The 57671-nt window shown below is 62.6% G+C and carries 49 protein-coding genes (2 of these 49 running past the window's edge); 13 read left to right on the top strand and 36 right to left on the bottom strand.

Translation table 11 applies throughout. From position 1 onward, the window contains the following. The 4 genes from ACMDCM_RS06085 to ACMDCM_RS06100 form a co-directional block, all read left to right on the top strand. Positions 1-409, top strand: partial view of a septal ring lytic transglycosylase RlpA family protein gene (locus ACMDCM_RS06085; RefSeq protein WP_412772728.1) — the 3' end only. The gene continues 530 nt to the left of window position 1, outside the view; the window shows 409 of its 939 coding nt (coding positions 531-939); the start codon falls outside the window, past its left edge; its stop codon occupies positions 407-409. 205 nt (positions 410-614) lie between these two features. Next, complete coding sequence (locus ACMDCM_RS06090; RefSeq protein WP_412772729.1) at positions 615-1874, top strand: D-alanyl-D-alanine carboxypeptidase family protein; 1260 nt, start codon at positions 615-617, stop codon at positions 1872-1874. Then, on the top strand, positions 1874-2566 hold the full coding sequence (gene tmk / locus ACMDCM_RS06095; protein ID WP_412772730.1) for a dTMP kinase: 693 nt from the start codon (positions 1874-1876) through the stop codon (positions 2564-2566). Before ACMDCM_RS06090 ends, tmk begins: the two co-directional genes overlap by 1 nt. After that, positions 2563-3603, top strand: coding sequence for a DNA polymerase III subunit delta' (locus tag ACMDCM_RS06100; protein ID WP_412772731.1), 1041 nt, complete (start codon positions 2563-2565; stop codon positions 3601-3603). Before tmk ends, ACMDCM_RS06100 begins: the two co-directional genes overlap by 4 nt. Before the next feature lie 38 nt (positions 3604-3641). On the opposite strand, the gene ACMDCM_RS06105 is transcribed toward ACMDCM_RS06100, so the two are convergent. Beyond that, a complete protein-coding gene (locus ACMDCM_RS06105; protein ID WP_412772732.1) occupies positions 3642-4064 on the bottom strand; it encodes a hypothetical protein in 423 nt (140 codons plus the stop codon). On the opposite strand from ACMDCM_RS06105, the gene metG reads away from it, so the two are divergent. From metG to ACMDCM_RS06120, 3 genes are read left to right on the top strand one after another with little or no spacing between them, the layout of a single operon-like run. Then, on the top strand, positions 4024-5601 hold the full coding sequence (gene metG / locus ACMDCM_RS06110) for a methionine--tRNA ligase (RefSeq protein ID WP_412772733.1): 1578 nt from the start codon (positions 4024-4026) through the stop codon (positions 5599-5601). The two genes, ACMDCM_RS06105 and metG, sit on opposite strands and share 41 nt — an antisense overlap. A 14-nt stretch (positions 5602-5615) precedes the next feature. Beyond that, positions 5616-6407 carry a TatD family hydrolase gene (locus ACMDCM_RS06115; protein WP_412772734.1) on the top strand — a complete coding sequence of 264 codons (792 nt, stop codon included), beginning with the start codon at positions 5616-5618 and terminating at the stop codon, positions 6405-6407. After that, a complete protein-coding gene (locus tag ACMDCM_RS06120; protein WP_412772735.1) occupies positions 6404-7228 on the top strand; it encodes an MBL fold metallo-hydrolase in 825 nt (274 codons plus the stop codon). The genes ACMDCM_RS06115 and ACMDCM_RS06120 overlap by 4 nt, the downstream gene beginning before the upstream one ends. A 211-nt stretch (positions 7229-7439) precedes the next feature. On the opposite strand, the gene ACMDCM_RS06125 is transcribed toward ACMDCM_RS06120, so the two are convergent. From ACMDCM_RS06125 to queC, 5 genes are all read right to left on the bottom strand, one after another. Next, the gene (locus ACMDCM_RS06125) at positions 7440-10625 is read right to left on the bottom strand and encodes an efflux RND transporter permease subunit (protein WP_412772736.1); all 3186 of its coding nucleotides are present in this window, start codon (positions 10623-10625) and stop codon (positions 7440-7442) included. After that, complete coding sequence (gene ihpB / locus ACMDCM_RS06130) at positions 10618-11607, bottom strand: divalent metal ion exporter adaptor subunit IhpB (protein WP_412772737.1); 990 nt, start codon at positions 11605-11607, stop codon at positions 10618-10620. Before ihpB ends, ACMDCM_RS06125 begins: the two co-directional genes overlap by 8 nt. After that, positions 11604-12875: a divalent metal ion exporter subunit IhpA gene (gene ihpA, locus ACMDCM_RS06135; RefSeq protein ID WP_412772738.1), complete on the bottom strand. Its 1272-nt coding sequence runs from the start codon at positions 12873-12875 to the stop codon at positions 11604-11606. The genes ihpB and ihpA overlap by 4 nt, the downstream gene beginning before the upstream one ends. Before the next feature lie 53 nt (positions 12876-12928). Beyond that, positions 12929-13171, bottom strand: a complete 243-nt coding sequence (locus tag ACMDCM_RS06140) for a hypothetical protein (RefSeq protein WP_412772739.1) — start codon at positions 13169-13171, stop codon at positions 12929-12931. Positions 13172-13430: 259 nt separating this feature from the next. Beyond that, positions 13431-14147 (bottom strand): 7-cyano-7-deazaguanine synthase QueC, encoded by a 717-nt coding sequence (gene queC, locus ACMDCM_RS06145; protein WP_412772740.1) that lies wholly within the window; start codon positions 14145-14147, stop codon positions 13431-13433. A 132-nt stretch (positions 14148-14279) separates the two neighbouring features. Between queC and mazG the strand changes: the two genes are divergently transcribed. Next, positions 14280-15101 carry a nucleoside triphosphate pyrophosphohydrolase gene (mazG, locus tag ACMDCM_RS06150; protein ID WP_412772741.1) on the top strand — a complete coding sequence of 274 codons (822 nt, stop codon included), beginning with the start codon at positions 14280-14282 and terminating at the stop codon, positions 15099-15101. 23 nt (positions 15102-15124) lie between these two features. On the opposite strand, the gene ACMDCM_RS06155 is transcribed toward mazG, so the two are convergent. The 9 genes from ACMDCM_RS06155 to dusB all read right to left on the bottom strand — a co-directional run bounded on the left by ACMDCM_RS06155 (position 15125) and on the right by dusB (position 26993). After that, positions 15125-16567, bottom strand: coding sequence for an NAD-dependent succinate-semialdehyde dehydrogenase (locus ACMDCM_RS06155; RefSeq protein WP_412772742.1), 1443 nt, complete (start codon positions 16565-16567; stop codon positions 15125-15127). 172 nt (positions 16568-16739) lie between these two features. Continuing rightward, complete coding sequence (gene hflX, locus ACMDCM_RS06160; RefSeq protein ID WP_412772743.1) at positions 16740-18119, bottom strand: GTPase HflX; 1380 nt, start codon at positions 18117-18119, stop codon at positions 16740-16742. Between the two features lie 20 nt (positions 18120-18139). Next, positions 18140-18388, bottom strand: coding sequence for an RNA chaperone Hfq (gene hfq, locus ACMDCM_RS06165; protein WP_009797508.1), 249 nt, complete (start codon positions 18386-18388; stop codon positions 18140-18142). Between the two features lie 182 nt (positions 18389-18570). Then, on the bottom strand, positions 18571-19428 hold the full coding sequence (locus tag ACMDCM_RS06170; protein WP_412772744.1) for a D-amino-acid transaminase: 858 nt from the start codon (positions 19426-19428) through the stop codon (positions 18571-18573). Between the two features lie 21 nt (positions 19429-19449). Then, positions 19450-20820, bottom strand: a complete 1371-nt coding sequence (gene ntrX / locus ACMDCM_RS06175; protein WP_412772745.1) for a nitrogen assimilation response regulator NtrX — start codon at positions 20818-20820, stop codon at positions 19450-19452. Positions 20821-20838: 18 nt separating this feature from the next. Then, positions 20839-23133, bottom strand: coding sequence for a sensor histidine kinase NtrY-like (locus ACMDCM_RS06180; protein WP_412772746.1), 2295 nt, complete (start codon positions 23131-23133; stop codon positions 20839-20841). A 192-nt stretch (positions 23134-23325) separates the two neighbouring features. Further along, the gene (gene ntrC / locus ACMDCM_RS06185; protein ID WP_412772747.1) at positions 23326-24768 is read right to left on the bottom strand and encodes a nitrogen regulation protein NR(I); all 1443 of its coding nucleotides are present in this window, start codon (positions 24766-24768) and stop codon (positions 23326-23328) included. 9 nt (positions 24769-24777) lie between these two features. Next, positions 24778-25953 (bottom strand): two-component system sensor histidine kinase NtrB, encoded by a 1176-nt coding sequence (locus ACMDCM_RS06190; protein WP_412772748.1) that lies wholly within the window; start codon positions 25951-25953, stop codon positions 24778-24780. Continuing rightward, positions 25950-26993 (bottom strand): tRNA dihydrouridine synthase DusB, encoded by a 1044-nt coding sequence (dusB, locus tag ACMDCM_RS06195; protein ID WP_412772749.1) that lies wholly within the window; start codon positions 26991-26993, stop codon positions 25950-25952. The genes ACMDCM_RS06190 and dusB overlap by 4 nt, the downstream gene beginning before the upstream one ends. Positions 26994-27218: 225 nt before the next feature. On the opposite strand from dusB, the gene ACMDCM_RS06200 reads away from it, so the two are divergent. Then, positions 27219-28415 carry a bifunctional 2-C-methyl-D-erythritol 4-phosphate cytidylyltransferase/2-C-methyl-D-erythritol 2,4-cyclodiphosphate synthase gene (locus tag ACMDCM_RS06200; RefSeq protein WP_412772750.1) on the top strand — a complete coding sequence of 399 codons (1197 nt, stop codon included), beginning with the start codon at positions 27219-27221 and terminating at the stop codon, positions 28413-28415. A 1-nt stretch (position 28416) separates the two neighbouring features. After that, complete coding sequence (locus ACMDCM_RS06205) at positions 28417-29043, top strand: CinA family protein (protein WP_412772751.1); 627 nt, start codon at positions 28417-28419, stop codon at positions 29041-29043. 12 nt (positions 29044-29055) lie between these two features. Here ACMDCM_RS06205 and ACMDCM_RS06210 read toward each other — a convergent pair whose 3' ends face one another. Genes ACMDCM_RS06210 through lipA form a run of 3 tightly spaced genes read right to left on the bottom strand, consistent with a single transcriptional unit; the run spans position 29056 to position 31021 of the window. After that, positions 29056-29523: a type II toxin-antitoxin system RatA family toxin gene (locus ACMDCM_RS06210; RefSeq protein ID WP_412772752.1), complete on the bottom strand. Its 468-nt coding sequence runs from the start codon at positions 29521-29523 to the stop codon at positions 29056-29058. Continuing rightward, the gene (locus ACMDCM_RS06215; RefSeq protein WP_412772753.1) at positions 29523-30050 is read right to left on the bottom strand and encodes a P-loop NTPase family protein; all 528 of its coding nucleotides are present in this window, start codon (positions 30048-30050) and stop codon (positions 29523-29525) included. Before ACMDCM_RS06215 ends, ACMDCM_RS06210 begins: the two co-directional genes overlap by 1 nt. 11 nt (positions 30051-30061) lie before the next feature. After that, positions 30062-31021 carry a lipoyl synthase gene (gene lipA / locus ACMDCM_RS06220; protein ID WP_412772754.1) on the bottom strand — a complete coding sequence of 320 codons (960 nt, stop codon included), beginning with the start codon at positions 31019-31021 and terminating at the stop codon, positions 30062-30064. A gap of 119 nt (positions 31022-31140) precedes the next feature. On the opposite strand from lipA, the gene ACMDCM_RS06225 reads away from it, so the two are divergent. After that, entirely contained in the window at positions 31141-31770 is a 630-nt protein-coding gene (locus tag ACMDCM_RS06225; RefSeq protein ID WP_412772755.1) for a DNA-3-methyladenine glycosylase, read from the top strand. Here the strand turns inward: ACMDCM_RS06225 and ACMDCM_RS06230 are convergent. The 7 genes from ACMDCM_RS06230 to ACMDCM_RS06260 all read right to left on the bottom strand — a co-directional run bounded on the left by ACMDCM_RS06230 (position 31751) and on the right by ACMDCM_RS06260 (position 44238). Then, positions 31751-32917, bottom strand: coding sequence for an MFS transporter (locus ACMDCM_RS06230; protein ID WP_412772756.1), 1167 nt, complete (start codon positions 32915-32917; stop codon positions 31751-31753). The two genes, ACMDCM_RS06225 and ACMDCM_RS06230, sit on opposite strands and share 20 nt — an antisense overlap. Continuing rightward, entirely contained in the window at positions 32914-35778 is a 2865-nt protein-coding gene (locus tag ACMDCM_RS06235) for a valine--tRNA ligase (RefSeq protein WP_412772757.1), read from the bottom strand. The genes ACMDCM_RS06230 and ACMDCM_RS06235 overlap by 4 nt, the downstream gene beginning before the upstream one ends. A 207-nt stretch (positions 35779-35985) precedes the next feature. Further along, positions 35986-36633 carry a PopZ family protein gene (locus tag ACMDCM_RS06240; protein ID WP_412772758.1) on the bottom strand — a complete coding sequence of 216 codons (648 nt, stop codon included), beginning with the start codon at positions 36631-36633 and terminating at the stop codon, positions 35986-35988. Between the two features lie 268 nt (positions 36634-36901). Then, positions 36902-38299 (bottom strand): TolC family outer membrane protein, encoded by a 1398-nt coding sequence (locus tag ACMDCM_RS06245; RefSeq protein WP_412772759.1) that lies wholly within the window; start codon positions 38297-38299, stop codon positions 36902-36904. Between the two features lie 692 nt (positions 38300-38991). Then, positions 38992-40123 (bottom strand): peptide chain release factor 2 gene (gene prfB / locus ACMDCM_RS06250; protein WP_412772760.1). Its coding sequence is split into 2 segments (ribosomal slippage): positions 38992-40053 and positions 40055-40123, totalling 1131 coding nucleotides; the frame shifts between segments, so codons are not numbered across the junction. A gap of 104 nt (positions 40124-40227) precedes the next feature. Then, positions 40228-42750, bottom strand: a complete 2523-nt coding sequence (locus tag ACMDCM_RS06255) for a penicillin-binding protein 1A (protein WP_412772761.1) — start codon at positions 42748-42750, stop codon at positions 40228-40230. A gap of 204 nt (positions 42751-42954) precedes the next feature. Further along, a complete protein-coding gene (locus ACMDCM_RS06260) occupies positions 42955-44238 on the bottom strand; it encodes an N-acetylmuramoyl-L-alanine amidase (protein ID WP_412774682.1) in 1284 nt (427 codons plus the stop codon). 680 nt (positions 44239-44918) lie between these two features. Between ACMDCM_RS06260 and ACMDCM_RS06265 the strand changes: the two genes are divergently transcribed. Beyond that, a complete protein-coding gene (locus tag ACMDCM_RS06265; protein WP_412772762.1) occupies positions 44919-48020 on the top strand; it encodes an Rne/Rng family ribonuclease in 3102 nt (1033 codons plus the stop codon). 398 nt (positions 48021-48418) lie between these two features. Here ACMDCM_RS06265 and thiL read toward each other — a convergent pair whose 3' ends face one another. The 9 genes from thiL to ACMDCM_RS06310 form a co-directional block, all read right to left on the bottom strand. Continuing rightward, entirely contained in the window at positions 48419-49390 is a 972-nt protein-coding gene (gene thiL / locus ACMDCM_RS06270) for a thiamine-phosphate kinase (protein WP_412772763.1), read from the bottom strand. Positions 49391-49569: 179 nt separating this feature from the next. Then, entirely contained in the window at positions 49570-50055 is a 486-nt protein-coding gene (nusB, locus tag ACMDCM_RS06275; protein ID WP_412772764.1) for a transcription antitermination factor NusB, read from the bottom strand. A gap of 7 nt (positions 50056-50062) precedes the next feature. Then, complete coding sequence (gene ribH, locus ACMDCM_RS06280) at positions 50063-50554, bottom strand: 6,7-dimethyl-8-ribityllumazine synthase (RefSeq protein ID WP_412772765.1); 492 nt, start codon at positions 50552-50554, stop codon at positions 50063-50065. A gap of 138 nt (positions 50555-50692) precedes the next feature. Then, a complete protein-coding gene (locus ACMDCM_RS06285) occupies positions 50693-51301 on the bottom strand; it encodes a riboflavin synthase (RefSeq protein WP_412772766.1) in 609 nt (202 codons plus the stop codon). 49 nt (positions 51302-51350) lie between these two features. Beyond that, positions 51351-52502 (bottom strand): bifunctional diaminohydroxyphosphoribosylaminopyrimidine deaminase/5-amino-6-(5-phosphoribosylamino)uracil reductase RibD, encoded by a 1152-nt coding sequence (gene ribD, locus ACMDCM_RS06290; protein WP_412772767.1) that lies wholly within the window; start codon positions 52500-52502, stop codon positions 51351-51353. Further along, on the bottom strand, positions 52499-52981 hold the full coding sequence (nrdR, locus tag ACMDCM_RS06295) for a transcriptional regulator NrdR (RefSeq protein ID WP_412772768.1): 483 nt from the start codon (positions 52979-52981) through the stop codon (positions 52499-52501). Before nrdR ends, ribD begins: the two co-directional genes overlap by 4 nt. A gap of 136 nt (positions 52982-53117) precedes the next feature. Next, positions 53118-54419: a serine hydroxymethyltransferase gene (gene glyA, locus ACMDCM_RS06300; protein ID WP_412772769.1), complete on the bottom strand. Its 1302-nt coding sequence runs from the start codon at positions 54417-54419 to the stop codon at positions 53118-53120. Between the two features lie 182 nt (positions 54420-54601). Beyond that, positions 54602-54790 (bottom strand): DUF3606 domain-containing protein, encoded by a 189-nt coding sequence (locus tag ACMDCM_RS06305; protein ID WP_412772770.1) that lies wholly within the window; start codon positions 54788-54790, stop codon positions 54602-54604. Positions 54791-54883: 93 nt separating this feature from the next. Then, on the bottom strand, positions 54884-55075 hold the full coding sequence (locus ACMDCM_RS06310) for a hypothetical protein (RefSeq protein WP_412772771.1): 192 nt from the start codon (positions 55073-55075) through the stop codon (positions 54884-54886). A 396-nt stretch (positions 55076-55471) separates the two neighbouring features. Here ACMDCM_RS06310 and ACMDCM_RS06315 point away from each other — a divergent pair, with 396 nt between their 5' ends. Beyond that, positions 55472-56473, top strand: coding sequence for a DUF4062 domain-containing protein (locus ACMDCM_RS06315; RefSeq protein WP_412772772.1), 1002 nt, complete (start codon positions 55472-55474; stop codon positions 56471-56473). A 236-nt stretch (positions 56474-56709) separates the two neighbouring features. Here the strand turns inward: ACMDCM_RS06315 and ACMDCM_RS06320 are convergent, their stop codons facing one another. Further along, positions 56710-56961, bottom strand: coding sequence for a hypothetical protein (locus ACMDCM_RS06320; protein WP_412772773.1), 252 nt, complete (start codon positions 56959-56961; stop codon positions 56710-56712). A gap of 473 nt (positions 56962-57434) precedes the next feature. Then, positions 57435-57671 carry the 3' portion of a GTA-gp10 family protein gene (locus ACMDCM_RS06325; RefSeq protein ID WP_412772774.1) on the bottom strand. 174 nt of this gene lie beyond the right edge of the window, so the window shows 237 of its 411 coding nt (coding positions 175-411); its start codon lies off the right edge, out of view; its stop codon occupies positions 57435-57437.

Genomic DNA, 57671 nt, shown 5'->3' on the forward strand with positions numbered 1-57671 from the left:
TGTCGGACGCGCGCCGCTTGAAGGTTCGGATGACCGGCAACTTTTGGCGACCCTGCGAACCGGTGAACCTGCTCCATCTCCGTCGACGGTCAGAATAGCGTCGGCGCGGCCGTTCGTGCCTGAACTCGCGCCGTCCGGCCGCGCGATCCGCGGCGAGGTTCCGACGCCGGATGGACGGCCCTACACGCTCGGACATAGCTCGATGGACGTCGCATCAATCAATGCGACGTCGGAAATGTCGGCGTCAGGCCGGGCCCGGTCGCACCCGCAGATACGGGATAATCCGAGGGCCGTTTCCTACGACGCCGGTGGCAACGATGTGACGAGCGATGCTCGCCCGGTCGCTTCTTATGCGCCTATGGACCCGCGTGGACCGAGCGAATTGCTTTCGGGACGCGGACTCTACTAAGCGCCGCTCGGACCCTCGGCCGCCTTGCGGCCGGTGCTTGCGGTACAGTCCGTGTTGTTCGCCAGGGTTCCAATCTGTTATAGCGTTTCCGAGCAAAGTGGATACCGGTTCGCGTAAAGAAAACGCGTCAAAACAAACGAGAGCCCGGCTTTGATTCCATCGAAGCCGGAATAGCTCTGCAACGCCTCATACGGAACGCAGGCGCATGGCAACCAAACCTTTTACGCGTGACAGACGCCGTGGGACGGTCTGGCACGGGAAAACATGGCGCGGTCTGATCGCCGCGGCTGTTGTCCTCGCGATTGGCCTCGATGGCGTCGCGTTGGCTGCCAACAACAGCGTGCAGGGCGCCAGGAAGGACGAGGTCTTCGAGACCCGTGCTCCAACCGCAATTCTGATCGAAGCCCACAGCGGCAGCGTGCTGTTCGAAAAGAACGCCGACGAATTGCGGGCGCCGTCCAGCATGATGAAACTGATGACGGTGGAGGTCGTGTTCGACGCCATCAGGAAAGGCGACATCAAGCTCACCGATGAGTTCATCATCAGCGAAAACACTTGGCGCAAGGGCGGTGCTCCAGCCGGCGGATCGACCATGTTCGCGGCGATCAATAGCCACGTTTCCGTCGACGACCTCCTGCATGGCGCTATCATCCAGAGCGGCAACGACTCCTGCATGGCGCTGGCGGAGGGTATCGCAGGAAGCGAGAGCGCCTTCGCCGAAAAGATGACCGCACGGGCGCGGGAACTGGGCATGACCCGCTCGACATTCGCCAATTCCAACGGCCTTCCGGACCCCGGTAACAAGATGACGGTTCGCGAGCTTGCCATGCTGGCTCGCCATATCATTTTGACCTATCCGGATTTTTACAAGCTGTTCGGCGAGCGCGAATTTACCTGGAACAAGATTCGCCAGTTCAACCGCAACCCGCTGCTGACGACGATGGAGGGAGCGGATGGGCTCAAAACCGGTTACACCAAAGAGGGCGGCTACGGCATGGTCGGCTCGGCCGTTCAGAATGGCACGCGGCTGATCGTTGTGGTGAACGGCCTTGAGAGCGCGGAGGACCGCGCGGCCGCAGCCAAGAAATTACTGGAATGGGGCTTCCGGAATTTCGAAGTCCGAACCCTGTTCGCGGCGAAGCAGCCGATCGGCTATGCCAAGGTGTTCGGCGGCGACAGCGGTTCGGTTCGGGTCGGCGCGTCGGAACCGGTCCAGGTGATGGTCCAGAAGAACGGCAACGACAAACTGCTGGCGCGCATCGTCTATAACGGGCCGGTCCGTGCGCCGGTCGCGGCAGGGCAGCCCATCGGCTTCATCAAGGTGTGGCGCGGCAAGGACGTCGCGGTTGAAACGCCGGTTCATGCCATGGACGCCGTGGGTGTCGGTTCGACGATGCGCCGTGCGATGGACGGCGCGATCGAGCTTGTTGTCGGGATGGTGCGCTCGGGCGCCGAGAGGCTGTGATGACCGGGAGCGCGCCCAAAACGGGCTTGCTGCGAGGACGCTTCATTACCTTCGAGGGCGGCGAGGGGTCCGGCAAATCGACTCAGATCAGACTCCTCGCCGAACGCCTCGACGCGGCGAAACTGCGGACCATCGTCACGCGGGAGCCTGGAGGATCGCCGGGCGCCGAAATCATCCGTCACCTCGTGCTGTCCGGCATGGGAAAGCTGCTCGGCGCCGATGCCGAAACCTTGCTGTTCGCGGCCGCGCGCGACGATCACGTTCATACGGTCATCAAGCCGGCGCTGGAGCAGGGCATCTGGGTGCTCTGCGACCGGTTTGCGGATTCGACCCGCGCCTATCAGGGACGGCTGGGAAACGTGCTGCCCGGCGTGCTGAACGCGATGGAGCGCGTCACCATCGGCGATCTCAAGCCCGACCTGACCGTGATTCTCGACGTTCCTGTGGAGGTCGGGATCCAGCGCACGGCCTCTCGCCGCGGTCGCGGCGTGCCGGATCGCTTTGAGGCCGAGGGCGTTGCGTTTCACCGGAAGCTTCGTGATGCCTATCGGGACATTGCCGCCAGCGATCCGCAACGTTGCGTGGTGATCGACGCCAATGCCGACGTCGCTACTGTCGCCGCGGCCGTGTGGACGGCGGTTCGCGATCGCGTACCGACGGCCGACCCCGCCAGGGACGTCAAACGCGCATGATCGCCCGCTCGACCGTAACCGAAGCGTCCGCCCCGCATCCGCGCGCAACCACCACGCTCTTTGGTCATGGCGGAGCGGAGCGAACGCTGCTCGACGCCTACCGTAGCGGCCGCATTCCGCACGCGTGGCTGATCGGCGGCGCACCGGGGATCGGCAAGGCGACGCTGGCCTATCGAATGGCGCGGTTCGTTCTCGCGCACGGCAATCCCGCCACATCCGAAGTGCAATTGGCGGAAACGCTCGAACTGGACCCGATGCATCCGGTTAGCCGCCATGTCGCGGCCGACACGCATGGCGGACTCCTGACCCTGGAGCGGACGCCCAACGAAAAGGGCGTGATGCGAACCGTTATCAGCGTGGAGCAGACGAGGGAGACGATCACCTTTTTCGGTTCGACCGCGGCCGCGGGCGATTGGCGGGTGTGCATCGTCGATACTGTCGACGAACTCAACCCCAACGCCGCCAATGCGCTACTCAAAGTTCTCGAAGAGCCGCCGCGCCGGTCGCTGTTTCTCCTCGTCAGTCACGCGCCGGCCCGGGTGTTGCCGACCATACAGTCGCGCTGCCGCAAGCTGATGCTGCGACCGCTGGCGACCGAGGATGTGATCGGGGCGGTCGCCGAAGCAGCGCGGATCGCGCCTGACGATGCATCGCTGCGGGAGGCTGCCGACGCGGCGGAAGGAAGCGTGGCGCGGGCGCTGGCTCTGGTAGGAGGCGGCGCGCTGAAGCTTCATCAACGGACGGCCGCTTTGTTGGACAACCTTCCGCAGGTCGATCCGGTTGAATTGCATGCACTCGGCGATGCGCTCGGCGGCAGTGATCGCGCGGCGCTTGGTGCGTTTGTCGATAGTGTCGACCGCTGGATGGGCGATCGTCTCCGCGACGGTGATGCAAATGCCAATCTTCCTCGCCTTGCGCGGCTCGCGGAGGTATGGGAAAAGATCGACAACGCCGTACGCGAGACGGAAACCTACAATCTCGAGCGAAAACCGCTGGTTTTTTCGGTGTTCGGGCTTCTTGCAGAAGCAACGCGATAGACGCCCTGCCCATAACCGTTTTTAACATGTGGCCTGACTCATAAGGAATTTGTGGTGGCTCCCGCTAAGAAGAAACCCAACAAAAAGTCCCGCACAGGCAAGTCACGCCGCGCCGCCGCCGCTGGCCGCGTGTCGGTCGCGAAGACACGTAGCAATAAGGCAGGCGTCCGGAAGACCGGAAAACGCAAAACGAAAAACGTTAAGACGACAACAAAAGCGCGTGCGCCGAAGAAAACCAGAAAGGCGATAAAGAAGAAGACGGTCAAGCGAGCAGCCAAAAAGCAGCCGGCAACTAAAGCCTCGAAAAAGAAGGTGGTGAAAAAGGCTACGGCGAAAACGGCGACGCCGACGCGGTCCGGCGCAAAAGGTCCGGCGAAGCACGCAAAGTCCGTAACGCCGCGCAGGCGCAGGACAACCGTGATGTCGGCTCCCTTGGCCGCTGCGCCGTCTCGCGCCAACACGTTCTACATCACGACGCCGATATTCTATCCGAACGGCGAGCCGCATATCGGCCACGCCTATACCGCGATGGCCTCGGACGCGATCGCGCGGTTCCGTCGGCTCGACGGCTATGACGTACGCTTCCTGACCGGCACCGACGAACACGGGCTGAAGATGCAGCAGACCGCAATGGCCGAGGGATTGACGCCGCTGCAACTCGCGGACCGCAACTCCGCGCGCTTCCGCGAGATGATGGGCGCGCTCGATATCTCCTATGACGACTACATCCGCACCACCGAATCGCGGCATGAACGCTCGTGCCAGGCGCTGTGGCAGGCGATCGAGAAGAGCGGCGATATCTATCTCGACAAATATGCCGGCTGGTATTCGGTCCGTCAGGAGGCTTATTTCGCCGAGGACGAAACCACCGTCGGTCCGGACGACGTGCGGCGCGAGCCGCTTGGCTCGCCGGTGGAATGGACCGAGGAGGAAACCTATTTCTTCCGACTGTCGGCCTATCGGGACAGACTGCTCGATCTCTATGCGCGCGTGCCTGATTTCGTGCTGCCGCGCGAGCGTCTCAACGAGGTTGCGAGCTTCGTTCGCGGCGGATTGCATGACCTGTCGATCTCGCGCACGACGTTCGACTGGGGCATTCACGTGCCCGGCGCGCCGAAGCATGTGATGTACGTCTGGATCGATGCCCTGACCAACTACGTCACCGGCGTCGGCTATCCCGACGTCGACAGCGTCCTGTTCAAGCGCTACTGGCCAGCGAACCTGCACGTGATCGGCAAGGACATCCTGCGCTTCCACGCGGTGTACTGGCCTGCATTCCTGATGGCAGCGGGTGTCGAGGTGCCGCATCATGTATTCAGTCATGGATTTCTGCTCAACCGCGGCGAGAAGATGTCGAAGTCGGTTGGCAACGTCGTCAGCCCGTTCGATTTCGTCAAGCAATACGGCGTCGACCAGGTGCGCTACTTCTTCCTGCGCGAAGTGCCGTTCGGACAGGATGGAAGCTACAATCACGAGGCGATCGTGGCGCGCATCAACGCCGACCTCGCCAACGATTTCGGCAACCTTGCCCAGCGCTCCCTGTCGATGATCGCCAGGCAGCACGAGGGCGTCCTGCCCGAACCCGACGATTTCAGCGACGCCGACAAGGCGATTCTTGCGCAAGCCGATGGCATGATAGCGCTCGCGCGCGAGGCAATGAATGCGCAGCAGATTCATCAGGCGCTCAATACGATCTGGGCCGTCGTCGCCGAAGCCAACCGCTACTTCGCGGGCGAAGAGCCCTGGGTGCTGGCCAAGACCGATCCGGCGCGGCAGAAGACCGTGCTCTACGTCACCGCCGAGGTGGTGCGCCAGATCGCGATCCTGGCGCAGCCCGCGATGCCGGCCGCATGCGCAAAGATGCTCGACCTCCTCGGCGTTCCCGCCGGCGAGCGGAATTTCGCGAGGCTCGGCGGCCACGTCCGCATCAAGCCGGGTACGGCGCTGCCGGCACCGGTCCCGATATTCCCGCGCTATGTCGAATCCTCCGTAGCATGAACCCTTAACCGCCGATGCTCGTCGATAGTCACTGCCATCTCGATTTTCCCGATTTTGCCGATGAACTCGACGCCGTGGTCGCGCGTGCGGAAGCGGCGGGCATCGGGCGCGTAGTGACGATTTCGACCCGGGTAAAGGAGCGGGCGAAACTGCTCGCGATCGCGGAGCGCTTTCCAAATGTCTATTGTTCGGTCGGCACCCACCCGCATCACGCCGACGAGGAGGACGGCATTCCGGCCGACCAACTTATCGCGCTGACGCAACCTTCGAAGGTCGTCGCGCTTGGCGAGGCAGGGCTGGATTATTTCTACGAGCACGGTTCGCGCGATGCGCAGGCGAGGGGATTTCGCACTCACATCGCCGCCGCCCGCGCCACCGGTTTGCCGCTAGTGATTCACACCCGCGAGGCGGACGACGATTGCAGCCATATCCTCGAGGAGGAAATGGCGAAGGGCGCTTTTCCCGCGGTGCTGCATTGCTACACCGGCGGCCGCGAACTCGCGATGAAGGCGGTCGCGATGGGGTTATATATCGGTTTCACCGGAATTCTGACGTTCAAAAAATCCGATGCATTGCGCGCGCTCGCTGCGGAATTGCCCGAGGATCGCATTCTGGTCGAGACCGACGCGCCATATCTTGCGCCCGGCAAGTTTCGCGGCAAACGCAATGAGCCTTCATACATCGTGGAGACGGCAAAAGTGCTAGCCGATATACGTGGCGTTTCCCTTGAGGAGATTTCACGGCTGACGACGGAGAACTTCTACCGGCTTTTTCCCAAGGTGTCGCGCGTGGACGCACAAACATGACTGTAACGTTGACTATTCTCGGCTGCGGCTCGTCCGCTGGCGTGCCGCGCCCTGCGCTGGGCTGGGGCGCCTGCGATCCCACCAATCCGAAAAATCGCCGCCGCCGCTGTTCGCTGCTGGTTGAGCGCAAGTCGGAGCAAGGGACGACCTGCGTCCTGATCGACACATCGCCCGACCTGCGCGAGCAATTGATCGACGCCAACGTCGATCATATCGATGCTGTATTTCTTACGCACGAACACGCCGACCAGACTCACGGAATCGACGACCTGCGCTCCATCGTGCTGCAACAGGACCGCCGGATTCCGGTGTATCTCAATCAATCGACATCCAAGGAAATTCTGTCGCGTTTCTCGTACTGCTTCGTGTCACCGGAAGGCAGCGGCTATCCGCCGATCCTGGACAGCCTCTCCATCGAGGCGGGCGAAAGCCAGGCGATCGACGGCAAGGGCGGCGTTCTTACGCTGTCGGCTTTCCTCGTGCAGCACGGCAATATCCCGGCGCTGGGCTACCGGATCGGCGACGCCGTCTATAGCCCTGACGTGCATGACATTCCGCATGAAAGCTGGCAGGTGCTGCAGGGCCTCGATCTATGGATCATCGATGGGCTGCGATACGCGCAGCATCCCAGTCATTTCAGTGTCGCGGACGCGCTGTCGTGGATCGACCGCTTCAAGCCGAAGCGCGCCGTCATCACCAACATGCACGCCGACCTGGACTACGAGGCGCTGCGCCACAAACTGCCGGAAAATGTCGTGCCGGCCTATGATGGGATGAGGCTTGAGATTGGCGGCCCCAGTCTTATCTCGACGCTCGAATAAAGGCGGGCTGTCCGTAAACCTTATAAAACTCCGCCAACCCTTTGCGATTTCTGCTGTAATAAATATTCCATAATATACCTTATGCGAATCCATGGTTGTCCGATTGGCTGCAAGCTTTGCCAGCATCCGGTGGACATTGAGCGTCCGTCCATCCATCGTCCAAGGCCAAACAAGGTTATCACAAGCGCGAAGCCTGCTCGCCTCGACAGCTTCATAATTGAGATGCCGGCCCGGAGTCCTTGCGGAACAGGATATACAGCGCCGGCAGCACCAGCAGCGTCAGGATGGTCGAGGAGACGATGCCGCCGATCACGACGGTCGCCAGGGGCCGCTGGACCTCCGCACCGGCTCCGGTCGCGACCGCCATCGGGACGAACCCGAGGGATGCGACAAGCGCCGTCATCAGGACCGGCCGCAGCCGGGTCGACGCGCCCTGATACACGGCGTCGAACACCGGCATTCCTTCCCGTCGCAGCCGTTCGATGAAAGAGATGATGACGATGCCGTTCAGGACGGCGACGCCCGACAGCGCGATGAAGCCGACGCCGGCGCTGATGGACAGCGGGATGCCGCGCAGCAGCAGCGCCAGAACGCCGCCGGTGAGGGCCAGCGGCACGCCGCTGAACACCAGCAGGGCGTCGGCGAGCGATCCGAAGCTCATGAACAACAGCAACAGCACGAGCGCCAGTGCGACTGGCACCACAATCGTCAAGCGTTTGGTTGCTGACACGAGTTGTTCGAACTGCCCTCCCCAGCCGATCCAATAGCCCGGCGGCAGCCTGACTTTCCCCGCGACAGCGCGCTGCGCGTCGGCCACGAACGATCCGAGGTCGCGTTCACGAACGTTGGCGGTGACGACGATGCGACGCTTGCCGTTTTCACGGCTGATCTGGTTGGGGCCGGGCGCGACCTCGACGGTCGCCACCGATGACAGCGGCACGTACCGCATCCGTAGCGCGGACGATGCCGACCATGCGACGTTCGCCTTCTCCGCCGCCGTTGTGTTATCGACGGGAGGCAGCGGAATCGAGATGGCGCGGATCGACTCCAGGCGGCCTCGTAAATTTTCGGGGAGGCGGACCACGATATCGAAGCGCCGGTCGCCTTCGAACAGCTTGCCGACTCTTTTGCCGCCGATCGCAATCTCCACGACGTTCTGGACCTCGGCGGTGCTGAGGCCGTAGCGCGACAGGGCCTGTCGATCCAGCTTCACTGTCAGAATTGGAAGTCCGGACACCTGCTCGATCTTGACGTCGGTCGCACCAGGAATAGTCGTGATCGCGGACTGCACCTGTTTCGCCGCGCCCTGGAGAATGTCCAGATCGTCGCCGAAGATCTTGATGCCGACGTCGCTACGCACGCCCGAGATCAGTTCGTTGACGCGCAGTTCGATCGGTTGCGAGATTTCATATGCGCTGCCGGGAATCTCGTTCGCAGCCCTTTCGATTTCCTCCACGAGTTCGGATTTTGGCTTCGAGGGGTCCGGCCATTCCTTGCGCGGCTTCAGCATGACGTAGCCGTCGGACATCGATGGCGGCATCGCATCGGTGGCGACCTCCGCGGTGCCGGTCCGCGCGAAGACGTCCTTCACTTCCGGGATTTTTTTGATCCGTTTTTCCAGCGCCATCTGGAGATCGAGCGACTGGGTCAGGCTGGTCCCCGGTATCCGGATCGCGGCGATGGCGACGTCTCCCTCGTCGAGCGAGGGAATGAATTCGCCGCCCATGCGCATCGCGGCGACGCCGCTTGCCAGCACGATGACGACAGCCGCGGACACCACCAGGTGCCGATACCGGATCGCGCCTTTCAGCAGCGGCAGATAGCCTCGCTTCGCCCCGCGCATGAAGAGGTTCTCCTTCCCGGAGACCTGGCCGGTCATCACAATCGCAACGGCCGCGGGAACGAAAGTCACGGAGAAGATTGCGGCGCCGAGCAACGCCATCAGCACGGTGAGCGCCATCGGCGTGAACATCTTGTCTTCGACGCCGGTGAGCGTCAGCACGGGCAGGTACACGACCGCGATGATCGTGGTGCCGAACAGGCTGGGTTTGATCACCTCGCGGGATCCGTTGAAAATCGTCCGCAGGCGTTCGCTGAGCGACAGAAGCCGCCCCACCCTGCGCTGCTCCTCGGCAAGAAGCCGCAGGCAATTCTCCACGATGATCACCGCGCCGTCGACGATAATGCCGAAATCGATGGCGCCTAGGCTCATCAGGTTTGCGCTGACTCTCGCCTCGACCATGCCGGTCACCGTGAAGAGCATGGCGAGAGGAATCACGCACGCCGTCACGATGGCCGCGCGAATGTTGCCGAGAACGAGAAACAGCACCGCGATGACGAGAAGCGCGCCTTCGATCAGGTTCTTCTGCACGGTTCTGATAGTCGCGTCGACCAGATCGGTCCGGTCGTAGACCGTGCGCGCGATCACGCCGTCGGGAAGCGAGCGGGCGATTTCGCCGAGCCTGGCGGCCACGCGTTTGGCAACCGCGCGGCTGTTCTCGCCGATCAGCAGCATCGCGGTGCCGAGCACGGTCTCCTTGCCGTCCAGCGTCGCGGCTCCTGTCCGCAGGTCCTTGCCTTCCCGCACGTCGGCCACGTCGCGGATGCGGACGGGAATGCCGCCGCGCGATCCGATGACGATGTCCTGAATCTCGGCGATGTTGGCGACCTGTCCCGGCGTCCGGACGAGATATTGTTCACCGTTGCGTTCGATGTAGCCCGCGCCGACGTTGGCGTTGTTGGCGGCGAGCGCCGTCATCACGTCGCGGAATCCGAGATTGTAGGCCATCAGCCGTCCGGGGTCCGGCAAGACATGAAACTGGCGCTCATATCCGCCGATGGTGTTGATTTCGATCACGCCGGGGACGGTGCGCAGTTGCGGCTTGATGATCCAGTCCTGGATCGTGCGCAGGTCGCTTGCCGTGAATTCACCGCCGCCGGGCGTCCTCGCGCCTTGCCGGGCCTCAACGGTGTACATGAAGATTTCGCCGAGCCCGGTCGATATCGGCCCCATCGCAACCTCGGTTCCGGCCGGCAACTGGTCCTTCACCTGCTGGATGCGCTCGTTGACAAGCTGACGCGCGAAGTAAATGTCCGTGCCATCAAGAAAGACGACCGTGACCTGGCTCAAGCCGTAGCGCGACGTTGACCGCGTGTATTCGAGCTTCGGAAGACCGGCCATCGCCGTCTCGACCGGAAACGTAATGCGCTGTTCGGTTTCCAGCGGGGAATAGCCCGGGGCGCGGGTGTTGATCTGCACCTGAACGTTCGTGATGTCCGGCACGGCGTCAACCGGAAGCCGGGTGAAATTCCAGGCTCCGAGGACTCCGACCCCCAGCGCAAACAATACGACCAGCCAGCGCTGGCGAACAGAAAGGGCAAGGACGGCATCAATCATGCCCGGCCTCTCCCTTGCCCATCTCCGCCTTCACGACGAAGCTGTTCTCGGCGACATAGGGTTCTCCCGCCGACATGCCCGCCCGAATTTCCACGAATTTCGAGTCGGATTCTCCAAGCGCGACAGGACGAGCCTCGATCTTGTCTCTTCCCTCGCGGACGAATACGACCGTCTTGTTTTCGAGCGTTTGAATCGCTCCCGCGCGCACGGCGACAGGAACCTTGCGCTTTGTCAGCACGAGCCGCGCCGTGACGAACAGTCCCGGACGCAGGCGTCCGTCCTTATTGGCCAGAACGATCCGGGCGATCGCCGTCTGCGTGTCGCTCGATCCGACCGGCGCGACGTAGGAGATGTGCCCCTTGATGTCCGCGCCACCGTCGTCAGGGTCAATCAGCACCTCGTCTCCGTTACGGACACGATTGAGATCCTGACGATAGATCGACAGATCGACCCAGATCGTCGACAGGTCGGCGACGACGAAAGAGGGCTTCTGCTCCGAAGCATACTCACCGAGCGAGATCTGGCGGTCGATCACGGTGCCGCTGATCGGCGCCTTCAGGTCGTAGACGGTGAGGCTCTGGTTGCTTTCGACCGATGCAAGCTGGTCGTTCTTGGCGACCGTGTCGCCGATCCGTTTGCTGATCGAACGGACGATGCCTGGAAAGCGCGGCGTCACCTGAACCACCGTCTCCTGGTTGGCGCGCAGCACCCCATTGAAGGACAGCGTATCGCTGAGCGTCGCCTCGCCGGCCTTGGCGAGCACTGCACCGGCAGCCGCGAGCTTGACGTCGCTGATCAGGATGCGGTCCGCGCCGTGCTCGTCCTGTTCGATGTGTCCGCTTGCGTGCTTCTCCTCGTGGTGGCTCGTCTCAGTTGCCGGCGGGTTTGGCTTCGCCGGTCTCGTCATGCGGTATCCGGCGCCTGCGAGAGCCGAAACCGCAACGATCGCAGCGACCGCAAAAATGATCGTGGACGTCTTCATCTCGCAGCTCCACGCGTCAGCATGAACGGATTGCCGACGAGTCCTTCGATGGTAGCGACGGCGACGTGGAAGTTCTGCTGGGCCTCCTGTTCGCGCAGGCGCGCTTGAGCAACGTTTGCTTGCGCATCCAGAACCTCCAGCAATGTGAAGCGTCCCTGCCCGTACCCCTCGAAGATGGCATCGGCGGCCTGGCGCGACTTCGGGATCGCGACATCGCGCAGCACCTTCAGTTCGCGCAACGATCCTTGCAGCGAATCGTAGGCGCGGCCGGCAAGCACGATCAGCGTGTTGCGATTGGCTTCGCGCTCCGCCCTCGTTTTTGCGAGACTTTCCCGAGCGGACAGGATGTTGCCCTGGTTCTGGTCGAAGACGGGAATAGGAACGGACAGCGAGAGCCTGACGGCGTCATCGCCGGTCTCGTTGTAATGACGCCAGCCGGCGCTGACGCGAACATCCGGATAGGGCTTCAACCGGGCCAGCAGCAATTCGGCGTTACGTTGCGCGTAGACCGCGGTCCAGCGCATCAGTTGCGGATTCGAATCGATCGCGGTGATGACGGCACGAAAAGACGGAGGCCGGCCGATATCATCCAGTCGTCCTGAAACGGCCGAGAACTTCGCCGAGGTGTCGCCCATCAGCACCGCCAGTTCGCGCCGGGCGCTGGCGAGCGTCGCGCTGACTCGTTCGCGGTCGGCCTTCACCAATGCGGACGCGACTTCCGCCCGGCCGACTTCGGCGGGTGACGAAGCCCCGGCGTCCACGCGCCGCTGCAGCAACGGAGTCAACTTGTCGATTGCGGCGATCTGCTCGTCCAATATCCGGATTCTGCGCTGCGCGCCAAGGACGCCCAGAAAGGCCACAGCCGTCTCCGACAGGACTTCGAGACGCACCGCCTTGCGCTGGATGGCGGCGGCCTCGACGCCGGCCTGCCCGACGGCAATTCGCGCGTCGCGCTTGCCGAAAAGCTCGAAAAGCTGGCTGATCTGCAGCGTTGTTTCCGCCGATTTCGTCCCGCGATAACGCCCGGAGCCGAACGAATTGTCCTGCTCGTAGGAGAGTTCGGGGTTGATCAGCGCGCCGGCCTGGATGCGCTGGCCGGTCGCGATTCCGACATCGCGCTCGGCGGCGGTCAGGCGCGGATTGGCGGCGAGCGCGCGTTGAAGCGCGGTCTTCAACGTGAGCGTTTGCGAATGCGACGGTACCATCAGCCAAGGGCTGACCAGCAGCGCCATCGCCCCCGCAAGACGCGCGGCGGATTTCGATAACATGGAAGATCCTGACGAACGGCGGAATCAGGGCGTCAATACGCCCGCGAACACGTTCAGGTCAGGCGTTTTGGTGGCGGAGTGTCGATGCCCGGAACGAGATCGGAGGCGCGAGAAAGCACCTTCGGAATCGCGGCGGTCTGAGGTTCGATCGTCATGGAAAGCGACGGTGGGCTCGGCAGCGAAACCGGGAAACAGCCGTGACAATGATGATCCGCGACCATTCCCGGGCCACTCGTATCCGTACGGTCCGGCGTCATCGAGACGACGATCCGGCCCTCGGGGGCGGTGACATCCATGTGGAAAACTTCGTGCAGAGCGCCCGAAAACAAATAAGCCACGATCAGAAACACGACCGCGATCCTGCTGCGCGAGTCGCACGGGCGACGAGTTCCATCGTTGGTGATAGTGAGGGTCAATGGCCTACTTCGTCCCAAGCCAGCGATGTCTGTCTAACACGCCCGTGCATCTCGAGTCGACTGCAACACTATAACACGTCCGGCGGTTTCGCGAGGAGGATAGGCTTGTCGCTGCGCGGTCTCCGCCTGGAGAGTTCCATCAAGCCGACCGCGTCGCATACTCGCGCCAGCCTTTTGCGCGCAGCCGGCACGCCGGGCACTCGCCGCAGCCATAGCCCCAGTCATGCCGCACGCCGCGCTCGCCGAGATAACAGGTATGCGAGTGCTCGCGGATCAGATCGACAAGCCCTGCCCCGCCGAGTTCATGCGCAAGCGACCAGGTCGCGGCCTTGTCGAGCCACATCAAGGGCGTGTGCAGTTCGAACTGCCGGTCCATCCCGAGATTGAGCGCGGCTTGCAGCGCCTTGATGGTATCGTCGCGGCAATCCGGATAACCAGAGTAATCGGTCTCGCACATGCCGCCGACGATATCGGAGATGCCGCGCCGGTAGGCCAGCGCTGCCGCGAAGGTCAGGAACACGAGGTTGCGCCCCGGTACGAATGTATTGGGCAGTCCGCCCTCGCCCATTTCGATCGCGACGTTGCGGGTCAGCGCGGTATCGGAAATCTCCGCCAGCGTCGGAATGGCGAGCGTATGGTTTTCGCCGAGCTTCCCGGTCCAGTCCGGACGCAACGACCTTATGCCCGCGAGCAGGTTGTCGCGGCACTCCAGTTCGATGGCATGGCGCTGGCCGTAGTCGAAACCCAGCGTCTCGACCCGCGCGAAGCGTCGCAGCGCCCAGGCGAGACAGGTCGCGGAGTCTTGCCCTCCGGAAAACAGCACCAGCGCAGTGCGAGAGGCGGGCTGATCGGTCATGGCGAAGCCAATAGCACTCCTCGCCTTCACGCGCCAATCAGCGGGGATTGCGCGGCCTGTCGTCTGCTTTTTGCTGGGACGGCGGCGCGGCTTGCGGCATAGAGGATGCACATTCTCGCTATCGGTGACTTGATGACCCCTTCCCGCGATATTTCACGCCTGATCGAAATCATGGCGCAACTGAGAACGCCCGGCACCGGCTGCCCGTGGGACCTCGAACAGACGTTTGCGACCATTGCGCCCTACACCATCGAAGAAGCCTACGAGGTGGCGGAGGCGATCGCGCGCAACGATCTGGTCGATCTCTGCGACGAACTCGGCGATCTGCTGTTGCAGGTGGTCTTTCACGCGCGCATGGCCGAGGAGCAAAATGCCTTTTCGTTCGGCGATGTCGTCGAAGCGATCACGCGCAAGATGATCCGGCGACATCCGCACGTATTTCCCGATAGTTCAGGTACCATCGCGCCGTCGGACGTCAAGGGAACATGGGAGCGCATCAAGGCGGAAGAAAAGGCCGAGCGCGCCGCGCGCAAATCGCTGAAGGATGCGCCGGTCTCAAGCCTTCTCGCGGGCATCAAGGCCGGGCAGCCCGCATTGGCGCGCGCGATGGCCTTGCAGTGGAAGGCATCGACAGTCGGATTCGACTGGAACGATCCACGCGCCGTGCTCGACAAAATTCGCGAGGAAGCCGACGAAATCGAAGCGGCGCTGGATCGCGGCGACAAGGCCGACATCGCGTCCGAGACCGGCGATCTGATGTTCGCGCTGGTCAACCTCGCGCGCCATGTCGATGCCGACCCCGAAATGGCGCTTCGCGGAACCAATGCGAAATTCGAGCGGCGCTTCGCCTATATCGAACAAACTCTCGTCGCGAACGGCCGTTCGCTGGAGGATGCATCTCTCGCCGAGATGGATGCATTGTGGAACGAGGCCAAAGCCGTGGAAAAGGTTTAAGCATTCAGAATGAAAGACCCTGCTCACACCCCCGTCTGGCTGATGAACTTGGTGATGAGGTAGGCCTCCATCGCCTCGATGCCGCCCTCGGAGCCGTAGCCGGAATCCTTGACGCCGCCGAACGGGTTTTCCGGCAGAGCGAGCCCGACATTGTTGATCGCCACCATGCCGCTCTCGATCTCCGCGCCAATCGCGGTCGCGGTCCTGGTCGAACTCGTGAAGGCGTAGGACGCGAGCCCATAAGGCAGGCGGTTCGCCTCCTCCGCAGCCTCGTCGAAGGTCGAGAACGGCGAGATCAGCGCCAGCGGGCCGAACGGCTCCTCGTTCATGGCGCGGGCATCCTTCGGCACGTCGGTCACGACCGTCGGCTCGAAAAAGTAACCCTTGTTGCCGATGCGATGTCCGCCGGCCGTGAGCTTGGCCCCCTTGCCGACCGCGTCCTGCACAAAGCCCTCGACGGCGGCGACGCGGCGCGCGTTCGCGAGCGAGCCCATCCTTGAATCAGCGTCGAGTCCGTTGCCGACCTTGATCGCCTCGGCGGCTTCCGTGAATTTGCCGACAAAATCCTTGTACACCTTGTCCTGCACCAGAAGCCGCGTCGGCGCGATGCAGACCTGGCCAGCGTTGCGAAACTTGGCGCCTGCGATGATCTTCACGGCGCCTGCGATATCGGCATCGTTGAACACGATGGCCGGCGCATGGCCGCCAAGTTCCATGGTCGCACGCTTCATGTGCTGGCCGGCGAGCGCGGCGAGCTGCTTGCCGACCGCGGTCGAGCCGGTAAACGATATTTTCCTGATGACCGGATGCGGGATCAGATATTCGGAGATCTCAGCGGGCACTCCGTACACAAGATTGATCACGCCATCGGGCACGCCGGCATCGACGAACGCCCGCAGCAGTTCGGCGGGAGACGCCGGCGTTTCCTCGGGTGCCTTGACGATGATCGAGCAGCCGGCGGCGAGCGCGGCCGACAGCTTGCGGCAGACCTGATTGATCGGGAAATTCCACGGCGTGAAAGCCGCAACCGGCCCGACCGGCTCCTTGATCGCGATCTGGTAGATGCCGGGCCCGCGCGCCGGAATCACCCGGCCATAGGCACGACGGGACTCTTCGGCAAACCATTCGATGACATCGGCCGCCACCAACGTCTCTATTTTGGCCTCGGCGAGAACCTTGCCCTGCTCCATGGTCATCAGCGTTGCGATATTGTCGGCGCGCTCACGCATCAAGGCCGCAGCCTTTCGCATGATCTTACCGCGCTCGAAAGGCGCGATCGCTCGCCAGACCTTGAAGCCCTTCTCGGCCGCGGCAAGCGCCTCGTCGAGATCGGAGCGATCGGCATGAGCCACCGTGCCGATCTGCTCCTCGGTAGCAGGGTTAAGCACGGCGAGGGTTTTTCCGGATGCGCCGGGTCGCCATTTGCCGTCGATCAGCAGCGATGTGTTCTGATAGCTCACGGGCATCTCCTGAGAGTTTCCTGCGATGGCTTCTTGATTTGACGCGTTTTCTTCACGCGAACCGGATTCCACTTCGCTTGAAAACGCTCTAAGTCGCATCGAATAATGGCACCGCCTTGCCGGTCAAGCCTGTCCTGCGCGGCCCTGCCTTGCGAACAAGGACGGACAGTGCAATCGATCAAAGCGGGTGGGGTATCGCGGCGTACCGGTTGACGAGAATGTCGCGTTTGGTCTCGTCGACGCGGACAGTCATGTCGTAACGGCCGTCGCGCAGTTCCTTGGCGAGCACCTCGGAATTGCGGTGCAGCCAACTGATCGCCGCGCCGTCGGAGGCATCGACCGACAGGTCCAGCGTGGTTCGCGTCGCCGCGAGCCGGTCCTCGATCGCTCCCAGCAGCCTATCGAGTCCCTCGCCGGTTTCGGCGGAAACGAGGAAGCACGGCACTTCGGTCGAGCGGCGCGCCGCGATGTTTTGCAGATTTTCGCGCTGATCCGCATCGAAGCGATCGATCTTGTTCCAGACTTCGAGAATGCGTGCTCCGTGTTCCGGATCGATGCCGAGTTGGCGCAGCACGGCCTCGACATCGTGCTGCTGCGCCTCGGCGTCCTCGTGCGAAATGTCGCGAACATGAAGAATGACATCCGCCTCCATCACCTCTTCAAGCGTCGCGCGAAACGCGGCGACAAGCTGGGTCGGCAAATTGGATATGAAACCAACCGTATCCGACAGCATCGCCTTGCCACCATGCGGCAGCGTCAGCGCGCGCAGCGTGGGGTCGAGGGTCGCGAACAGCATGTCGGCGGCCTGGACATCGGCGCGCGTCAGCCGGTTGAACAGCGTCGATTTCCCGGCATTGGTATAGCCGACCAGCGCGACCACGCGATAAGGCACGCGCTTTCGCCCGGCGCGATGCAGCCGCCGCGTCGCCTGCACCTTCTTCAGTTCGTTCTCCAGCCGCGTGATGCGGTCGCCGATCAGGCGGCGGTCGGCCTCGATCTGGGTCTCGCCGGGGCCGCCCATGAAGCCGAAGCCGCCGCGCTGCCGCTCGAGATGGGTCCAGGAGCGCACCAGGCGGCTACGCTGATAGTTGAGATGGGCAAGCTCGACCTGAAGCGCGCCCTCCTTCGTCTTGGCGCGGCGACCGAAAATTTCGAGGATCAGGCCGGTCCGGTCGAGCACCTTGGTGCTCCAGGCCTTTTCCAGATTGCGCTGCTGGATCGGCGACAGCGCGCAATCCATCACCACGAGATCGGCGCCTTCGGCGGTGATCAAGCCGGTCAATTCCTCGACCTTGCCCTTGCCGAGATAGGTCGCGGGCCTGATCCGGGTGACCGGCGCGATGATCGCGCTGGCGACGTCGAGGTCGATCGCGCGCGCGAGGCCGGCGGCCTCGTCCAGCCGGGCATCGGTGTCGCGCATGGCGTGTCCGGCCTGCGGCGTGCCGGCGTCGTCGCGCCGCATCCGCAGATAAGGGCCGATGACGATGGCCCGCCCGGTCGGTTTGCCCTGCATCGACCCTGAACGGTCGATGCTCCCTTCGGGATGCCGGGGTTCCAATCAGGAAACTTTCATGTTGCTCAAAGCGGAGCGTCCTCGCCGCCTTCGAATAACTGGATCGGAGCGCCCGGCATGATGGTCGAAATCGCATGCTTGTAAACAAGCTGGGAATGACCGTCCCGCCTGAGCAGCAGGCAGAAATTGTCGAACCAGGTGACAATTCCCTGCAACTTGACGCCGTTCACCAGAAAGATCGTCAGCGGCGTCTTGGTTTTTCGAACGTGATTGAGGAAGGTGTCCTGAAGGTTTTGTGCGCGGTCTATCGCCATTTTTGTTATCCCGCAGTTTTGCTTTGCTTTTTTTGAACCGGACACGGCTCCGTGAAGCGTCTCCTGGCCGCCGGGCCCGTTTGAGATCCTCCTCGCGGACCCGGCAACTTTGATTAGAAGGCAGAGCATGAGGTTAGGCAAGCCGGTTCGGGCCGTGGGTTCGCCCGGATAGGCAAAAACCGTCAGGAAAATGCTGAAAAGCGGTGGAATTCTTCCCGCAGCCGCCTGGCAATGCCGCCCGGCCGTCCATTTCCCACCATCTGACCGTCGACTGCGACGACGGGCATGACGATCTGGGAGGCCGAAGTCACGAAAGCCTCCGCGGCCTCGCGCGCTTCGGCTGGCGTGAACGGGCGCTCCTCCAGCCTGATCTGGAGGGCGTCCATGACTTCCATGAGAACGGCTCGGGTGATGCCGGCAAGAATGCCGCTCTCGGCGGAACGGGTGACGACCCGGCCGTCCTTGGTCACGATCCAGGCGTTGCTCGACGCGCCCTCGGTGATGAATCCGTCGCTTCCGACGTACCAGGCCTCGTAAGCCCCCTTCTCGCGCGCTTCCTGCTTTGCCAGCACATTGGGCAGCAGCGATACCGACTTGATGTCCACCCGAGGCCAGCGATTTTCAGGCACGGTGACGACCTTGATGCCAGTCGCGGCGGTTTGCTGGTTCTTCGCGTAGTTGAGCGGCCGCGCCGTGACGACCACGCTCGGCTTCACCGCGATCGGCGGAAACGCATGATCGCGCCGTGCCACGCCGCGGGTCACCTGCAGATAGACCAGTCCGTAGGTCACGCGGTTGCGCCGTACCACCTCGCGCATGACGATACCGAGCGCCGACAGCGGCATCGGCTCGGCGATCCGCAGCTCGCGGAGCGACCGCTGCAATCGCGCCATGTGCCGGGGAAAATCCACCAGCCTTCCGCCCCGCACTTCGCAGACTTCATAAACGCCGTCCGCAAACTGATAGCCGCGATCCTCGACGTTGACGCAGGCGTCGCGCAAATGGCGATACCCGCCGTTGACATATGCAATTCGCGACATCTGAGGAGACCGGCAAGGATTCTAGTTGACGCCGAGCGCCTTGAGCTTGCGATGCAGCGCCGAGCGCTCCATGCCGACGAATTCCGCCGTCCGCGAGATATTGTTGGAGAAGCGGCTGATCTGGGCAATCAAGTAGTCGCGCTCGAACACCTCGCGAGCCTCACGCAGGGGCAACCCCATGATGTGCTCGCCGTTGACGCCGGACGGCATCGCAGGAACCATCGAGCCGACATCCTGCGGCAGCATATCCGCGGTGATGATGACCTCCGGACCGCCGCCGGCCAGGATCATCACGCGCTCGACGTTGTTGCGGAGCTGCCGGACGTTTCCGGGCCAGACGTGCGATTGCAGCACGGCCATCGCGTCGTCACCGATCTTGCGCTTGGGCAGCCCGCTCGCAGCGGAGATGTGGTCCATAAAAAACTCGATCAGTTCGGGAATGTCCTCACGGCGTTCGGAGAGCGGCGGAACCCGGATCGGCACGACCGACAAGCGATGATAAAGATCCTCCCGGAAATGACCCGCGGCAATCTCTTCTTCCAGGTTGCGCGCCGTCGACGAAATGATGCGCACGTCGACCTTGATCTTGGTTGCGCCGCCGGAGCGCTGAAAGGTCTGATCGACCAGGACGCGCATGATCTTGTTCTGGGTCTCGCGGGGCATGTCGCCGATCTCGTCGATGAACAGCGTTCCGCCGTGCGCCTCCTCCAGGGCTCCCGCCTTGCGGGGTTGCTGACCGTCGACCTGCTCGATGCCGAACAGCTCGAACTCCATTCGCTCCGGGGTAATCGCCGCCGCGTTGATGACGACGAACGGCCCTTCCGCGCGGCTCGACTGATTGTGCAGCGTTCGCGCAGCCAACTCCTTGCCGGATCCGGACGGGCCGACGATCATGATGCGGCTGTTGGCCTTCGCCGCGCGCTCGATGGTTTGCCGAAGCTGGTTCATGCATGGCGAGCGGCCGACCAGCGAGCCGGCCGCCGGGGCGAGCTGCTTCAACTCCCTGACCTCACGCTTGAGCCGCGAGGTTTCGAGCGCACGCGTCGCCACCAGAATCAGGCGATCCGATTTGAACGGCTTTTCAATGAAGTCATAGGCGCCGCGCTTGATCGCAGCGACGGCCGTTTCGATGTTGCCGTGGCCCGATATCATGACGACCGGCATATCGGGACTGTCCTGCTTGATCATCTCGAGCAGTTGCAGCCCGTCGAGCTTGCTGCCTTGCAGCCAGATATCGAGAAACACCATGTGCGGACGCCGGCTTGAGACCTCCGCAAGCGCCTCATCGCTATTGCGCGCGGTTCGGGTCGTAAAACCCTCGTCTTCCAGGATGCCTGCAACGAGGTCGCGAATATCCGCCTCGTCGTCCACTATCAGAATGTCGTGTGCCATCGATATTGATCCGCCTGATCAGTTGCCGGTTGCAACCTTTGTTTTCGTTTCATCGCCGGTCAAGGCATCGTCGTTTGTGGTTTCGTCGTCCTCTTTGGCTTCAACGTCCGCGCGCCCGGACACCGCGAATCGCAATCGCATCCAGGCTCCCCGCGCATCCGGTTTTATGGCGGCGGCATCGTTGATCTCGAGCTTTCCGCCGTGGTCTTCCAGCACGCGCCCCACGATTGCGAGGCCGAGGCCGGTGCCCTTCTCCCGCGTGGTGACGTAGGGCTCCAGCAGCCGCGCCCGCGCAACTTTTGGAAGGCCGATACCGTTGTCGATCACGTCGATGACGATATCGTCGCCGTCCCGCGCGGCGATGACGTCGATCCGGCCTTTGCCGAGCGTCTCCGGCGGCAAAGCCTCGATGGCTTCGGTCGCGTTCTTGATGATGTTGGTCAGAGCCTGCGAGATCAACCGGCGGTCGAACTGGGCGCGCATCGGCTCCTGCCTGATATCAGCCTCGATATCGATTTCGGGATGCCCGACGCGCATGAGGAAAACCGTCTGGCGGACCGTATCGGCGACGTCTTCCCCTTCCATCACCGGCTTGGGCATCCGCGCAAAGCGCGAGAATTCATCGACCATCCGCCTGATATCCTCGACCTGGCGCACGATCGTATCGGTGCACTGTTCGAAAACCGGCTTGTCTTCCGTGATCACCTTGCCGAACTTGCGGCGAATGCGCTCGGCCGACAACTGAATGGGCGTCAACGGATTCTTGATTTCATGTGCGATCCGCCGGGCCACGTCGCCCCACGCTGACGTGCGCTGTGCCGTCACAAGTTCGGTGATGTCATCCAGCGTGACGATGTAGCTGTCGCGCGATTGACTGCTCTGCTCGGCGCTAATGCGCACCGAAATGTTGCGCTCATTGCCGTCTCGACTGATGGTGACCTGTCCCTGCACCAATCGTTGAGTTCCCTCCCTCGCCGACCGCATGAGATCGTTCAGCTCCGGGATCACTTCAGACAGCGACCGTCCCAGTGTTTCCGACTCGGAATGACCGATCAATTTTTCGGCCGAACGATTGAGAACGCCGATAGTATTGGCGCCGTCGACACCGATGATGCCGGCGCTCGCCGACGACAGCACTGCCTCGATGAAGCGGCGCCGGCTGTCGATCAGCCCGCTCGCATTGACGAGTTCGTCACGTTGCGTGCGCAACTCTGCCGTCATCTTGTTGAAGGTTTCGCCGAGCTGGGCGAGGTCGCCCTCCGACTTCAGGACAGGCACCTGAACGTTCAGGTCGCCGGTGGATACGGCGTTTGCGGCGCTCATCAATCGGCGGACGGGCGCGACGAACCGGTCGGCGAAATTCAAGCCCAGCAAAACCGACGCCATCAGGATGGTCAGCGCAATCACGGCGAACATCAGCGCGAACGCCACCTGGATGCCGAGGCGTCGCGCTTCGATCGTGGCGTATTCCGCCACGCTCGCCTTGGTCTGCTTCAGTTGCGCGACGACGTGCGGGTCGAGCAGGCGTGCCACATAAAGGAATTTATCGTCGAAGGCGCGCAGACGGATGACAGCGGCGACGTAGTTCGCCTCCGGGAATACCGCGATCTGCGGTTCGTCCTCCCCTACATTTTTGAGGAAGTCCGGGTTGGGCGTGGTGTAGGTCCGCTCGATGCCGGTTTGTGCGGAAACCAGCGCGTTGCCCTCCTTGTCGATCAGCATCGCGCCCGGCAGGTTGCGAGCCTTCGCGTTCGACGTCAGGAGTTGCATGAATGTTGCACGGTCCTGATCGTACAGAGGGCGTGCGTTGGAGATATCGTTGGCCATGCCCAGGATATCGCCGCGAATGAGCTGGGCATGCTCGTGCACGTAGGCGTTGGCGACGATCAGCGAGTTTTGGATGACCTGCTTGGTTGGCCCCGAAAACAGGCGGTCAAGGGCGCGGTCGATGGTGACATTGGCCACGATGGAGACCAGAACCGCCGGCAGCACCGCGATCACCGAGAACAGGCTGACAATCTGGATATGAAGCTTTGCTCCGGCGCGGCCACGACGGCGGGCCTGAACCACCTGCCAAACCTCGCGGGCGATAATGCCGACGAGGAGAAGGATGATGCCCGCGTCGATCATCAGGAACGTGACGACGACACGGTGGGTCGGTTCGATCGGCGTGAGGCCGACCAGCACCACGAAGGTCAGGAATGCCGACAGCAGCGCAAGGCCGATCGCAACAGGCGCCAGCAACCGGCGCCAGGTCCAACCGCGCGGTTCGACAAATAAGGGATCGTTGGCCGGCGTGTCTGCGCTAGTCATTGGGAGAAGGGCTTGAGCATTTGGGGTCGCTGGCTAAATGGCCGCTAACCGACAGCGAACTGATGCATTCCTACAACAATGTTGCGCAATTGAGACATTTCCGCGGCGCAAGGCGCGGCTCAGCTTTCCTGAGTTTGCACAAATGGCCATTCATTTCGAATATAATCGAAATCGGCGGAATGAGAGGTAATTCTATCCTCCGGTTCGATATATCTGAATATCCAGATCGCGGATTTTCTTGCGAAGCGTATTCCGGTTCAAACCTAAAAGGTCGGCCGCCCTTATCTGGTTGCCGCGGGTTGCGGCCAGCGCCGCGGTGAGAAGCGGGACCTCGATTTCCCGCAAGACGCGGTGGTACAAGCCGGGCGGCGGGACACCATTCGGCGAGGCGGAAAAAAGCGACGACAAATACATTTCGACGGCGCCGCTGAGATTATCGACGCTTCGATGTCCGCCGCGTCCGGAGACGATTGGAGGTGGCGCAAGCTCGCCGTCGATCACCGGGCCGGTGATAACGTCCTGCGGGTAAAGCGCCGCGAGCCTGCGCGCCAGATTTTCCAGTTCGCGCACGTTGCCGGGCCAGCGATGCCGCTTCAGGCGTTCCAGCGCGAGCGCATCGAGCTTCTTGGGGGGCAAACCGTCCTTTTCGGCGAGGGCGAAGAAGTGCCGGATCAGATCGGGCAGGTCCTCGATGCGTTCGCGCAACGGCGGCAGGCGCAGCGGCACCACGTTGAGGCGAAAGAACAGGTCCTCGCGAAACAGCCCCTGCTGGATCAGAACGCGAAGATCCTTGTTGCTGGCTGCAACGATGCGGACATCGGCCTTGATCGCGGTCCGCCCGCCGACGGCGGTATATTCGCCCTGCTGCAGCACGCGCAGCAGTCGCGTCTGCGCCTCCATCGGCATGTCGCCGATTTCGTCGAGAAACAGCGTCCCTCCTTCGGCCTGCTCGAAACGGCCGGAGGCGCGGTTATTGGCGCCAGTGAAGGCGCCGCGCTCGTGGCCGAACAACTCCGATTCGATCAAGTCGCGAGGGATTGCCGCCATGTTGACAGCGACGAACGGACCGTTGCGCCGCTTGCCATAGTCGTGAAGCGCGCGCGCGACCAGTTCCTTGCCGGTGCCGGATTCGCCGGAAATCATCACCGTCAGGTCGGTCTGCATCAGCCGCGCCAGCACGCGATAGATGTCCTGCATGGCGGGCGAACGGCCGATCAAAGGAATGGACTCGAATTCGTTCTCGGCGCTGCGGCTGGCGGCGCGCTCCTTGGGTTCGGCGAGCGCGCGGCCGACGATCGCGACCAGTTCCTTGAGGTCGAAAGGTTTCGGGAGGTATTCATATGCGCCGCGCTCGGAGGCGCGGATCGCAGTCATGAACGTGTTCTGCGCGCTCATCACGATGACCGGCAGGTTCGGCCGCATCTTCTTGATGCGCGGCAGCAGGTCGAAGGCGTTCTCGTCCGGCATCACGACGTCGGTGATGACGATATCCCCCTCGCCCTGGCTGACCCATCGCCACAGCGTCGCCGCGTTGCCGGTGAGACGCACCTCATATCCCGCGCGCGACAGGGCCTGATTGAGCACGGTGCGGATGGCGGCGTCATCATCTGCGACCAGTATGTGAGCTGCGGGCATGTGTCGTCCTCATCCTGGATCGCGTGAGGCGTGTGACGCGATCTCCGGGGCGGCGGCATCGTCGCTCTGCCGGTGCCTTGAACTCATGTCGAACATCGGGAGCAGGATGCGGAAGGTGGTTTTGCGCGGCTGCGATTCACATTCGACGATGCCGCCGTGGTCGCGGACGATCTTGGCGACCAGCGCGAGTCCAAGCCCGCTCCCGGCCGGCTTCGTGGTTACGAACGGATCGAACAGGTTGGGCAAGAGATCTTCCGCTACGCCGGGACCATTGTCCTTGACGCAGAATTCCAGCGGCAGCGACACGCGCGACTTGTTGCCGGGCACCGACAGACGGAGGCCGGGACGGAATGCGGTCGTGAACTGGATTTCTCCCTCGCCTCCGAGATCGGAGACGGCTTCCGCGGCATTCTTGACGAGATTCAGAAAGACCTGAATCAGTTGACCCCGATCGGCGAGAACCGGCGGCAACGACGGATCGTAATCCTCGGCAAACCTGACGTTCCGCGCAAAGCCGGACTGCGCGAGCCGTTTGACATGATCGAGCACCGAGTGAATGTTGACCGCTCCTCGCGTCACCGGCCGTTCGTCGCCGAACACTTCCATGCTGTCGACAAGCGTGACGATGCGGTCGGCCTCGTCGCAGATCAGGCGGGTCAGAATCCGGTCTTCCGACGATGCTCCCTGTTCGAGAAGCTGCGCCGCGCCGCGAATGCCGGAGAGCGGATTCTTGATTTCGTGCGCGAGCATGGCCGCGAGCGCCGTCACCGACCGCGCCGCGCTGCGATGGGTCAACTGTCGATCCATCTTGTCGGCCATGGTGCGCTCCTGAATCATCACCACGACGTGGCCGGGCCGTTCCGTCAGCGGCGCGACGTGCAGGTCGACCTGGCGGTCGCGGCCGATCCGCGGCGTGCCGAGATCGACCCGGAACTCATTCACGGGCGAGCCGGTGTTCCGCACCTGATCGATCAGCGTCAGCAGCGGGCTGCCGAACGGGACCACCTCCTTCAGCGGCTGCCGCTGCAGGAACTGCGCCGACATTTCGAAGAAAGACTCCGCGGCCGCGTTGGCGTCGACGATCCTGCCGTCAGGCGCGACCAGCAGCACCGGGTTTGGAAGCGCGTTGAGAACAGCCTCGCCGTCGGATGGCGCAGCGCGCGCGCTCTCCACGAGCGATGTCATGCTGCGGCACTCCATGCAAAATCCTCGAATGCATCCACAAGAGAGCGCTGCACGCCAGCCGGGTCGTCGGCTGTCAGAATTTTTCCCCGCCATGTCTTGAGGACGGACGCGGAAACATTTCCGCTGGCAGCCGCGATCCCGAGCGCCCAGCCGAGATGTTTCCGCGCATGACGAAGCCCGATGCGCAAGCCGTAGTGCCGAAGCAGATCGTCATAAAGCGCTCGGATATACGCCAACTGGTCAGCGAGCGACGGCGGCGGTTCGGCAGCGCCCGTTTCCAACCGGCGTCCGATCTGACCCGGCATCCATGGCTGGCCCTGCGCGCCACGCCCCACCATGACGGCATCGGCGGTCGATTCCTCCAGCGCCGCGACGGCTGCCTCGAAGGAGGTAATATCGCCGTTGACCACGACGGGAATGCGGACCGCCTGTTTCACCGCCCGCACGGCCTGCCAGTCGGCGCAGCCCTTATAGAACTGGCAGCGCGTGCGACCATGAACCGTGATCATCCGCACGCCGGCGGATTCGGCGCGCTGTGCGAGCGCCGGCGCATTGAGCGAGCGATCGTCCCATCCGAGCCGCATCTTGAGCGTGACCGGCACCTTCACCGCGCCGACCGTCGCCTCGATCAGCCGCAAGGCGTGGTCGAGATCGCGCATCAAGGCCGAACCCGACTGGCCGCCTGTCACGTGGCGGGCGGGACAACCCATGTTGATGTCGATGATGTCGGCGCCCGCAGCCTCGGCGATCCGCGCGCCTTCCGCCATCCAGTGCGTCTCGTAGCCCGCGAGTTGAATCACGTGCGGTCTGCCACCGGTTGCTTCGCAACGGAGCACGGACATGGGTCGCCCGCGCACGAGATCGTCGCTGGCGGTCATCTCGGAGACGACGAGCCCCGCCCCCAGCGATTCCGCAAGACGACGGAACGGCCGGTCGGTAATGCCGGACATCGGCGCAAGAAAGACCCGGCTGGCGATCGGGATATCCCCGATCGTGAGCGGCTTTTGATCCGGTGCAGGGCGGGACGGGTTGGATGTCATAAGCCCTTGGAACTCTTGCAAGGCGCCCAGAAACTGTCGATTATTTGGGCAACAATATCGAATGCCTATAGTTTAGCCAATTCCTTACCTGTTGCAAGTGCGCTGCAACACAAATAATCCGGGGCCAACCCCATGGGACACCTGCTGGTCTTGTTCCGAGCGTGGTAAGGGCAGTGACCCGAGCGGGATTCCCGTCTTCCAACGTCATTTATGCCTGTCGATTCCATGCCGACTTCCCCACGAACGGCCGCCATCATTGTTGCAGCAGGGCGCGGACTTCGCGCCGGCGCCGGCGGCCCCAAGCAATACCGGACCGTCGGCGGACGGACCGTGATTTCGCGGGCCATGGAGGCGTTCTGCGATCACCCCGACGTTTTCGCAGTCCAGCCAGTGCTGAACCCTGATGATATCGAGATGTTCAATCAGGCCGTCGCCGGGTTTCGCTATCGGCCCCCGGCGAACGGCGGCGCCACGCGCCAGGCCTCCGTCCATGCCGGCCTCGAGGCGCTGGCTACTGATGCGCCGGACATTGTGCTGATACACGATGCCGCCCGGCCATTCGCAACGCAGGCGCTGATCAGGCGTGCGATCGACGCGGCCAACATCACCGGCGCGGCGGTGCCCGTCATTCCGGTGACCGATACCATCAAGCAGGTCGATGCGTCGGGTGCCGTCAACGCGACACCGGATCGCGCGACGTTGCGGATCGCGCAGACGCCGCAGGCGTTCCGTTTCGATGTGATCCTCGACGCGCATCGCCGCGCCGCGCGCGAGGGCCGCGACGATTTCACCGACGACGCCGCGCTTGCGGAATGGGTAGGATTGACGGTCGCAACATTTGAAGGCGATGCTGCCAACATGAAACTGACGACTCCGGAAGATTTCGTGCGCGAGGAAGCGCGTCTCGCAGCCGCGCTCGGCGACATCAGGACAGGCACCGGCTACGACGTCCATGCCTTCGGCGACGGCGATCACGTCATGCTGTGCGGCGTGAAGGTGCCGCATAATCGCGGCTTTCTCGCTCATTCCGATGGCGACGTCGGCCTGCACGCGCTGGTCGATGCCATTCTCGGCGCGCTCGCGGATGGCGACATCGGTTCGCATTTCCCTCCGAGCGATCCGCAATGGAAGGGCGCGGCCTCCGACAAATTTCTGAAGTATGCCATCGAGCGCGTCGCGGCGCGCGGCGGTCGCGTCGCCAATCTCGAAGTCACGATGATCTGCGAGCGTCCCAAGATCGGCCCCTTGCGCGAGACGATGCGCGCACGCATCGCGGACATTACCGGCGTCGCGATCTCGCGCGTGGCCGTGAAGGCGACCACAAGCGAGCGTCTCGGCTTCACCGGACGCGAGGAAGGAATCGCTGCGACCGCCAGCGCGACCATTCGCCTGCCCTGGAACGAAAAGAGCGGGAGCGCCTGACATGAGCGGCAGCGACGTTCGCGCGCTCTCGCGTTCGCTGCTCGATCTTTGCCGGATGCGCAAGCTCACCATTGCGACAGCCGAATCCTGCACCGGCGGGCTGGTCGCGGGCGCGTTGACCGAGATTCCCGGCTCCTCCGACGTGATCGATCGGGGGTTCGTCACCTATTCCAACGACGCCAAGCGCGCGATGCTCGGCGTCAAGGCCAGCACGCTCGACAGTTTCGGCGCGGTCAGCAAGGAAACCGCGACCGCCATGGCGATCGGCGCGCTGGAACGCGCCGGCACCGATCTGGCCGTCGCCATTACGGGAATTGCAGGGCCAGGAGGCGCGACGCCCGGCAAGCCCGTGGGCCTTGTTCATTTCGCGGCCGCAGCGCGGGACGGTCGCCTGACCCATCGCGAATGCCGGTTTGGTGCGATCGGCCGCAGTTCGGTGCGGCAGCGTTCGGTCATTGAGGCCCTGCGGATGCTAATGGAACTGGCGCGCGGTCCCAAGCCGCCCGCAAAAGTCCGGCGCGAGCGCGCCAGCCGCTTGCATCCACGCAAGGCGCGGACACCGTTGCGCCGGACCGGCGAACGGCGACGCACAGCCGGACCGAGAAAACCCGCGCCGAAAACAAGCTGATAGGACGTCGCGTTATCCTGCGGCGCGCGGCGTTCCGTAAACGACGTCGGCGCGCTTTTCAAACGCCGACGCAAAGCGCTGGAACGCGGTATCGAACATTGCGCCCATCAGCATCGCCAGCATCCGGCTCTTGAAGTCGTAGCTGATGAAAAACCCGACGTCGCAGCCTTGATCTGCTTTCGGTTCAAACGTCCAGCGATTTTCCATGTGGCTGAACGGCCCCCGGAGATACTCGACCAGAATTTTGAGGTTCGGCCGATCGAGCGTCACCTTGCTCGTGAAGCTCTCGCGCACCAGCTTGAACGACACGGTCATATCGGCCACCACGACTTCCTTGCCGTCGGCCGCGGGCGTGCGCTGCCGCACTTTCAGCGACTGGCACAACGGCACGAATTCCGGATAGCGCTCGACATCCGCAACAAGATCGAACATCTGTTCCGAACTGTATCGCACGCGGCGCTTGCTGGAGAACGTCGGCATCAGTGAACGCTCCCTGATGCGGAAAGATCATGCAGATAACGATCCGCATCAGACCGGCGCGTGAAGCGCATCAGGGTCTGATCGGAGCGCAAGCCTTCAAGAAAATCCACCAGCCGCGGCCGCTGTATCCGACGAAAGGTCCAGACATAATGGAGAAAGTCGGCATCGAACCTTTCCGGGCAATCCAGCGCCATCTCCGGCCGCACCCGCCCATAGCTGGTCATGACTCTGATCATGACGCCAATCATACAGGTCCTACGAGGCAGATCGAGCCAGATCGCCGTGTCGGCGAGATCGCGCCGTAACCTTCCAGCATGCGAGAGATAGTTGCCGTCCATGATCCAGCGCGGCGCATTCGCCGCAGCGGCCACGCGCGCATCGAATTCGGCATCCTCGGATGGCATCCATCCGGGCTTCCAGTAAAGGGCGTCCAGAGAGATCGCAGGGATACCCGTGATCGCCGCGAGTTTGCGCGCGAATGTGGATTTGCCGGCCCCTGACGATCCCATGACGAGGATGCGCTGCATAAAACGCGCGACTAGCGCACCAGCGCGGCGCGCGCGGCCTGCAGCTTGGCAAAATCCTCGCCGGCATGATGCGACGAGCGCGTCAGCGGGCTCGCCGACACCATCAGAAAGCCCTTGGTGTAGGCGACGGTCTCGTAGCCGGAAAACTCCTCCGGTGTGACATAGCGCATCACGGCGTGATGCTTGCGGGTCGGCTGGAGGTATTGCCCGACGGTGAGAAAGTCGACGTCCGCCGAGCGCAGGTCGTCCATGACCTGCAAGACCTCATGCCGTTCCTCGCCGAGCCCGACCATGATCCCGGACTTGGTGAAGATCGTCGGATCGATCTCCTTCACCTTTTGCAACAGGCGGATGGAGTGGAAGTAACGCGCGCCGGGCCGTACCGTCAGGTAGCGCGACGGCACGGTTTCCAGATTGTGGTTGAAGACGTCGGGCTTGGCAGCCACGACTTTCTCAAGCGCGCCGTTCTTGCGCAAAAAATCCGGCGTCAGGATTTCAATCGTCGTCGTTGGGCAGCGGTTGCGGATCGCGCGAATGGTCCGGGCAAAATGCTCCGCGCCGCCATCGTCGAGGTCGTCGCGATCGACAGAGGTGACGACGACGTGCGCCAGCCCCAGCTTGCGTGTCGCCTCGGCGACATATTCGGGTTCGGACGATTCAAGCGCGCCGGGCATTCCGGTCTTGACGTTGCAGAAAGCGCAGGCCCGCGTGCAGGTGTCGCCCATGATCATGAAGGTGGCGTGCTTCTTGTCCCAGCACTCGCCGATGTTCGGGCAGCCCGCCTCCTCGCACACGGTGACGAGGCCGTTCTCCTTGACGATCCGGCGCGTATCCGCATAGCCGCGCGTGTTCGGCGCGCGCACGCGAATCCAGTCCGGCTTCGGCGGCGACGGCGCATCGGGCCGGTTGACCTTTTCCGGATGGCGCGGCCGGACGGGATTGGCTGAAACGGTATCGAGGACGACGACCATGAATGATCCGTTGTACAGGAAACTTTAGGTAATCCGCCCGGCGCAGCACTGCAACCCACTTCGCCAGATCGGTCTAATGTGTAACATATCCCAACACGTACCGCCGCCCCCATTGCCGCATGAAGACAACTCCAAGCCCGACGACATTCCACAGCCCGGACCCGCCTGCTCTCGGCAAGCCGCTCCATCGCTCGTTTTTCGGCCGCAGCGTTCATGAGGTTGCGCCCGAGCTGATCGGGGCGACGCTGCTGGTGGACGGGGTCGGCGGCATCATCGTCGAGGTGGAGGCCTATCATCACACCGAGCCGGCGGCGCATTCCCATCGGGGACCGACGCCGCGGAACATGGTGATGTTCGGCCCTCCCGGCTTCGCCTATGTCTATCGCTCCTACGGCATCCACTGGTGCGTCAACTTCGTGTGCGAAAAGAACGGCTCCGCAGCCGCCGTTCTGATCCGCGCCCTGCAACCGACCCACGGCATTCCGGCGATGCGGCGGCGGCGCGGGCTGCACGACGAGCGCCTGCTGTGTTCGGGACCGGGCAAGTTGTGCCAGGCGCTTAGCGTCTCGATCGCGCACAACGCGCTGCCGCTGGATGCGCCGCCGATCGCGGTCCATCAGCGCACAGCCGAGCTTGAAGTCGTCACCGGCGTGCGCATCGGCATCACGAAAGCCGCCGACCTGCCATGGCGATACGGATTGAAGGGCTCAAAATTCCTGAGCAAGCCGTTCAGGAACGTTGCGTCCTGAGATCGATCACCAGCGGGAATACGATCATCGGCACGACGGCGAGGCCGATCGGCACGAATGCGAAAGCGGCGTTCCCGGTGAAATCCCAGACCATCCCGCTGACGATCGAGATCAGCATCGCGATGCCGTAACCGATGGTGAACATTCCCGCGGACATACGCGGCACGTCCTCCGGCGCAACGAGCAGCGCCGGCAGCGTCAGCACAAGAGTCAGGCCCACGGCGCAGGTGCAGCCGACCAGCGCCGCCGCGCCTACGATTCCCCACAAGTTCGTGGTGATGGCGACGCCCGCAGCGCCGATCAGGCCGAGAACGCCAGTGAGAACGAGCGGCCATTTCCGCCGCTCCAGCCGACCTGCGATGACCATGAGAAGGATCGATCCCGGCAACTGTCCGAGGTTGAGCGCCGACAGCGCCGGCCCGATCAGATCGGTATGGCCGGTTTGCAGCAGCAGGCCGGGCAGGAATGCGTTCGTGCAGAAATAAAGCTGGTTGTTCGCGCTGGCGACGAGGCCGACCTTCCAGAGCAGCGGATCGCGCCAGTCCGGCATCCAGCGGCCGTGCCGGGCCGCTACGCCCTCTCCGCCCGGGCGTGCGATGAAGACGACCAGTGCGATCGCCGCCGAAGCAAACGACCAGAGTCCGAGGCTCGCGCGCCACCCGCCTCCCAGTAGGGGCACGACGATTGCCGCGAATACGACGGGAAAGATTTCTCCGCACAGCAAGCCGTTGGTGTAGACGGCTGTGGCGAAACCGATCCGGTGAGGCACCCATTGCCGCACCAGCGGCGGCAGCGCCGGTTGCATCAGGGCGACGCCAGCCGCCATCACCGCGGTCGCGGCGAACAGCGTCATCGCATCGATGGCGAACCCGCGCAGCGCCGACCCCGCGCTGGCGACCAGGAGGCCAACCACCAGCGCCTTGATGGCGCCGACGCGAGCGATCAGCAGCGATCCGGGGACCGCGATCAGTGCGAACAGGCTGACCGGGATGGCGTTGAGAATGCCGACCTCGGTTCCGGACAGCGCAAGATCCGAAATAATGGCCGCCAGCACCGGCGGCACCGCGAGGATCGTAAGCCGCAGCCCGACGCCGCTAAGCCAGAGCAGGCTCAACGGGCGCAGTGACGACGACCGCGTTGCGCTCACTCAGCAGCCTTCAGACGCTCCAGCGCATCGACGAACTTCGCCTTGCGCGCGCTTGCTGCTTCCCGCTTTTCCTTTTCATCCTCGACAATGTCTTCGGGCGCGTTGGCGATGAAACTCTCATTGCTGAGCTTCAAGTCGACCCGCATGATATCGGCATCGGCCTTGGCGATCTCCTTCTCCAGACGTGACCGCTCAGCGGCGAGATCGATGACGCCCTTCAGCGGCAGCGCGGCGACTTCACCGCGGATCAGCAGTTGCACGGCGCCTGCCGGCGCACGGTCTGCGAACGAGATGTCCGCGAGCCGGGACATTCGCTTGACGACTTCGCTCCAGCGCTGCGCCCGCGCCTTGCTCTCGACGGATGCGCCTGCGAGCACCAGCGGCGTTAGCGTCGCAGGCGGAATATTCATCTCGGCGCGAACCGAGCGGATGGCAGTGACGAGATCGACCACCCAACCGATCTCGGCCTCCGCCGCGTCGTCGCGAAAATAAGGTTTCGACGGATTGGCAAGCGGCTCCGGCGCGGAATAAGGATCGCATGCGACCGCTTCGAGCAGCGCCTGCTGCTGGTCGGTGAGTTCGGCCTTGACCGGCCACGGAGACAGCGTCAGCAGTTGCGCGCGCGTCGATGTCACCGCCCACAACTCCTCGGTGATGAACGGCATGAACGGATGCAAAAGCTTCAAAATTTCATCGCGCGCCCACGCGACCATGGCGCGGGTCTCGGACTTGGCGGGTCCGTCCTCGCCGATCAGAACGGGCTTTGCGAGTTCGAGATACCAATCGCAGTAGACGTTCCAGACGAAGCGATAGATTTCGCCGGCGGCGTCATTGAAGCGATAGCCTTCGATGGCCGCGGTGACTTCGCTCGTGGCGCGTGCGGCCTCGTGAACGATCCATCGGTTGAGCGTTTCCTTTGCGGCGGTGGGATCGAACTGAGCGGGAACAGCGCACTCATTCATTTCCGCGAAGCGGCAGGCGTTCCAGAGCTTGGTCGCGAAATTGCGATAGCCTTCGACCCGCTGCGGCGACAGCTTGATGTCGCGGCCCTGCGCCGCCATCGCCGCGAGCGTGAAGCGCAGCGCATCGGCGCCGTATTTATCGATCAGATGCAGGGGATCGATGACGTTGCCTTTCGACTTCGACATCTTCGCGCCGCTCTCGTCGCGGACGAGCGCGTGAATGTAGACCGTCGGGAACGGCGCTTCCTTCATGAAGTGGAAACCCATCATCATCATCCGGGCGACCCAGAAGAAGATGATGTCGAAACCGGTGACCAGCACGTTGGTCGGATAGTAGCGTTTCAACTCCGGCGTCGCGTCGGGCCAGCCGAGCGTCGAGAACGGCCACAGCGCGGAAGAGAACCAGGTGTCAAGCACATCCTCGTCGCGCATGATGAAGCCATCGCGCTTTGCCGGATCGCGCGCCATTTCGGCGCCCTGCTCCGCGGTGATGACGCCCTGTTCGACATAATAGCCGAGCGCATGGCCGACGGCTTCGTCCTCGGTCTCCGCGACAAAGACCTTGCCATCCGGGCCATACCAGGCCGGAATCTGGTGACCCCACCAGAGCTGGCGCGAGATGCACCACGGCTGGATGTTCTCCATCCACTCGAAGTAGGTCTTCTCCCAGTTCTTCGGCACGAACGTGGTTTCGCCCAGACGCACGGCCGCGATCGCCGGCTGCGCCAGTTGCTTGGCGTTAACGTACCATTGATCCGTCAGATAGGGTTCGATGACCGCGCCGGAGCGGTCGCCGTGCGGCACCATGTGCGCGTACGGCTCGACCTTGTCGAGGAAGCCAGAATCTTCGAGGCGCGCGACGATCGCCTTGCGCGCTGCGAAACGGTCCATGCCGTCAAATTCTTCCGCCAGCATCAACGCGCCTGCCGGCAGACCGCGCAGATAATCTTCGTTGTCGGACAGCGTCAGCCGGCCTTCGCGATCGAGCACGCCGATCTGCGGCAGGCGATGGCGCTTGCCAACCTCGAAGTCGTTGAAGTCATGCGCCGGGGTGATCTTGACCGCGCCGGTGCCCTTTTCCGGATCGGCATAGTCGTCGCCGACAACCGGGATAATGCGGCCGACCATCGGCAGTACCACGTTGCTGCCGATCAAATGCTCAAGCTTCTCGTTTTCCGGATGCACCGCGACGGCAGTATCGCCCAGCATGGTCTCGGGCCGCGTGGTGGCGACGACGATATAGGTCGAACGGTCGTCCGGATCGAAGCTCTTGCCCTCGATCGGATAGCGCAGATACCACAGGCTGCCCTTGACCTCGATCTGCTTGACCTCGAGATCGGAGATCGCGGTGAGCAGCTTCGGGTCCCAGTTGACCAGCCGCTTGTCCTTGTAGATCAGGCCGGCGCGATGCAGTTCGACGAACACCTTGGCGACCGCGCGCGACAGGCCCTCATCCATGGTGAAGCGCTCACGCGACCAGTCACAGGAGGCCCCCAGCCGCTTCAACTGGTTGACGATGACGCCGCCGCTTTCCGCCTTCCACTGCCAGACCCGTTCGAGAAACCTGGCGCGGCCCATTTCGCGGCGGCCGGGCTCCTTCCGCTCCATCAACTGCCGCTCCACCACCATCTGCGTCGCAATGCCGGCATGATCGGTGCCGGGTTGCCACAGCACGTCGCGGCCGCGCATCCGCTCGAAGCGGCACAACACGTCCTGCAACGTGTTGTTGAGCGCGTGACCCATGTGCAACGACCCGGTGACGTTCGGCGGCGGTATGACGATCGTGAACGGCTCGGCGGCGCGGCGCTCGGCCCGGCCGGCCTTGAACGCGCCGGCCTCTTCCCAGGCGCGGGACATGCGGCTTTCGATATCAGTGGGCTGATAGGTCTTTTCGATCATGGCGGTGCAATCACAGTCGGTGCCGTTTCAGGCGAGGTCGCGGAATGAAGGCGTCTGATCGCTAAAAGCCTTTCACCGCGCGTCAAGTCAACACGACCGCCGAATAAACCGGCCCGAAGACGGCCGATGTCGGCCCCACAACGTCAGGCAGGGCGGATTTGACCTGGGCCGGCCGATCCAGTGGTTGCGTTGCGATCCCGAAACGGGTCACGGACGCCCGCGCGACACCCGTTCGATTTCGGTCTTGACGATGCGCTCGACCAGCCCCGGCAGATTGTCGTCGAGCCAGGACTTCAGCATCGGACGCAGCATCTCCTTGACGAGGTCCTCAAGGGTGCGGGCATTGTTGCTCAAAACCGTGGTGGCGAGCGAATTGAAGGCGGTCTCGACCGCTGAAACCGTCGACTGCGACAGAATTTGCGCTGCCGGGGCGGCGTTCGGGACGGCCGACCAGTCGACGGCGGCCGGACTCGGCCGGCTGGCCGGGGTCGATGTCGTCTCCGCGAATTCCAGGTCGTCCTGGGGCTCGACTTTCTGGAAAACGGCCCGCACCGGCTGCGGAAGGGCCATTTCGTCGGTCAGTTCAAACACCTCATCGACCTGGGCGGGGCGAACTTCCTTCTCCGTGGTTGCGGCGTCAAGGTTCGCCAGCATCGCATCGATGTCATCCTGGCTATTGCTGTCGGCAGCTTTCGCGGGCGCAGCCGGCATGGCGGCCGGCTGGGGTTTTGCAGGGGTTGCATCCGCGGCCGCTGTTTTTCCGGCAGCAGGCTTTTCGTCGTCGGCAATGATGCGGCGGATTGACGCCAGGATCTCCTCCATCGAGGGTTCTTGGACCTTAGCAGGCTGCGTCATGCCCAACTCCCCATCTTCACGGTCCCCGCCAGCGTCCCGGCCTCAAGCGCAGAAGATTTCCAATTCCAGATACAGGCCCGGATGTTGATAGCAAACCCGATTGTCCCAATCAGGCGTTGCGATTCGGTGCGACCTCTATCCCGACTTGGTAACAGCCGATAACCGCCGGATATTTTTGCGAATCGCCTCGCGGTCCCGTTCAAAGGTATGGCACGCCAACAATTGATTGCAAGCAAAGCGCTGTGGACACGCCCTCGTCAGCGCGTGATCACTGTCCGTCCGGCGTACGCACGCCGGCCCAACTGTCACGGACCTGGTGGTAATGGACACTCGGGTCGTAAACAGTGGTGTGCAGCTTCAGCACCTGCGGGGAGAGCCGGCCGACGGCACTCAACACTGAGTAGGATGCGACGACGCGATCGTGTTGAGCTGTCACCAGCGCCACGCGCGCGTTGACGAGCGTCTGTTGCGCGTTCAATACGTCGAACGTGGTCCGTTGCCCGGCCTTGGCCTCTTCTCGAATGCCGTTGACCGCGATCTCGGACGCCTCGACCTGCGCTTGCGCCGACGCCACCTGCGACTTGCCCGCGAGGAGCTGGCCCCAGGCCTGCACCACGCTGGCGCGGGTCTGATCGCGGACCTGTTCGAGGGTAAGACGTTGTTGTGCCAACGTTTCCTTCGACTGGCGGATCAGCGAGTATTCCGCGCCGCCCTGATAGATCGGCACCGACACCTGCGCGATCGCGGACGCAAAGAATTGCTTCTGTATCGTGAGTTGCTGGGCGTAGCCCTGCTGCACATTGGCCTGGAGCGTCACGGTGGGGAACAGCGCGCCCTCGGCCACTTTGACCTGAAGATGGCTGACGTCGATGCCGTACATCGCCGCGGTGACATTTGGATTTTGGGTAAGAGCGAGATCCACCGCACTTGAAAGCGTTGTCGGGAAGAAGCGGTCCACCGGCGAGCCCGGCGCCAGTTGTCCCGGTTCGTTGCCGATGATGCGACGAAAATTGGCGCGCGTGGTCGTGAGGTTGGACTCGGCCGTCATAAGCTGGGTGCGACCGGCGGCCAGTTGAGCTTGCGATTGTGCGACGTCGGTGCGGGTGACTTCGCCGACGTTGAAACGATCGCGCGTCTGCTTGAGCGTCTCCTCGAGCACGCGGACGTTGCTGCGCTGGACCTCCACGATAGCGGCGTCGCGCAAATAGTCCATGTAGATGGTCGCCGCAGCAAGAAGCACGGTCTGTTCAAGGACCCTTAAGCCCTCGCGCGACGCGGAGACCTGTCCTTCCGCCGCCCGGGTCTTGTTGGAAGTCTGGAAGCCGTCGAAAAGGGTCTGCGACACCGTGGCGCCCACAGCCGCGGGCGCTTGCGCGCCGTGAAGCGCCTGCCCCGCGCCTCCCGGCACGCCTTGCGTGGCATCCGTATACTGATAGCCGCCGCTCGCAGTTATGGCGACCTTGGGCCGGTAGCCGGACAGCGCCTGCGGCACGTTTTCATCGGTAGCGCGCACCGAGGCGCGCTGCGCGTTGAGTTGAGGATTGCTCTGGTAGGCACGAACCAGCGCCGCCTGGATCGTATCGGCGAGGACCGGCGTGGCCGCCCCCGACCATATCGTAACAAGAGCTAGCGCCGCAGCCCCGGCTAGCAGTCTCGCACCACCCATCCGTGGAGTTCCATCTCTTTTTCCGGACACCGGGAGGTTGCGCCTCCGCACCGGACCCCAAGCTTTAGTCAATTGTCCCCGCACACAAGCCTTAGTCGCTGGTCAACCAATCCCCGCATGAGCATATTCGCCACCGGACCGCTACGGAACCCCTTGCGCGCCATCCCGACGGAAACTCTCTAGCTGGGGCATCGCGGCCACACCTGACGCTTTGAACCGGAACTGTGGCCGAATTGAACCAACCGACCTGCTTTCCGTGTTTGCATGTTTTATGTGACCGATCCGGCAGACTTCCACGTCAACTTTGAGATCAAAGAATACAAGCAACTTTCTGATTCCGGGGTCGTTTCGTCCGGAAAACACAACAACGCCGGAGTTTACCTCATAACTGAGATGAATCCGTCAACTGAACCGCTATGCAGACGCGGCTCCGTAACCTGCAGCCATGCGCCCGCCAAATAAATCCACGCCGCGACCGGCGAGAGTCCGATCCAACTTCACCGAATCAGATTCTAGCCCCATCTTTTTGATTGAGCATGATCTTATCCGAAAATCGGTTTCCACTTTTGGATCATGATCCAATGGCGTGTACTCAATTGAAGCTAAGCTATTGAAAATGAATCAATCCGACTTCGGGCTTCGCATCCTCCGACTGAATCATATCAGCGGGTTAGCTGTTTTTGAGTCCAAACCTAATCGACATCTTCGACGGCTCCGGGGGTGACGCCGAAGGCTTTCTGCGCCAGCGTCGCCGCCATGAATTCATCAAGGTCGCCGTCGAGCACGCCAGCCGTGTCCGAAGTTTGAACTCCGGTGCGAAGGTCCTTCACCATCTGGTAGGGCTGCAGGACGTAGGACCTGATCTGGTGGCCCCAGCCGATGTCGGTCTTGGCCGCCTGATCCGCGGCTGCCTGTTCTTCCCGCTTCTTGAGCTCGATTTCATAGAGTCTCGCTCGCAGCATGTCCCAGGCTTGCGCGCGATTCTTGTGCTGCGAACGCCCGGCCTGACAAACAACCGCGACACCGGTCGGAATGTGAGTCAGCCGCACCGCCGATTCGGTCTTGTTGACATGCTGACCGCCGGCGCCGCCGGAGCGCATGGTGTCGGTGCGGACGTCGGATTCCTTGATGTCGATCTTGATGCTGTCATCGACGACCGGGAAGATTGCCACGCTTGAAAACGACGTGTGGCGGCGTGCGTTGGAATCAAACGGCGAGATCCTGACCAGACGGTGCACGCCCGCCTCGGTCTTCAGCCAGCCATAGGCGTTGTGGCCGCTGACCTGAATGGTCGCCGACTTGATTCCGGCTTCTTCGCCGGGCGTTTCCTCCAGATATTCGATCTTGAAACCGCGATTCTCCGCCCAACGCGTATACATGCGCAGCAGCATCGCGGCCCAGTCCTGGCTTTCGGTGCCGCCGGCGCCGGCATGAACCTCAAGATAGGTATTCAAGCGATCCGCCTCTCCCGAGAGCAACGCCTCGAGTTCGCGGCGGGCGACCTCCTTCTTGAGAATCTGCAAGGCGGTTTCGGCTTCGTCAACGACGGCCTGATCGTTTTCGGCCTCGCCAAGCTCGATCAGGCCGACCTGATCCTCAAGTTCGCGCTCGACCTTGCCGATACCGGTCAGCGAATCCTCCAGCGAGGTCCGCTCCTGCATCAGCTTCTGAGCCTTCTGGGGATCGTTCCAGAGATCGGGATCTTCGGCGAGCTTGTTCAGCTCCGCCAGACGCGCGGTCGAGGTTTCGACGTCAAAGATGCCTCCTCAGCAGCCCGACCGACTGCTTGATCTCTTCGACGAGTCTTTCGATTTCAGCGCGCATGGCGTCCCTGGTCCACAATTCACAACGCCGTACAGCGATGGCAGGTGATGTAGCCGCGAAGGCCGCGAAGCGCAATCACGTTCGAGCGCGATCTCGTCTCTATGTCAGTAAAGTCCTCCGGTCCCCGGCTGGAACAGACTGCGGTCTGCGTCCGGCGGCGCCTGTGGCTGGCGTCCGTCCGAATCCGCCACCCCGATCACGGAATAATTGTCGGGCGGCGCGGTGCCAGGCTTGAAGGCCTCCAGGATAGTCTTGCCGGTATCGCCCGGACCGGCGCGCATGCCGGTCTTGGCGTCGACGCGAACCAGCTTGATGCCGGCGGGAATGCGGAACGGAGTGGCCGGCTTGTCGGCTAGCGCGATTTTCATGAAATCGCGCGCGATCGGCGCCGCCAGATGCCCGCCGGTCGCCGTGCGTCCGAGATTGCGGGGCTTGTCGTAGCCTACGTAGACGCCCACGACGAGGTCTGGCGAAAATCCGATGAACCAGGCGTCCTTCTGATCGTTGGTGGTGCCGGTCTTCCCCGCAATTGGCTTGCCGACATCGCGCATGACCGTGGCGGTGCCGGCCTGCACGACGCCCTCCATCATCGACGTGATCTGATAGGCCGTCATCGAATCCAGCACCTGCTCGCGATGGTCGATCAACTGGGGCTCGGGCTGGTTCTTCCAGCCCTCCGGCGCGTCGCATCCCCGGCACTCGCGCGTGTCATGCCTGTAGATGGTGTGGCCGTAGCGATCCTGAATGCGGTCGATCAGGGTCGGTTTCACGCGCCGGCCGCCATTGTCGAACATCGAATACGCGGTCACCATGCGCAATACCGTGGTTTCGCCGGCTCCCAGCGCGTAGGAAAGATAATTCGGCAGTTCGTCGTAGACCCCGAAGCGTTTGGCATATTCGCCGATCAAGGGCATGCCGATGTCCTGCGCCAGCCGGACCGTCACGGTGTTGAGCGAGAGCCGCAGCGCATTCCGCAGCGTTTGCGGCCCATAGTATTTTTCCTTCGAATAGTTTTCCGGGCGCCACACACCGCCCTGCCCCTGATCGATCTCGATCGGCGCATCGACGATGACGGTCGATGGCGTATAGCCATTGTCGAGGGCCGAGGAATAAACGATCGGCTTGAACGAGGAGCCCGGCTGCCGATAGGCCTGCGTTGCGCGATTGAACTGGCTCTGATCGAACGAGAAGCCGCCGACCATCGCAAGCACACGGCCGGTCCGCGGATCCATCGCCACCATCGCGCCGGACACTTGGGGTAGTTGCCGCAACCGGTACTCGCCTTCAACGATCTTGCCGTCCTTGCCGATCAGGGGATCGGCATAGATCACGTCGCCAGGCGAAAGCACTTGCGATACCTTCGTCGGCGTACGGCCGCGCGCAGCTCCCGACGCGGCCTTGGCCCATTTCACTCCATCGAGCGAAATCAAGCCGGTTTGCCGCTCCTTGCTCACGGCGCCGCCGAGTTCGCGGCCGGGTTGAAAGCCGATCCGGGCGGACTTGTCGTCGGACTCGAGCACGACCGCCATCCGCCACGGCGCGATGTCCGATAGCGATTTGACATCGGCGAGTTTCACGCCCCAGTCACCCGAGATATCGAGCCTGCTCATTGCGCCGCGCCAACCCTGTGCCTCGTCGTAGTTGACGAGGCCATTGGCCATGGTCTTGCGGGCGATCGCCTGCAGTTTCGGGTCGAGCGTCGTCCGGACCGACAGCCCCCCCTCGTAGAGCTTCTTTTCACCGTAGCGTTCCAACAGGTCGCGCCTGACTTCCTCGGCAAAATATTCGCCGGCAACGGTGTGCGCCCCGTTGGCGCGAGTGGTGACGATCAACGGATCCTTGCGGGCCTTTTCAGCGTCGGCCTGCTTGATCCAGCCATTCTCCAGCAGCCGGTCGATGACGTAGTCGCGCCGCTCGACCGCGCGATCGTGATTCTTGACCGGATGCAGCGTCGACGGCGCCTTCGGCAAAGCCGCCAGATAGGCGGCCTCGGCGACGGTCAATTCGTTGACCGATTTGTCGAAATACACGAGCGAGGCGGCCGCGATGCCATAGGCGCCGAGGCCGAGGTAGATCTCGTTCAGGTAAAGCTCAAGGATCTTGTCCTTCGAATAGGCCCGCTCGATGCGCATCGCAAGCAATGCTTCCTTGATCTTGCGGATGTATTCGTCGAGTCTGCTCTTGTTCTCCTTGTTGACGAGATCGGAGAGGAGAAAGTTCTTGGCGACCTGCTGCGTGATGGTGGAGGCGCCCTGCGGACGTTTGTCGCTGCCGCGTATCGCGTTCTCGACGAGTTTTAACACGGCGCGGCTGACGCCCTGGAAATCAATGCCGCTGTGCTCATAGAAATTCTTGTCCTCCGCGGCCAGGAACGCGTTGATGACCAGCTTCGGGACCGCCTGGATCGGCAGATACAGCCGGCGCTCCTTCGCGTACTCCGCAAGCAGCGAACCGTCGGCCGCATGGACACGCGTCATTACCGGCGGCTCATAGTTCTGAAGCTGGGAATAGTCCGGCAAGCCCTTGGAAAAATGCCAGATCAATCCCGCCGCCACCGCGACGCCGACCAGAAACAGGGTGGTTCCCGCCGCAAACAGAAAGCCCATGAACCGCAGCAGAAGGCGCATTTTCGAGCGTCCGTTTCGTTCCAGTCGACCTCGCGACATGGCCGCGCGATCGCGGGGCCTGATCGCCATTGATGCGTTTCGTTCGTCGAAGCATCCGCCGGATCAGGAACCCGGTTCTGGCCGATTCTGCGAACTTGCGACAAGTTTTTCTATAGAGCCGTGGCTGTGGCCAAACTAGGGCTTCGGCACGGGGGTCATACCTTTTCAGTGGGCCGGCGAAGCCGAAACCACCCTTTTTGCAAGAAACGTCTCAATGGCCTTCGCGACCGCACGAACCGTCCTGGAACGCCAGTCGTCCGATAACATCTGGCGAAGGTCCGCCCTGTTGGAAACGTAACCGAGCTCGACCAAGACCGACGGCACGTCGGGTGCCTTCAGCACCCTGAACCCTGCCGACTTCAACGGGTGCTTGTGCATCCGCGCCGAGGTTTTCATTTCGTTCATCAACAGCCGGGCGAAGCGGTTTGAAAATGTGCGTGTTTCCCGCTGCGCGAGATCGATCAGGATATCGGCGACATCGGTCGGCTCCTCGGTCAGGTTGACGCCTCCGATCGCATCCGCCTTGTTTTCGGTCTCCGCCAGCCGCTCTGCCTCGGCATCCGACGCCTTGTCCGACAGCGTGTAGATCGTCGCACCGCGCGCATCACCCTCGCGGCGCGGCAGGGCATCCGCATGGATCGACACGAACAGCGCGGCGCCATTGCTTCGGGCGATGCGCACGCGTTCGGCCAGCGGGACGAAAGTGTCGTCCGTCCGCGTCATGATAACCTGATACTTGCCGTCCTGCTCGATGCGGTCGCGCAAAGCGACGGCAAATGCCAGCACCAGATCCTTTTCCGTCTCTCCCGTCGAGGCCTGGGTTCCGTTGTCGATTCCGCCATGGCCTGGATCGATCACCACCACGGGACGCCCGTCCGCGGACACGACGGCCCCGGTCGAACCAGTCGTATCGGCGACGGGGGCCGGGGAATTGGTACCCCGTTCAGGACCGTTCGAAGCCACCAGGAGACGATTGAACGCGGCACGGTCGACAGCCTCAAGTTCGACCACCAGGCGGGGTGGCTGGCCGTTCGCGGCATCGAGGACGTAAGCCTTTTCGATTTTCGCAGGACCCGCGAGATCGAACACGATCCGCGATCCTCCCGGCATCACAAGCCCGTAGCGGAACGCCTTGATCAGGCCGCGTCCGGTGTCGCCTGCGCCGGGCGCGAGGCGAAAGCTGACCTGCGGGATATCGATGACGGCCCGATAGGGGTCGGCCAACAGAAAGGCATGGATGTCGATTTTCTTATCGAGATCAAGGATAAAGCGGGTTTGTTTCAGGTCGCCTGCGAGCCGGACTTCAGAGGCGACCGGAAAATCTCCCGCGACCGAGGGACGAACGAGCTCGTTACCGGCGGCAGGCGAAATTGTGCCGGGAGGGAACAAAGCTGCGGCGCACAGCGATGCGATCCCCAGCAAAATGAAGTGATTTGCGCGGCCCGCCAACGAACTCATGCCTCCGAGCTGCATTTTACCGCAATAGAACCGTACGGTTAACCGGACCTTAAATCCGCCCACAACAAATAGTGCCGGCCCTGCCCGCCGGAGATGCTGTCGCTTGCAAGCGTCAAGCAATCCACGTATGTAAGACAGTGCTGACGGTTAAACTCCCGGTTGTATCGCGTTCAGCCTCCCGGTGCAGCGTTGGGCTTCAACTTGCTCGAAGCGCCTGCGTTTTCCGACCTTCAACAGCCAGCGCGTCGCGCGGCCGATTGGAGCGGCGGTTTCAAGCTCGAGGGGTATCCGGTACCATTTTTTACGCCGGGGACGGCTTCAGAAGGTGATGACCGATTGCCCCGGCCAAATGGTCACGACGTACGACAGGCGCTTTGGCGCCGCGTCGGTCCGGCAGCGAGATACACGGCGGTGCTTTTGCCGCCAACCTGTTCAAACGGGCCGACGCTTGATGCGCCAGACTGAAGAACCGACCAAGACTCCTGCAAAGACTGCGCCGACGCGAGGTGAGAGCTTCGCGCGCCGCAGCGTGCCGGGAACAGGATCGGCAAGGCGCCAAGGATCGCATCGCGGCCTTCCCCTCACCCCCGAATCAGGTGGACCGTTGCGTCACCCGGCCGCGCGAAACGCGCGCGCCGTGCCATGCGCCCTCCGCCGCCAAGAGCTCCAATATGTCCAACAAACCCAACAAAATGTTGATCGACGCCACCCACCCGGAAGAGACCCGGGTGGTCGTTGTCCGCGGCAACCGCGTCGAGGAATTTGATTTCGAATCCGCCCAGCGCAAGCAATTGCGGGGCAACATCTATCTGGCCAAGGTCACCCGCGTCGAGCCGTCGTTGCAGGCCGCGTTCATCGAATATGGCGGGAACCGCCACGGCTTCCTTGCGTTCAGCGAAATCCATCCCGACTACTATCAAATTCCGGTCGCCGACCGTCAGGCGCTGATCGAAGCCGACGAGCGCGCGCATCGCGAGGCGGAGGAAGAATCGGAAGATCGCTCCAGCCGCCGCTCACGGAATCGCAGTTCGCGCCGGCGCGATCACTGCGAACGCGTGCGGAGCGCCATCGTCGAGGATGCGGACCATGAGGACGCGGCGGCGGATGCGTCGCAGTTCAGTGAGCCCCACGACGAATCGACGTCGGACGATCCTATCGGGCAGCAACACGAGGTGCAGGATCACGATCATCTGCGCGAGGATGACGCGAATCATGATCACCCGCATGAGCAGGCGCATGACGACGTCGGGCACGGCGATCCCTACGACGGCGATCATCACGACGTCGATGTCGACGATACGCATAGGCTGCACGACCGCGCTCCAGACCGGGAGGATGTCGTCCATGAGCATCGCGACGAGGCACAGGACGATGATGCCGATGGAGCCGTCATCGCAACCGTAGCGGATAATGCCCCGGTCGCGGCGCCGTCGGATCATTACGCAACCGACTTCGAGCTGCCGGCACATGGCGACGCCGAAGACGATCATGCAGAGCCAGCCGTTCTTCCGGACGCCGATGAGACACACGAATCTCACGATCAAGCGACGCAGGAACAGGATGGTCAGCCTATTGGGTTCGAAACTCCCGGCGAGCACATTCCCGCCGAGGACGACGAGGACGATGGCGACATCGAGGAGGACCAACAGGTCGAATCCGTTGGCGGTGACGACGCGCTGGAGGAAGTGCCCGAGCGCGCCTACCGGCCGCGTCGCCAGTACAAAATTCAGGAAGTCATCAAGCGTCGTCAGGTGATGCTGGTGCAGGTGGTCAAGGAGGAGCGCGGCAACAAGGGCGCGGCGCTGACGACCTATCTGTCACTCGCCGGCCGCTACGCCGTGTTGATGCCCAATACCGCGCGCGGCGGCGGCATCAGCCGCAAGATCACTTCGGCGCAGGACCGTTCGCGGCTGAAGGAAGTGGTGCAGGATCTCGACGTGCCGGAGGGCATGGGGGTCATCCTGCGCACCGCCGGCGCTTCGCGCACCAAGCCGGAGATCAAGCGCGACTTCGAATACCTGATCCGCATGTGGGAAACCGTGCGCGACGTGACCTTGCGCTCGCAGGCGCCGACGCTCGTGTATGAAGAAGGCTCGCTGATCAAGCGCTCGCTACGCGATCTTTACAGCAAGGAAATCGACGAAATCCAGGTGGCCGGCGAAGCGGGCTATCAGGAAGCGCGCGATTTCATGAAGATGCTGATGCCATCCAATGTCCGCGCGGTGAAACAGTATCGCGACTACCAGCCATTGTTCTCGCGCAACGGCGTCGAAAGCCAGCTCGATGCGATGTTCTCGCCGACGGTGCAGCTCCGCTCCGGCGGCTACATCGTGATCAACCAGACCGAGGCATTGGTGTCGATCGACGTCAACTCGGGCCGTTCGACCCGCGAACATCACATCAAGGATACGGCGCTCAAGACCAATCTCGAGGCCGCCGAGGAAGTCGCCAGACAGTTGAGATTGCGCGATCTCGCCGGCCTGATCGTCATCGACTTCATCGACATGGACGAGAAGCGCAATAACCGCGCGGTGGAGCGCAAGCTCAGCGACTGTCTGCGCCACGACCGCGCGCGCATCCAGGTCGGCCGCATCTCGCACTTCGGCCTTCTGGAAATGTCGCGCCAGCGCATTCGCGCCAGCATGCTGGAAAGCTCGACCGAGCCCTGCCCGCAATGCGGCGGCACCGGTCACGTCCGCTCGGTTCCATCGGTGGCGTTGCAGTTGCTGCGCAGCCTCGAGGAAACTCTGATGAAAGGGGCGACGCACAACCTCATCGTGCGAACACGCACCAACGTTGCGCTGTATGTGCTCAATCAGAAGCGCGGACATCTGCGCGACCTCGAACACAGCTTCAAGGTAAGTCTCTCCGTGGTCGCGGATCCTTCGCTCGGCGGCCAGCAATCCTTCATCATAGACCGCGGCGAGCAGGTGCATACGCTGGAGGCTGCGAAGGCGTTGCTGGCGGCGCAGCTTATCGTGTCGCCTTCGCTGGCCGAAGAGGCTCATGACGATGAGCAGACGCTCGATACCGAAGCCGAGATCGAAACCGACGACACCGATGCTCGCATAGATGAACAGGCAGGCGGCGACGCCGAGGGTGACGGCCGCAAGCGGAGACGCCGCCGATCCCGGCGTGACCGATCCGCAGAACCTCGCGACGAACAGGCCGTGAATAACGACGACAGCTCCGATGTCCAGATTGCCGCTGATTTCGCCGCAGCGCGCTTCATGACCGGCGACGTCGAAAATGATGGAGACGACGCCGGAGCGCAAGACCACCCGGCAGAAGCCGATCAATCTCCGGACGGAGAACGGCGGCCGCGTCGGCGCGGACGGCGCGGCGGTCGTCGCCGCCGCGGCAGCAACGGCGCGGGCCTTGCGGGCTCGATTTCCGACGAACTCGGTCCCGCGTCAGCGCCCGAAGTCGTGAAAGCCGTCGCGGACTTCGATTCGGCGCCGATCGCCCCTGAACCGCAGACCGGTCCGCCCGAGGGCGAGGCTGAGTCGCAGCGCCACGAGGAGGCGCAGCCGGCAACGCCGAGCCCGCTTGAGGCCGATGAAGCCGTATCGGAATCTGAAAAGACCGTTCGCCGTCGCTCGACGGTGCGCGAGAAGGTGAGCTTCGCCTCGGAAGCACCGCCCGCCGAACCGGCCGCTCCAAGTCAGCCGGAGGAGGCATCGGCGCCTGAACCGCAACAGCCGGAATCATCGAACGAGGACCGGCCGCGCCGCGCGGGATGGTGGTCGCGCCGGTTCGGCAGCGGCACCTGAAGGCGCTCCCTTTTCAATTCAAAGCGCCCGGCCACGCCGGGCGCTTTCTTTGCATGGAGCGATTCACGATGACACGGAATCAATTCCCGTCCCGTCGTCATGCGCGGGCATAGCCGTTCGAAGAACGGCATCGCTTTCGCTCGCCCAGAGCCTTTCCGCTTCTGATGGAATCAGGAGCGGAGCTCTATATTTTTGATTTGACGCGTTTTCTTTACGCGAACCGGTAGCCAATTCGCTCGAAAACGCTCTACGACCCGCGTATCCATCTTCTCTTGAAGATGGATTGCCGGGTCAAGCCCGGCAATGACGGATAATCGAGATGCTTCCGTCGAAGTGTGAAGCACTCTCGATCGCACGAGGCCCCAGACCTGACTCCATCAAAATCGGAATACCAGGATTCAGAAATGGCTGTAGGAAAGCCGTCCAAGCGCGATCTCCTGGCCTTCGGCATCAAGCCATTTCGGAGCCGCGTTTCCCGCGACGATCGTCCCGATCAATGTTACCGCGACGCCGGCGCTGCGGGCCGCCCCGGCGAAAGCCCCAAGCCGGTCCTCGGCGATCGTGGACAGGATCTCGTAATCGTCGCCGCCGCTCACCACGGATTCGAGACACGTCTGGCCCTGCTCCATCAGCGCGCGCGCGGCGTCGGACAGCGGAACGGACGCGGCATCGATCACGGCCGAGACTCTCGACGCCGCGCAAAGTTTCGCGAGATCGCCGGCCAGACCGTCGGAAACATCCATCGCGGCACGCGCGTAACTCCGCACCGCGCCGGAGAGGCTGATACGAGGCTGTGGAACTCTATAGCGGTCGAGCAGCGACTCGCGGATATCGACATCGCCCACAATTATTTTTCCCGTGAGAATAGCGAGCCCCAGTGAAGCGTCGCCAATGGTGCCGGAGACAACGATGCGGTCGCCTGGTTTCGCGCGGCTGCGCAAGATCGTTTCACCGGGCGGCATGCGGCCGAAGGCGGTGACGGAAATCGTCAGCGGTCCCGGCGTTGCGACTGTATCGCCGCCGAGCAGCGGACAATGGAACGCGGTTGCGTCGTCAAACAGCCCGCGCGCGAATGACGCGAGCCAATCCTCGTCGGCGTTGCGCAAGGCCAGACTCATGACGAAGCCGGCCGGCGTCGCTCCCTTGGCGGCAAGATCGGACAGATTGACACGCAAGGCCTTCCTGGCAACCGTTTCCGGCGGATCGCCGCTCAAAAAATGCACACCTTCGACGATGGCATCGGTCGTAATCACAAGATCGTCGCCGCCGCCTTTCAGGACGGCCGCATCGTCGGCAAGCCCGAGCGCGCCCGGATCGGTCGCGATCGGCTTGAAATAACGCCCAATCAGATCGTCTTCACCGGACGGCATGCGGTTGATCCTTGCGAGCTAATCGTTGCGACATTCAAACTCATCATGGCCGGGCAAAGCCGTTCGAAGAACGGCGCCGCTTCCGTTCACCTGTGTCCCGGCTATCCCGCCTTTCCGACCGAACCCAGCAAGACGTGGATGCCCGGCATAAAGCCGGGCATGACGACATCGACCCTGCCCTACCCTCGCGCAAACTCGTCGGCGCGGAAACGGCGCGCGATCTGATCGAGCACCGCGTTGACCATGCCGGCCTCCTCCTTCTCGACGAAGGCGTACGCGACATCGACATATTCGGACACCACGACCCGCGCCGGAACGTCCTTGCGGTGCTCCAGTTCGTACGAGCCGGCGCGCAGCACCGCGCGCACGATCGCGTCGATCCGCTTCAGCGGCCACCCTTTCGACAGAGCATCGTCGATCAATGGGTCGAGCCTGGTCTGATCGCGGACCACGCCCGCCACCACGTCACGAAAGAAGGCGGCTTCGGCGGGAAGATATCGATTGCCCTCAACCTCGTTACCGAGCCAGTGGCTTTCGAACTCCGCGAGGACATCGTTGATCCCTGCGCCGCCGATCTCCATCTGATACAGCGCCTGCACTGCGGCGAGCCGCGCCGCGCCACGCCGGTTGGCCTTCCTGTCGATACCCGCCTTGATGTCCGCCATCGTGCCGTTACGCCTTCGCCAGTCGGCGTCTGATCCGCAGCATTGCCAGCGCCGCCCGCGCCGCATGGCCACCCTTGTTCGACTCGCTGGCGCGCGCTCTCGCCCACGCCTGCGCGTCGGTGTTGACGGTGATGATGCCGTTGCCGAGAGGCACCCGCCGTTGCACGGACAGATCCATCAGCGCGCGAGCGGATTCCATCGAGACGATCTCGAAATGGATGGTGTCGCCCCGCACCACGCAGCCGAGCGCAACCACCGCGTCGTAAGGCTCGCCATTGCGCTCGGCCGCATCGAGCGCCATGGCTATCGCCGCCGGGATTTCCAGAGCGCCCGGAACGGTGACGACCTCATAACCGACTCCGGCGGATCTCAGTTCCGCGACCGCGCCTTCGAGCAGCGCATCCTGAATGTCGTCGTAGAACCGCGCCTCGACGATCAGGGCGCGCGCGCCCGAGACGTCGCTCCGATCCTGAGGCGCTGCGCGCCTTGCCTCTGCCATACCCTGCTCCGGTTAGTCATTGCCGGGTCCAATCGTTCGAAGAACGGCGTCGCTTCGCTCGCCTATCATCCCGGCAATCCATCTTGTTAAGAGGAAGAATGCGCGGGTCAAGCCCGCGCATGGTACATTTATCGAAGCCTACTTCATCTCGCTCAGCCGCGCTGCGTAACGCGCCATCAGATCGACTTCGAGATTGACCTCACGGCCCGCGTGCCAATCGCCGAGCGTGGTGGCGTCGAGCGACCGCGGAATGATGAACACCGAAAACGTCTGGTCTAGTACGGTGTTCACCGTCAGCGATACGCCGTCCAGCGTCACCGAACCCTTGGCCGCCACGAAGCGCGCCAGATCCCGGGTGGTGCGCAATTCGAAACGCGCCATGCCATGCAGGTCGTCGCGCGTAACGACGGTGGCGATTCCGTCAACGTGGCCTGCGACGATGTGACCGCCGAGTTCATCGCCGAGTTTCAGTGCGCGCTCGAGATTGAGCCGCGTTCCCACCGCCCAATGCTTTGCCGTCGTTACGTCGAGCGTCTCCGCCCCGACATCGACGTCGAACCAGGTCTTTTCCCCGGCACCGCCCGAGGCAACGACGGTCAGACAAACGCCGTTGCAGGCGATGGACGCGCCGTCCGCGATGGCGGTTTGATGATAGCGGCAGAGGATACGCAGCCGATGCAGTTGATTCTGCGCTGGACGCGTCAGCGTTTCTATCTCGCCGATGTCGGTCACTATGCCGGTGAACATCAGAACCTTCCGCAGCGGCCGAAATGTTTCGGATTCAAGCTAACTCGATTTAGGCACGCTCGTAAATCATGAGGGTATCCTGATCCAGCGTCTCGCTCGCACGGAGCCTGTAATGTTGCGATTGCGTGATTGTGTCCAGCGGCAAGGAGCCAAGCGCCGGCACGCCGTCGTCGCCGATCGGATCGGGACCATGCAGCAGCCACGCTTCGTCGACCAGCGCAGACGCAACGAACGACGATGCAACACGCGCGCCGCCTTCGACCAACAGGCGCGTCATTCCTCTTTCGGACAGGGCGCGGAGAACCGCCGCCAGGTCGAGCCCGGGCGCGCCGGCGGCGACCGGAACGCGCACGACCTGCACGCCGGCCGCGCCGAGCTTCAAGTCCGCGGCGGTTTCGGCAAAATCCGATGCCATCACCCAGAGCGGGGTCCCGCGCGCTGACTGGATCAGCCGGCTCTCGTGAGGAATACGCAGCGCGTGATCCAGCACCACACGCACCGGCGAGCGCGCTTCCATGCCCGGAAGCCGGCAGGTCAGGAGAGGATCGTCGGCCAGCACTGTGCCGATTCCGACCAGAATGGCATTGCATTGCGCGCGCAGCAGGTGCACCCGCGCCCGCGCCGCCTCGCCCGTGATGGCAACCGGCGTCCCCCCCGCCACGCCGATCTTTCCGTCGCTGGACATCGCGAGCTTGAGGATGACGTGTGGGCGCTTGTCCCGGACGCGCCGGAAATGTCCGGCATGATGTTGCGCGGCCTCGACAGCACAAAGTCCGACATCGACCGATATTCCGGCGGCCCGCAACCGTGCATGGCCCCGCCCCGCGACTTCCGGAGTGGGATCCTCGACGGCGGATACGACGCGCGCGATGCCGGCGGCGATCACGGCGTCTGCGCACGGCGGCGTTTTTCCGACATGCGAACACGGCTCCAGCGTGACATAAAGCGTCGCGCCGCGCGCCGCCTCTCCAGCACGCCGCAGCGCCTCGACCTCGGCATGCGGACGGCCTCCCGGCTGGGTCCAGCCGCGGCCCACGATCACGCCGTCCTTTACGAGGACCGCGCCCACTGCCGGATTTGGCGCGCTCGCACCCAGACCGCGGCGACCCAGCATCAGCGCCAGTTGCATGAAATGCAAATCGGCGGCCTTGGCCGTCCGGAGCTTTTCTCCGGTTTGCTCTTCCAGAACGCGGAAGATCATTTGCGCAGCGGCACCTGCCGCGCATCGTCCTCGCTGGAGAGTTCGCCCAGCACGGCCTCGAAATCCTTGGCTTCCCGGAAATTGCGGTAGACCGAGGCGAAGCGCACATAGGCGACATCGTCGAGGGTCCGCAGGTGTTCCATCACGATCTCGCCGATAGTCTCGGACGAAATCTCGGCCTCACCGCCGCTCTCGAGTTCGCGGACGATAGCCGACACCATGGTTTCCACGCGTTCGGGTTCAACCGGCCTTTTGCGCAATGACACTTGCAGCGAGCGTACCAGCTTGTCGCGGTCGAACGGCACCCTCCGTCCGTTGCGCTTGATGACCGTGAGTTCACGCAACTGCACGCGTTCGAAGGTGGTGAAGCGGAAATTGCAGGCCATGCAGACGCGCCGCCGCCGGATCACGGCCGAGTCTTCCGTCGGCCGCGAGTCCTTCACCTGGGTATCCAGACTGTTGCAGCTCGGGCAGCGCATCAACGCGCCTCCTCGGTTGCGTCATGGCCGGGCGTGTCCCGGTCATCCACGTCTTGGAACCGCCAGCCGTCAAAGTCGTGGATGCCCGGCATAAAGCCGGGCATGACGGCGGGGTTACATGGCCAAAATCTCATCATTACTGATAAATCGGGAAACGGGCCGTCAGCGCCTTGACCTTCTCCTTCACTGCGGCCTCGACCAGCGGGGCCTTGCCGTCGTCGGCCTGCGCGATGGCGTTGAGCACTTCGGCGATTAGGCCGCCGACCTGCTTGAATTCGGCAACCCCGAAGCCGCGCGTCGTGGTCGCCGGCGTGCCGAGACGAAGACCGGAGGTCACGAACGGCTTTTCGGGATCGAAAGGAATGCCGTTCTTGTTGCAGGTGAGGCCTGCGCGCACCAACGCCTTTTCGGAGACGTTGCCTTTCAGCCCCTTGGGCCGCAGATCCACCAGCATCAGGTGATTGTCGGTACCTCCGGAGACGATATCGAAGCCATGGCCGCGCAGGGTTTCGGCCAGCGCCTTGGCATTTTCGACAACGTTCTTCGCGTAAAGCTTGAAGTCCGGTCGCAGCGCCTCGCCGAACGCCACGGCCTTGGCGGCGATGACATGCATCAGCGGGCCGCCCTGCAGGCCGGGGAAGATCGCCGAATTGAGCTTCTTGGCAAGCGCCTCGTCATTGCACAGGATCAGGCCGCCGCGCGGACCGCGCAACGACTTGTGGGTGGTGGTCGTGGTCACGTGCGCGTGCGGTACCGGCGAGGCATGCACGCCCCCCGCGACGAGACCGGCGAAGTGCGCCATGTCCACCATCAGATAGGCCCCGACGCTGTCGGCGATCTCGCGGAAGCGCTTGAAGTCCCAGGGGCGCGAATAGGCCGAGCCGCCGGCGATGATCAGCTTCGGCTTGACCTCTTCGGCCCGGCGCGCCACGTCGTCCATGTCGATCAGGTGGTCGTCGCGCCGCACGGTATAGTGGGCGGCCTTGAACCACTTGCCGGACATGTTGACCGGCGCACCGTGGGTCAGGTGACCGCCGGCCGCAAGGTCGAGACCCATGAAGGTGTCGCCGGGTTGCAGCAGCGCCAGGAACACGGCCTGGTTCATCTGGCTGCCGGAGTTCGGCTGGACGTTGGCGAACTGGGCGCCGAACAGCTTCTTGGCCCGCTCGATCGCCAGCGTTTCGACGACATCCACCCATTCGCATCCGCCGTAATAGCGCGCGCCCGGATAACCCTCGGCGTATTTGTTGGTCAATACCGAGCCCTGCGCCTCCAGAACCGCGCGGCTGACGATATTTTCCGACGCGATCAGTTCGATCTCGTGGCGCTGGCGGCCCAACTCGCCCTTGATCGCGGCGGCGATTTCGGGATCGGCCCCGGCCAGGGTGGCCGCAAAGAAGGAATCAGGCGCGGAGGCGGTTTTGGCGGTCGAGTCCATCTACAGAATATCCTTGGCGGCGCAGCCCGTTAAATACCGGACGCGAACGGCAGTCACAGGCGGTCGAAGCGGCGCCAGCCAGATAGCATATTGAATCAGGACGGCCAAGGTGTTGCGCCTCCGCTTCGGTGTTCAGGCAATATATGGTGTGGGATCGCCGGCGTAGACGCCCGGCCAGCGTATTATTTTCCGAGGTAGTTCCGCACCGCGGCCAGCGAGGGCCCGACGCTGGATATCGCTTCGAGCAGCCTGTTCCGCGACACGTTCAGCCGGCCCGCCCAGAGATCAGTCTGGGTGTCGTCCCGCGTATCCACCACCGGAGGCGTCTGGTAAGTGGATATCACCGATGCAACCGTGACAAGCTGGATCATGATGCAAGTCTAGCACCCGGACCCGAGCCTGCCACCTCGCCATGCCGCCACGGTTAAAATCCGGTATCCGGCTGCACGCCGGCTTTGACCCTGCTACATCCAGTACGCGACCGTTCCCGCAATCGCGACCGCCACCGCAATGGCAATCACCGGCCAACTATTTCTGGCATAACGACCGCGGGCGCGACGTTCGGTAATGAGCGCGCGTTCATACTCGTCGGAGGATGAAAAGATGCAGGCAAAGCCGCTGCGCGCCGTCATCGCGTCGGCTTCGAGCGACAGCATTTTGCTATGACGTTTGCTGCGTGAGAGCATCATCGGCGAAGGCTAAGAGCGTTATGGTAAATAAGACGTTAACGACTGTGCAGAGACGCAGCGCATATGTTGTCACGTAAGGGCGGGCACGCCTTGGTTTCAAAGGTCCTTTTTTATGGTCTATACATATGACGCTGCCGCGGGTGCCGATCCGACGATGCCGCCTCAACGGAATTTCCGCATCACATATCCTGCTTCTCAGTTGCTTACGATGTCGGCGCGTCGCGAAAATCCGGAACGCGGACGCGGTGCCCGCGTCCCGACGGCGCCAGGGCGTCGGACTGAAGCCATCCGACGACGGCGACTATCGCGCCGGAGGGCATGAAAAGGATGACCGCCGGATTGGGAGGATGAGGAAGAATTCAGGTGGATCGGGTTTTCCAAGTCTTCATTAGTTTGACCTCCACGGATTTGAAGGAGGAACGACAGGCCGTCAGCAACACGTTGGCAAAAGCGGGATACATGCCTGCCAGCCTGGAACTGTTTCCGACAACCGATCAACAGCAGTTCAACTATGTCAAGCGGATCATCGACCGCAGTGACTATTACGTCGTGATCGTTGGCGGCCGTGGCTGCTCGCTCTCCGATGACGCGCTGCGTTTCACGGAACAGGAACTTGAATACGCGCGATCGAAAGACATTCCCATACTTGCGTTTCTTCCTGAAAACCCGGGCGGCATTGCAGTCGGCAAGACCGGACCGGATGCACTGCCAACGGAAAAACTGGATGCTTTCAAAGCCCGTTTGAAAGCCGGCTGCATCGTCGAATTCTGGAATAACGAAAACGATCTCTGCATGAAAGTCGTGCTGGCGGTTGCCTCCGCCATAAATTTGAAGCCCGGGGCCGGCTGGATACGAGGTGATCAAGCGATCGATCCAAAGCTTCTCCAGGAACTGGAAAAACTCCGCATAGAGAACGCGGACTTTCGCCGGAGGCTCGCCGAATACAGTCGCAAAGAGTCGACCGATCCGACTCTGGCCGAATCATCCGACTCGATGACCGTGGAACTGCTTATTTACCGATCGGAAGAAGGACATCCCGATTCCATATCGCGGACGATCTTGTTGAGCGATCTTTTTGCCGGACTATACGGCCACCTTCTTAAGAACCCTTCGGAGGCTTACGTTCGAGAACTTGTTGGATCCTGGTATCGAGAGAAATTCCACATCTCAGACTATTGCGAGCTTAGCGAAAAGAGCGCGGTCATCATCCGAGACAAACTGGAGGCTCTCGACCTAATCAAGTCTCGCTCGATCATAGCGGGCTTTTCCAATCATATCGCTTGGTCTGTTACCGAAAAAGGAAAACAGTTCCTCGAATCGAGGCGTATGTTGAGGATTGACCACACAGGCTCCGAAACGACTTAACGCGATCCGGCGAACAGCGCTAAATCATGGGTCCCGCCTCATTCCATCAGAATGATTGCGGAAGACCGTGCCCGGAGCGGCCTCCACTTCGACAGCAAAAACCCCGCCGGAGCGGGGCTATCTTCGGAGCCAGAGCTTCCGGCTTTGATGGAAACGCAGCCGGGCTCCAGCTTTTTGTTTTGATGCGTTTTTTTACGCGAACCGGTATCCACTCCGCCTGAAAACGCTATAGCGCTTCAAGATACGTGGACTTCGGTCCCGAGCACCTTTTGCTCGACTCCAAGCGTTTCACAAATCGCCTTCAACCGCGCAGGCTTCGGAAACTGGATGCCGCGCATATAAAGAGAAATATCACAGCGTCGGAAATCGTGGGGACCGCGGTACCGCTTCGATGCTTCGCGGGCGAATTGCGCTTCGGTCCAATGTTTGTCCGCGACTAATTTAGCAAGGCGTTTCCCAAACTCTACCCTATCTGCATCTGCCATCATTTTCTTTTCTTCCTCACTTCCCTATTCCGCGCATCAGCAATCCCGAACGGGGCAATCCCATCCGAGAGGTGATCCGCGACGCTGCTCTCCGGAGAGCCCGGTGGGCTTTGTGACGTAGGGGCATGTATACGTTACTATACATCGTCCCATTTACTACTAGCGCCAGCGTGAGGCACCCCCGCGCATCTTGCATAGAGTAGTAATGTACTTAACTCAGTACCTGTAATGTACTTAACTCAGCGCTGCTATCGTTGCGATGACAGGGCGTGGCGTGGTCGGAGGATGCAGGAATTCTGGCAGTGTCCGATGGCCGGCAGGAGTTTGCGGAATCAGGGTTCGGTCGATTCCGGGCTGCTTATCAGGAATGCAGGCGCCGTTCATCGGACTTGCGGCGCAACAACGCGCCGACCAGTCAACGACCGGCGCAACTCGCAAAATATAGACTCGGTATTAGAAATTTGCAGACGGCGCCATCATGATGACGCGTCCCCCGTACCAGCGACCAGCGCGGCAATGACTTCCGACGCAATCAACGCGTTGGCTTCGAGTGGCTTCCCGGCGACGTGCTCATCGACAAGCTCGAACGCTTTGTCTTCGGGCATTCCTCCACCGATCAATCCAAGCGCGATAACGTTTTCCACGTCCAAAGCCGAAAAGACCTTTTCGACAAAACGCCTGTGACAGGCGGCCGGGGAGTCGCCATATTGTCC

The sequence above is a fragment of the Nitrobacter sp. genome (genome assembly GCF_047149785.1).
GTDB lineage: Bacteria > Pseudomonadota > Alphaproteobacteria > Rhizobiales > Xanthobacteraceae > Nitrobacter.

Bases quoted from the DNA above. Each gene is read 5' to 3' on its own strand.
- ACMDCM_RS06225 (WP_412772755.1), top strand. From the start codon at position 31,141: ATGAAGACAACTCCAAGCCCGACGACATTCCACAGCCCGGACCCGCCT.
- ntrX (WP_412772745.1), bottom strand. From the start codon at position 20,820: ATGGCACACGACATTCTGATAGTGGACGACGAGGCGGATATTCGCGAC.
- mazG (WP_412772741.1), top strand. From the start codon at position 14,280: ATGACCCCTTCCCGCGATATTTCACGCCTGATCGAAATCATGGCGCAA.
- ACMDCM_RS06090 (WP_412772729.1), top strand. From the start codon at position 615: ATGGCAACCAAACCTTTTACGCGTGACAGACGCCGTGGGACGGTCTGG.
- ACMDCM_RS06200 (WP_412772750.1), top strand. From the start codon at position 27,219: ATGCCGACTTCCCCACGAACGGCCGCCATCATTGTTGCAGCAGGGCGC.
- ribH (WP_412772765.1), bottom strand. From the start codon at position 50,554: ATGGCAGAGGCAAGGCGCGCAGCGCCTCAGGATCGGAGCGACGTCTCG.
- ihpA (WP_412772738.1), bottom strand. From the start codon at position 12,875: ATGTTATCGAAATCCGCCGCGCGTCTTGCGGGGGCGATGGCGCTGCTG.
- ACMDCM_RS06125 (WP_412772736.1), bottom strand. From the start codon at position 10,625: ATGATTGATGCCGTCCTTGCCCTTTCTGTTCGCCAGCGCTGGCTGGTC.
- nrdR (WP_412772768.1), bottom strand. From the start codon at position 52,981: ATGCGCTGCCCGAGCTGCAACAGTCTGGATACCCAGGTGAAGGACTCG.
- lipA (WP_412772754.1), bottom strand. From the start codon at position 31,021: ATGGTCGTCGTCCTCGATACCGTTTCAGCCAATCCCGTCCGGCCGCGC.
- hfq (WP_009797508.1), bottom strand. From the start codon at position 18,388: ATGGCGATAGACCGCGCACAAAACCTTCAGGACACCTTCCTCAATCAC.
- ACMDCM_RS06140 (WP_412772739.1), bottom strand. From the start codon at position 13,171: ATGGATGTCACCGCCCCCGAGGGCCGGATCGTCGTCTCGATGACGCCG.
- queC (WP_412772740.1), bottom strand. From the start codon at position 14,147: ATGACCGATCAGCCCGCCTCTCGCACTGCGCTGGTGCTGTTTTCCGGA.
- ACMDCM_RS06190 (WP_412772748.1), bottom strand. From the start codon at position 25,953: ATGACATCGCTCGTGGAGAGCGCGCGCGCTGCGCCATCCGACGGCGAG.
- ACMDCM_RS06210 (WP_412772752.1), bottom strand. From the start codon at position 29,523: ATGCCGACGTTCTCCAGCAAGCGCCGCGTGCGATACAGTTCGGAACAG.
- thiL (WP_412772763.1), bottom strand. From the start codon at position 49,390: ATGCCGTCCGGTGAAGACGATCTGATTGGGCGTTATTTCAAGCCGATC.
- ACMDCM_RS06310 (WP_412772771.1), bottom strand. From the start codon at position 55,075: ATGCTGTCGCTCGAAGCCGACGCGATGACGGCGCGCAGCGGCTTTGCC.
- ACMDCM_RS06215 (WP_412772753.1), bottom strand. From the start codon at position 30,050: ATGCAGCGCATCCTCGTCATGGGATCGTCAGGGGCCGGCAAATCCACA.
- ACMDCM_RS06100 (WP_412772731.1), top strand. From the start codon at position 2,563: ATGATCGCCCGCTCGACCGTAACCGAAGCGTCCGCCCCGCATCCGCGC.
- ihpB (WP_412772737.1), bottom strand. From the start codon at position 11,607: ATGAAGACGTCCACGATCATTTTTGCGGTCGCTGCGATCGTTGCGGTT.
- nusB (WP_412772764.1), bottom strand. From the start codon at position 50,055: ATGGCGGACATCAAGGCGGGTATCGACAGGAAGGCCAACCGGCGTGGC.
- metG (WP_412772733.1), top strand. From the start codon at position 4,024: ATGTCGGCTCCCTTGGCCGCTGCGCCGTCTCGCGCCAACACGTTCTAC.
- ntrC (WP_412772747.1), bottom strand. From the start codon at position 24,768: ATGCCCGCAGCTCACATACTGGTCGCAGATGATGACGCCGCCATCCGC.
- ACMDCM_RS06120 (WP_412772735.1), top strand. From the start codon at position 6,404: ATGACTGTAACGTTGACTATTCTCGGCTGCGGCTCGTCCGCTGGCGTG.
- ACMDCM_RS06240 (WP_412772758.1), bottom strand. From the start codon at position 36,633: ATGACGCAGCCTGCTAAGGTCCAAGAACCCTCGATGGAGGAGATCCTG.
- ACMDCM_RS06155 (WP_412772742.1), bottom strand. From the start codon at position 16,567: ATGCCCGTGAGCTATCAGAACACATCGCTGCTGATCGACGGCAAATGG.
- tmk (WP_412772730.1), top strand. From the start codon at position 1,874: ATGACCGGGAGCGCGCCCAAAACGGGCTTGCTGCGAGGACGCTTCATT.
- ACMDCM_RS06305 (WP_412772770.1), bottom strand. From the start codon at position 54,790: ATGATCCAGCTTGTCACGGTTGCATCGGTGATATCCACTTACCAGACG.
- ribD (WP_412772767.1), bottom strand. From the start codon at position 52,502: ATGATCTTCCGCGTTCTGGAAGAGCAAACCGGAGAAAAGCTCCGGACG.
- ACMDCM_RS06285 (WP_412772766.1), bottom strand. From the start codon at position 51,301: ATGTTCACCGGCATAGTGACCGACATCGGCGAGATAGAAACGCTGACG.
- dusB (WP_412772749.1), bottom strand. From the start codon at position 26,993: ATGACATCCAACCCGTCCCGCCCTGCACCGGATCAAAAGCCGCTCACG.
- ACMDCM_RS06180 (WP_412772746.1), bottom strand. From the start codon at position 23,133: ATGACTAGCGCAGACACGCCGGCCAACGATCCCTTATTTGTCGAACCG.
- ACMDCM_RS06245 (WP_412772759.1), bottom strand. From the start codon at position 38,299: ATGGGTGGTGCGAGACTGCTAGCCGGGGCTGCGGCGCTAGCTCTTGTT.
- ACMDCM_RS06265 (WP_412772762.1), top strand. From the start codon at position 44,919: ATGTCCAACAAACCCAACAAAATGTTGATCGACGCCACCCACCCGGAA.
- ACMDCM_RS06320 (WP_412772773.1), bottom strand. From the start codon at position 56,961: ATGATGGCAGATGCAGATAGGGTAGAGTTTGGGAAACGCCTTGCTAAA.
- ACMDCM_RS06115 (WP_412772734.1), top strand. From the start codon at position 5,616: ATGCTCGTCGATAGTCACTGCCATCTCGATTTTCCCGATTTTGCCGAT.
- ACMDCM_RS06235 (WP_412772757.1), bottom strand. From the start codon at position 35,778: ATGATCGAAAAGACCTATCAGCCCACTGATATCGAAAGCCGCATGTCC.
- glyA (WP_412772769.1), bottom strand. From the start codon at position 54,419: ATGGACTCGACCGCCAAAACCGCCTCCGCGCCTGATTCCTTCTTTGCG.
- ACMDCM_RS06205 (WP_412772751.1), top strand. From the start codon at position 28,417: ATGAGCGGCAGCGACGTTCGCGCGCTCTCGCGTTCGCTGCTCGATCTT.
- ACMDCM_RS06255 (WP_412772761.1), bottom strand. From the start codon at position 42,750: ATGCGCCTTCTGCTGCGGTTCATGGGCTTTCTGTTTGCGGCGGGAACC.
- ACMDCM_RS06170 (WP_412772744.1), bottom strand. From the start codon at position 19,428: ATGTCGCGAATTGCATATGTCAACGGCGGGTATCGCCATTTGCGCGAC.